Origin of the sequence: Micromonospora andamanensis, from assembly GCF_016863495.1 — a bacterium.
GTDB classification, from domain to species: domain Bacteria; phylum Actinomycetota; class Actinomycetes; order Mycobacteriales; family Micromonosporaceae; genus Micromonospora; species Micromonospora andamanensis.
The window spans coordinates 114,841-172,511 of sequence record NZ_BOOZ01000014.1 but is presented as its reverse complement, the minus strand read 5'-3'; the positions used below and the strand labels follow the sequence as shown (position 1 = coordinate 172,511).

General features: G+C 71.1%; 46 protein-coding genes and 2 pseudogenes (2 of these 48 only partly in view). 26 read left to right on the top strand and 22 right to left on the bottom strand.

Features of this window, described 5'->3' with window-relative positions; all coding sequences use genetic code 11:
- The 3 genes in view from Van01_RS14525 to Van01_RS14515 are tightly spaced (each overlapping or abutting the next) and all read left to right on the top strand, a layout consistent with a single transcriptional unit that may run on beyond the window.
- A protein-coding gene (locus Van01_RS14525) for an SDR family NAD(P)-dependent oxidoreductase (RefSeq protein ID WP_204007039.1) crosses the window boundary here: on the top strand, nt 1-734 show its 3' portion. 28 nt of this gene lie to the left of the window's left edge; the window shows 734 of its 762 coding nt (coding positions 29-762); the start codon falls outside the window, past its left edge; its stop codon occupies nt 732-734.
- Nucleotides 731-1,606, top strand: coding sequence for an amidohydrolase family protein (locus Van01_RS14520; RefSeq protein ID WP_204007037.1), 876 nt, complete (start codon nt 731-733; stop codon nt 1,604-1,606). The genes Van01_RS14525 and Van01_RS14520 overlap by 4 nt, the downstream gene beginning before the upstream one ends.
- Nucleotides 1,603-2,580: an aldo/keto reductase gene (locus Van01_RS14515; RefSeq protein ID WP_204007035.1), complete on the top strand. Its 978-nt coding sequence runs from the start codon at nt 1,603-1,605 to the stop codon at nt 2,578-2,580. The genes Van01_RS14520 and Van01_RS14515 overlap by 4 nt, the downstream gene beginning before the upstream one ends.
- Before the next feature lie 235 nt (nt 2,581-2,815).
- Here the strand turns inward: Van01_RS14515 and Van01_RS14510 are convergent, their stop codons facing one another.
- Entirely contained in the window at nt 2,816-6,367 is a 3,552-nt protein-coding gene (locus tag Van01_RS14510; protein WP_204007033.1) for a ThuA domain-containing protein, read from the bottom strand.
- Between the two features lie 521 nt (nt 6,368-6,888).
- Between Van01_RS14510 and Van01_RS14505 the strand changes: the two genes are divergently transcribed.
- The 6 genes from Van01_RS14505 to Van01_RS14480 all read left to right on the top strand — a co-directional run bounded on the left by Van01_RS14505 (nt 6,889) and on the right by Van01_RS14480 (nt 14,980).
- A complete protein-coding gene (locus Van01_RS14505; RefSeq protein ID WP_204007031.1) occupies nt 6,889-8,397 on the top strand; it encodes a sugar ABC transporter ATP-binding protein in 1,509 nt (502 codons plus the stop codon).
- Nucleotides 8,394-9,368, top strand: coding sequence for an ABC transporter permease (locus tag Van01_RS14500; RefSeq protein WP_204007029.1), 975 nt, complete (start codon nt 8,394-8,396; stop codon nt 9,366-9,368). Before Van01_RS14505 ends, Van01_RS14500 begins: the two co-directional genes overlap by 4 nt.
- 1 nt (nt 9,369) lies before the next feature.
- A complete protein-coding gene (locus tag Van01_RS14495; RefSeq protein ID WP_204007027.1) occupies nt 9,370-10,353 on the top strand; it encodes an ABC transporter permease in 984 nt (327 codons plus the stop codon).
- 13 nt (nt 10,354-10,366) lie between these two features.
- Nucleotides 10,367-11,554, top strand: a complete 1,188-nt coding sequence (locus Van01_RS14490) for a substrate-binding domain-containing protein (protein ID WP_239099078.1) — start codon at nt 10,367-10,369, stop codon at nt 11,552-11,554.
- Nucleotides 11,555-11,561: 7 nt separating this feature from the next.
- Nucleotides 11,562-12,413, top strand: coding sequence for a sugar phosphate isomerase/epimerase family protein (locus tag Van01_RS14485; RefSeq protein WP_204007025.1), 852 nt, complete (start codon nt 11,562-11,564; stop codon nt 12,411-12,413).
- 170 nt (nt 12,414-12,583) lie between these two features.
- A complete protein-coding gene (locus Van01_RS14480; protein ID WP_204007023.1) occupies nt 12,584-14,980 on the top strand; it encodes an RICIN domain-containing protein in 2,397 nt (798 codons plus the stop codon).
- A gap of 75 nt (nt 14,981-15,055) precedes the next feature.
- Here Van01_RS14480 and Van01_RS14475 read toward each other — a convergent pair whose 3' ends face one another.
- Nucleotides 15,056-16,321, bottom strand: coding sequence for a hypothetical protein (locus Van01_RS14475; protein ID WP_204007021.1), 1,266 nt, complete (start codon nt 16,319-16,321; stop codon nt 15,056-15,058).
- A 273-nt stretch (nt 16,322-16,594) separates the two neighbouring features.
- Between Van01_RS14475 and Van01_RS14470 the strand changes: the two genes are divergently transcribed.
- The 3 genes and pseudogenes from Van01_RS14470 to Van01_RS14460 all read left to right on the top strand — a co-directional run.
- The gene (locus Van01_RS14470) at nt 16,595-17,827 is read left to right on the top strand and encodes an MFS transporter (RefSeq protein ID WP_204007019.1); all 1,233 of its coding nucleotides are present in this window, start codon (nt 16,595-16,597) and stop codon (nt 17,825-17,827) included.
- Between the two features lie 50 nt (nt 17,828-17,877).
- The gene (locus tag Van01_RS14465) at nt 17,878-19,470 is read left to right on the top strand and encodes a GGDEF domain-containing protein (protein WP_204007017.1); all 1,593 of its coding nucleotides are present in this window, start codon (nt 17,878-17,880) and stop codon (nt 19,468-19,470) included.
- 13 nt (nt 19,471-19,483) lie between these two features.
- Nucleotides 19,484-19,897: pseudogene (locus tag Van01_RS14460) on the top strand (YqjF family protein); the annotation flags it as partial.
- Between the two features lie 96 nt (nt 19,898-19,993).
- On the opposite strand, the gene Van01_RS14455 reads toward Van01_RS14460, so the two are convergent.
- The 4 genes from Van01_RS14455 to Van01_RS14440 form a co-directional block, all read right to left on the bottom strand.
- Nucleotides 19,994-21,421, bottom strand: coding sequence for a permease prefix domain 1-containing protein (locus tag Van01_RS14455; RefSeq protein WP_239099077.1), 1,428 nt, complete (start codon nt 21,419-21,421; stop codon nt 19,994-19,996).
- The gene (locus Van01_RS14450; RefSeq protein WP_204007015.1) at nt 21,418-21,792 is read right to left on the bottom strand and encodes a PadR family transcriptional regulator; all 375 of its coding nucleotides are present in this window, start codon (nt 21,790-21,792) and stop codon (nt 21,418-21,420) included. Before Van01_RS14450 ends, Van01_RS14455 begins: the two co-directional genes overlap by 4 nt.
- Before the next feature lie 147 nt (nt 21,793-21,939).
- The gene (locus Van01_RS14445) at nt 21,940-23,400 is read right to left on the bottom strand and encodes a DEAD/DEAH box helicase (RefSeq protein WP_204007013.1); all 1,461 of its coding nucleotides are present in this window, start codon (nt 23,398-23,400) and stop codon (nt 21,940-21,942) included.
- A 165-nt stretch (nt 23,401-23,565) separates the two neighbouring features.
- Nucleotides 23,566-23,787 carry a hypothetical protein gene (locus tag Van01_RS14440; protein WP_099851929.1) on the bottom strand — a complete coding sequence of 74 codons (222 nt, stop codon included), beginning with the start codon at nt 23,785-23,787 and terminating at the stop codon, nt 23,566-23,568.
- A 306-nt stretch (nt 23,788-24,093) separates the two neighbouring features.
- Between Van01_RS14440 and Van01_RS14435 the strand changes: the two genes are divergently transcribed.
- Nucleotides 24,094-29,607, top strand: a complete 5,514-nt coding sequence (locus tag Van01_RS14435) for an ATP-binding protein (RefSeq protein WP_204007011.1) — start codon at nt 24,094-24,096, stop codon at nt 29,605-29,607.
- A 59-nt stretch (nt 29,608-29,666) separates the two neighbouring features.
- A complete protein-coding gene (locus Van01_RS14430) occupies nt 29,667-30,137 on the top strand; it encodes an SRPBCC family protein (protein ID WP_239099076.1) in 471 nt (156 codons plus the stop codon).
- 55 nt (nt 30,138-30,192) lie between these two features.
- Here the strand turns inward: Van01_RS14430 and Van01_RS14425 are convergent, their stop codons facing one another.
- Nucleotides 30,193-31,554 (bottom strand): hypothetical protein, encoded by a 1,362-nt coding sequence (locus Van01_RS14425; protein ID WP_204007009.1) that lies wholly within the window; start codon nt 31,552-31,554, stop codon nt 30,193-30,195.
- Nucleotides 31,544-32,140 (bottom strand): SigE family RNA polymerase sigma factor, encoded by a 597-nt coding sequence (locus Van01_RS14420; protein WP_239099075.1) that lies wholly within the window; start codon nt 32,138-32,140, stop codon nt 31,544-31,546. Before Van01_RS14420 ends, Van01_RS14425 begins: the two co-directional genes overlap by 11 nt.
- A gap of 144 nt (nt 32,141-32,284) precedes the next feature.
- Between Van01_RS14420 and Van01_RS14415 the strand changes: the two genes are divergently transcribed.
- From Van01_RS14415 to Van01_RS14395, 5 genes are all read left to right on the top strand, one after another.
- Nucleotides 32,285-33,352 (top strand): DUF2855 family protein, encoded by a 1,068-nt coding sequence (locus Van01_RS14415; protein ID WP_204007005.1) that lies wholly within the window; start codon nt 32,285-32,287, stop codon nt 33,350-33,352.
- Nucleotides 33,353-33,423: 71 nt separating this feature from the next.
- The gene (locus tag Van01_RS14410) at nt 33,424-34,320 is read left to right on the top strand and encodes a bile acid:sodium symporter family protein (protein WP_204007003.1); all 897 of its coding nucleotides are present in this window, start codon (nt 33,424-33,426) and stop codon (nt 34,318-34,320) included.
- 184 nt (nt 34,321-34,504) lie between these two features.
- On the top strand, nt 34,505-35,881 hold the full coding sequence (locus tag Van01_RS14405) for an FAD-dependent oxidoreductase (RefSeq protein ID WP_204007001.1): 1,377 nt from the start codon (nt 34,505-34,507) through the stop codon (nt 35,879-35,881).
- A 73-nt stretch (nt 35,882-35,954) separates the two neighbouring features.
- The gene (locus Van01_RS14400) at nt 35,955-36,275 is read left to right on the top strand and encodes a DMT family transporter (protein ID WP_204007000.1); all 321 of its coding nucleotides are present in this window, start codon (nt 35,955-35,957) and stop codon (nt 36,273-36,275) included.
- Nucleotides 36,276-36,450: 175 nt separating this feature from the next.
- On the top strand, nt 36,451-37,365 hold the full coding sequence (locus Van01_RS14395; RefSeq protein ID WP_204006997.1) for a cation diffusion facilitator family transporter: 915 nt from the start codon (nt 36,451-36,453) through the stop codon (nt 37,363-37,365).
- 5 nt (nt 37,366-37,370) lie between these two features.
- Here Van01_RS14395 and Van01_RS14390 read toward each other — a convergent pair whose 3' ends face one another.
- The 3 genes from Van01_RS14390 to Van01_RS14380 all read right to left on the bottom strand — a co-directional run bounded on the left by Van01_RS14390 (nt 37,371) and on the right by Van01_RS14380 (nt 40,781).
- Nucleotides 37,371-38,225: an SDR family NAD(P)-dependent oxidoreductase gene (locus Van01_RS14390; protein WP_204006995.1), complete on the bottom strand. Its 855-nt coding sequence runs from the start codon at nt 38,223-38,225 to the stop codon at nt 37,371-37,373.
- Nucleotides 38,222-38,602, bottom strand: a complete 381-nt coding sequence (locus tag Van01_RS14385) for a YccF domain-containing protein (protein WP_099851924.1) — start codon at nt 38,600-38,602, stop codon at nt 38,222-38,224. Before Van01_RS14385 ends, Van01_RS14390 begins: the two co-directional genes overlap by 4 nt.
- Nucleotides 38,603-38,666: 64 nt before the next feature.
- Nucleotides 38,667-40,781 carry a cellulase family glycosylhydrolase gene (locus Van01_RS14380; RefSeq protein ID WP_204006993.1) on the bottom strand — a complete coding sequence of 705 codons (2,115 nt, stop codon included), beginning with the start codon at nt 40,779-40,781 and terminating at the stop codon, nt 38,667-38,669.
- A gap of 309 nt (nt 40,782-41,090) precedes the next feature.
- Here Van01_RS14380 and Van01_RS14375 point away from each other — a divergent pair, with 309 nt between their 5' ends.
- A complete protein-coding gene (locus Van01_RS14375) occupies nt 41,091-42,299 on the top strand; it encodes an FUSC family protein (RefSeq protein WP_239099074.1) in 1,209 nt (402 codons plus the stop codon).
- 14 nt (nt 42,300-42,313) lie between these two features.
- Here Van01_RS14375 and Van01_RS14370 read toward each other — a convergent pair whose 3' ends face one another.
- The 4 genes and pseudogenes from Van01_RS14370 to Van01_RS14355 form a co-directional block, all read right to left on the bottom strand.
- On the bottom strand, nt 42,314-42,547 hold the full coding sequence (locus Van01_RS14370; RefSeq protein ID WP_204006991.1) for a hypothetical protein: 234 nt from the start codon (nt 42,545-42,547) through the stop codon (nt 42,314-42,316).
- A 15-nt stretch (nt 42,548-42,562) separates the two neighbouring features.
- Complete coding sequence (locus Van01_RS14365; RefSeq protein WP_239099090.1) at nt 42,563-43,432, bottom strand: hypothetical protein; 870 nt, start codon at nt 43,430-43,432, stop codon at nt 42,563-42,565.
- 38 nt (nt 43,433-43,470) lie between these two features.
- A pseudogene (locus Van01_RS33035) lies at nt 43,471-43,647 on the bottom strand (hypothetical protein); the annotation flags it as partial.
- A 44-nt stretch (nt 43,648-43,691) separates the two neighbouring features.
- On the bottom strand, nt 43,692-44,660 hold the full coding sequence (locus tag Van01_RS14355; protein WP_204006985.1) for a helix-turn-helix transcriptional regulator: 969 nt from the start codon (nt 44,658-44,660) through the stop codon (nt 43,692-43,694).
- A 437-nt stretch (nt 44,661-45,097) separates the two neighbouring features.
- Here Van01_RS14355 and Van01_RS33030 point away from each other — a divergent pair, with 437 nt between their 5' ends.
- A complete protein-coding gene (locus Van01_RS33030; RefSeq protein ID WP_239099073.1) occupies nt 45,098-45,652 on the top strand; it encodes a hypothetical protein in 555 nt (184 codons plus the stop codon).
- Nucleotides 45,653-45,788: 136 nt separating this feature from the next.
- On the opposite strand, the gene Van01_RS14345 is transcribed toward Van01_RS33030, so the two are convergent.
- The gene (locus Van01_RS14345; RefSeq protein ID WP_204006983.1) at nt 45,789-47,513 is read right to left on the bottom strand and encodes a coiled-coil domain-containing protein; all 1,725 of its coding nucleotides are present in this window, start codon (nt 47,511-47,513) and stop codon (nt 45,789-45,791) included.
- 311 nt (nt 47,514-47,824) lie between these two features.
- On the opposite strand from Van01_RS14345, the gene Van01_RS14340 reads away from it, so the two are divergent.
- From Van01_RS14340 to Van01_RS14325, 4 genes are read left to right on the top strand one after another with little or no spacing between them, the layout of a single operon-like run.
- On the top strand, nt 47,825-48,658 hold the full coding sequence (locus tag Van01_RS14340) for an ABC transporter ATP-binding protein (RefSeq protein WP_204006981.1): 834 nt from the start codon (nt 47,825-47,827) through the stop codon (nt 48,656-48,658).
- Between the two features lie 39 nt (nt 48,659-48,697).
- Nucleotides 48,698-49,681, top strand: a complete 984-nt coding sequence (locus Van01_RS14335) for an ABC transporter substrate-binding protein (RefSeq protein ID WP_204006978.1) — start codon at nt 48,698-48,700, stop codon at nt 49,679-49,681.
- Nucleotides 49,682-49,686: 5 nt separating this feature from the next.
- Complete coding sequence (locus Van01_RS14330; protein WP_204007218.1) at nt 49,687-51,783, top strand: iron ABC transporter permease; 2,097 nt, start codon at nt 49,687-49,689, stop codon at nt 51,781-51,783.
- A 28-nt stretch (nt 51,784-51,811) separates the two neighbouring features.
- The gene (locus Van01_RS14325) at nt 51,812-52,729 is read left to right on the top strand and encodes a siderophore-interacting protein (protein ID WP_204006976.1); all 918 of its coding nucleotides are present in this window, start codon (nt 51,812-51,814) and stop codon (nt 52,727-52,729) included.
- Nucleotides 52,730-52,846: 117 nt separating this feature from the next.
- On the opposite strand, the gene Van01_RS14320 is transcribed toward Van01_RS14325, so the two are convergent.
- From Van01_RS14320 to Van01_RS14310, 3 genes are all read right to left on the bottom strand, one after another.
- Nucleotides 52,847-53,362: a 2'-5' RNA ligase family protein gene (locus tag Van01_RS14320; protein WP_204006973.1), complete on the bottom strand. Its 516-nt coding sequence runs from the start codon at nt 53,360-53,362 to the stop codon at nt 52,847-52,849.
- A gap of 61 nt (nt 53,363-53,423) precedes the next feature.
- Nucleotides 53,424-54,470 (bottom strand): NAD(P)-dependent alcohol dehydrogenase, encoded by a 1,047-nt coding sequence (locus Van01_RS14315; protein WP_204006971.1) that lies wholly within the window; start codon nt 54,468-54,470, stop codon nt 53,424-53,426.
- Between the two features lie 177 nt (nt 54,471-54,647).
- On the bottom strand, nt 54,648-55,349 hold the full coding sequence (locus Van01_RS14310; protein ID WP_204006969.1) for a Pr6Pr family membrane protein: 702 nt from the start codon (nt 55,347-55,349) through the stop codon (nt 54,648-54,650).
- Nucleotides 55,350-55,432: 83 nt separating this feature from the next.
- Between Van01_RS14310 and Van01_RS14305 the strand changes: the two genes are divergently transcribed.
- Nucleotides 55,433-56,326, top strand: a complete 894-nt coding sequence (locus tag Van01_RS14305; protein WP_204006967.1) for a DUF72 domain-containing protein — start codon at nt 55,433-55,435, stop codon at nt 56,324-56,326.
- A 15-nt stretch (nt 56,327-56,341) separates the two neighbouring features.
- Here Van01_RS14305 and Van01_RS14300 read toward each other — a convergent pair whose 3' ends face one another.
- The 3 genes from Van01_RS14300 to Van01_RS33025 all read right to left on the bottom strand — a co-directional run.
- Complete coding sequence (locus tag Van01_RS14300) at nt 56,342-56,728, bottom strand: hypothetical protein (RefSeq protein WP_204006965.1); 387 nt, start codon at nt 56,726-56,728, stop codon at nt 56,342-56,344.
- A 92-nt stretch (nt 56,729-56,820) separates the two neighbouring features.
- The gene (locus Van01_RS14295) at nt 56,821-57,459 is read right to left on the bottom strand and encodes a hypothetical protein (RefSeq protein ID WP_204006963.1); all 639 of its coding nucleotides are present in this window, start codon (nt 57,457-57,459) and stop codon (nt 56,821-56,823) included.
- Between the two features lie 93 nt (nt 57,460-57,552).
- A protein-coding gene (locus Van01_RS33025; RefSeq protein ID WP_239099089.1) for a sigma-70 family RNA polymerase sigma factor family protein crosses the window boundary here: on the bottom strand, nt 57,553-57,671 show its end. Its footprint extends 352 nt past the window's final position; only the last 119 of its 471 coding nucleotides appear in the window; its start codon lies beyond the right edge, outside the window; its stop codon occupies nt 57,553-57,555.

The window sequence follows — 57,671 nt, the reverse complement described above, 5'->3', positions numbered from 1 at the left end:
GGACCGCTGTGGTGACAGGTGCCCGGCGCGGCATCGGCCTGGCCATGGCCGAGGCGCTGGCCGTGGCCGGTGCCGACATCGTCGGCGTCTCCGCGAACCTCGAACCGGAGGAGAGCGAGGTGGGACGCCGGGTACGCGCCGCCGGCCGGCAGTTTACCGCGCTGCGCGCCGATCTCGCCGACCGGGCGGCCGTCCGCCGGCTGGCCAGTGATCTGATCGCGCTCGGGCCGATCGACATCCTGGTCAACAATGGCGGCACCATCGCCCGCGCCCCGGCCGTGGAGCACCCCGACGAGCTCTGGGACCACGTGATCGAGGTCAACCTGAACAGCCAGTTCGTGCTGAGTCGGGAGATCGGTCGGACGATGGTCGAGCGCGGCCAAGGGAAGATCATCTTCACCGCGTCCCTGCTCAGTTTCCAGGGTGGCATCACGGTGCCCGGGTATGCCGCGTCGAAGTCGGGCGTGGCCGGGCTCACCAAGGCGCTGGCGAACGAGTGGGCGGCCCACGGGGTGAACGTCAACGCCATCGCCCCCGGCTACATCGCCACCGACAACACCCGGGCGCTGCGCGAGGACCCGGACCGCGACCAGGCGATCCTCGCCCGGATCCCGGCCGGGAGGTGGGGTGTCGCCGGTGACCTCGGCGGCGCCACCGTGTTCCTGGCCTCGGCGGCCTCCGACTACGTCAACGGGATCGTGCTGCCGGTCGACGGGGGATGGCTGGGCCGATGACCGACGCACCGCCCGGAGCGGCAGACATCGTCGACGCCCACCACCACCTGTGGGTCCGCGCACGACACCCGCAGCCGTGGATCGACCCGGTGACCATGGCGGCCATCGACGCCGACTTCGAACTCGTCGACCTGGCCCCGCTGGCCCGGGCGGCGGGCGTCACCGCCACAGTCGTCGTGCAGTCCATCGCCTCGGTGCGGGAGACAGTGGACCTGCTGCGGGTCGCCGCCGCCGACGCTCTGGTCAGCGGTGTCGTCGGCTGGGTGGACCTGACCGCCGACGACATCGCCGACCGCCTCGACCGGCTGCGCGCCGGCCCTGGCGGGCAGCACCTGGTCGGCATCCGTCATCTCGTGCAGAGCGAGACCGACCCGGCCTACCTCGACCGCCCGGACGTCCGCCGGGGCATCGCCGCGGTGGGCGCCGCCGGCCTGGTCTTCGACCTGCTGGTCCGGCAGCACCAACTGCCGATGGCCGCTCGGCTGGCGCATCACCTGCCGGAGGTACGGTTCGTCCTCGACCATCTCGGCAAGCCCGCGCTGGGCACTCCGGACTTCGACGAGTGGCGGCGGGGCCTGCGGGCACTCGCCGAAGCGCCGAACACGACGGCGAAGGTGTCCGGCCTGACGACCGAGGTGCCCCGGTCACCCTGGACGGTGGAGGATCTCCGACCCGCCGTCGACCACGCCCTCGCCGTGTTCGGACCGCACCGGCTAATGTTCGGCTCGGACTGGCCGGTGAGCCTGCTGGCCACCTCGTACCCGCGCTGGATCGAGACGGTCACGGAGCTGCTGGCGGATCTCGACCCGACCGACCGCGCGGCGGTCTCTGCGGACACCGCCCGGCGTCACTACCGACTGGAGGCTTCGTGAGGACACACGTACTGCCGCGCCGTCCGGCGATCCGCCTCACCGAGCTGGGTCTCGGCGCGGCCCAGGGCGGCAACCTGTACCGGGTCACCACTGACGAGGAGTTCGTCGCCGCAGTGGACACCGCCTGGGCGGCGGGGGTGCGGTACTTCGACACCGCGCCGCACTACGGCCTCGGGCTGTCCGAACGTCGCCTGGGCCGCGCGCTACGGCACCGACCACGCGACGAGTACGTGGTGTCGACGAAGGTCGGACGACTGCTGGTGCCGTCGCCGCAGGACGCGCACCTGCGCGACTCTGAGGGGTTCGACGTGCCCGCGGACCACCGCCGGGTGTGGGACTTCAGCCGGGACGGGGTACGCCGTTGCATCGAGGCCAGCCTGGAGCGCACCGGCCTCGACCGGATCGACATCGCCTATTTGCACGACCCTGACGATCACTGGGAGCAGGCTGCCGGGGAGGCGGTGCCCGCCCTCGTCGAGTTGCGGGACCAGGGCGTCGTGGGTGCGATCGGGGCCGGCATGAACCAGTCGGCGATGCTCGCCCGGTTCGTCCGGGAGACCGACGTGGACGTGATGATGTGCGCCGGTCGGTACACCCTGCTCGAACAGGGCGCGGTCGACGACCTGCTGCCGCTCGCGGAGAGTCGGGGAGTGGGTGTGGTGATCGCGGGGGTCTACAACTCGGGACTGCTGTCGCGGGACCGCCCGCCGGCCGACACGTTCTACAACTACCAGCAGGCCCCGCCGGAGTTGATCGAGCGGGCGCGACGGATGGCCGAGGTGTGCGACGCACACGGGGTCACCCTGCCGCAGGCGGCGCTGGCCTTCGTCCGCCGCCACCCGGCCGTGGTCTCGACAGTGGTAGGTGTCCGCAACGGAACACAGATGGCAGAAACGGTACGGCGGTCGGCCGGGACGGTACCCGACGAACTGTGGCAGTCACTGGCCACCGCCGGGTTGCTCGCCTCACGCTGAGGTCTGGTCGACGTCCCTGGCCCGCCCCGACGGACCAGGGACGTCGCTTTCTGCTCGGCACCGACCCGTGCGGGTCCCGCGTGCCGGCGGACGGGTCGGGCACGGCCTCGTGAGACGGGTCCGAGGCCGTGCCCTGGCGCAGTGGCTCCGCACGTCCCCGGGTCGGGACCGGCTCCGCTCTCCGGAGTCCGGTCCCGATCGGAGACGTCACTGACCATCGCGATGGCCGCGACGATCAGGCCAGGCTGAACCGCCACTGCTGGTTGGTGCCGCTGTGGCAGGTCCACTGCAACAGGCGGGCACCGTCGGTGGTGGCACCTCCGTTGACATCGAGGCAGAGCCCGCTCAGCACACTCTTCACCGTGTAGACCCCGCTGGTGCCGGTGGACGTCGCGGTGAACTTCTGCTGGTTGCTGTTGTTGCAGGTGGCCTGCTGGAGGAAGGCACCGGCGCTGGTGGAACCGCCGGTGATCTCCGCGCACTTGGCGCTGTGGACGGCCCGGAGGTAGACGGCGCCGCCGCCGGCGTCGACCGCCTGCCACTTCTGGTTGTTACCACCGGTGGCCGCCCACTGGTGGATCTGTGCGCCGTCGGCTGTGGACACGCCGCTGACGTCCATCAGCTTGTTGCTGTGTTGCGCGGTGATCGTCCACGTCCGTCCGGCGATCCCGCTGCCACCTGGGTCACCGACCCCCACTCCAGGGCCGCCGAAGGTGTGCGAATCAAGGTCGAACCAGTTGTTGCCGCTGCCCTTGAAGACCAGGTACAGGGTGTGGGTACCGGCGAGGGCGGAGACGTTCACCGGTGGCGTGGACTGGTAGTTGTCCCAGCCGCCGGTGCTCGGCACCGGAGTGGTGGCCAGCAGCGTGCCGGTCGGCGACCCGGCCCGCAGCTCAATCGATCCGCCGCCGGAGGGCGACGACAGCCGGTAGCTCACGGTGTTGATGCCGGACAGGCTCATCGGGGTGAAGGCGATCCAGTCGTTGTTGGAGATGTCCCCGACCCGCTTGCCGCTCTCGGCGCCGGCCTGGTCGACGACCCGGGTGCCGGACTGGCTGCTGTAGTACTCGGCCTGCTTGTGCTTGGGCTGGAGGATCACCTGGGCCCGGCCGGTGAGTGGGGCGGCGCCGCCCGCGCCACCGTTGTCGGTGTACCGCGCGTTGAGCACGTAGAACAGGTTGGCGCCGTCCGGGTGACCACCGAGCAGGTCGGTGGGGATGGTCCCCGAACAGCCGGCGTAGTCAGTGGTCTCGTGCGCGTGGTCGTCGTGCCCGAGCGCCGGGTTGAGGAAGACCTTGCTGCAGTCGATCGCGGCGCCGCCCGGGTCGGTGACGGTGATCTGGTACGAGACCCGGTCGCCGAAGGTGAGCATGCCACCGTTGGCCGGCGTGGTGATGGTGACCACCGGAGCGGTGTTGCCGACGGTGATCTGGACGTTGGCGAAGCCGGTCTTGCCCGAGCTGTCGGTCACCTTCAACTGGGCCGTGTAGTTGCCGTTGCTGGTGTAGACCTTCGACGGGTTGGCCGCCGTCGAGGTGGTGCCGTCGCCGAACGTCCACTGGTAGCTGATCGTGTCACCGGGATCGGGGTCCGCCGATCCGGCACTGGAGAACTGCACGGTCAACGGGGCGTTGCCGCTTGTCGGCGTGCCGGTGGCCTTGGCGATCGGTGACCGGCCGCCCTGGACGTAGTCGATCCGGTAGAGACCCGAGTCGCTGTTGCCGCCACCGAAGTTGGTGCCCCACTCCAGCAGGTAGAGCGAGCCGTCCGGACCGAATTCGAGGTCCATCGGCTTGTTGAACCTGCTGGTGGGTAGGAACGGGTTGGTGCGGGTGACCGCCGTGGCCGAGTCGAAGTGCACTTCCTTGATGTAGCTGCGCGACCACTCGTAGAAGAAGTGGACACCGTCGTAGTACGGCGGGAACTTCGTCGCCGACGGGTTCGCCGGGTCGTAGCGGTAGACCGGTCCGCCCATCGGTCCGGAGCCGCCGGAGCCGAGTTCCGGGAAGTTCTGTGAGGTGCCGTAGCCGTACCACATGTTGGGTGCGACGACCGGTCGGAGGCTGGTCAGGCCGGTGTTGTTCGGCGAGTTGTTCACCGGCGCGGCGCAGTTGAACTTGGCACCGACCACGCCGGTGTCCGGGTTGTACGGCGCGTACGGCTGGTTGTCGCCGTGGCAGAACGGCCAGCCGTAGTTGCCCGGTGCCTTGATCACGTTGAGTTCGACGAGACCCTCGGGGCCCCGGTTGGTGGTCGGCGGGTTCCGGTCCGGTCCGTAGTCGGCCAGGTAGACCCAGCCGTTGGCCGGGTCGATCGAGAAGCGGAACGGGTTACGGAAGCCCATCGCGTAGATCTCCGGCCGGGTCTGCGCCGTTCCCTGCGGGTAGAGGTTGCCCGACGGGATGGTGTAGCCGCCGCTGGCGGAGGGCCGGATTCGCAGCAGCTTGCCACGCAGGTCGTTGGTGTTGCCGGCGGTACGCGCCGCGTCGAGCATGTGCTTGCCCGAGCGCCAGTCCAGCGGAGCGTAGCCCTGCCAGTTGGGGTCGAGGTTCGGCGCGACGTCGTCGCCGGTGCCGATGTAGAGGTTGCCGTCCGGCCCGAAGGCAAGGTACCCGCCGGTGTGGCCGGGCTCCGGGTACGTCCGGTCCCGGTACGCCGGAACGTCGATGATGGTGACCCCGCTGGACATGTTCAACGTGTCGCCGCTGAGTGTGTAGCGGGAGACCCGGTTGACGTCGGTGGAGCTGCTGGCCGGCGAGTGGTACAGGTAGACGTACCCGTTGCTGGCGAAGTTCGGGTCGAGCGCGAGCCCGGTGAGCCCGTCCTCGCCGCCGGTGTAGACGCTCAGCGTGCCGGCGGTGACGGTGCTGCTGGTGCTCGGCTTGAAGATCTTGACCTGGCCACCCCGCTGGACGTAGATCACCCGGCCGTCGGGTGCCACGGCCAGCGCCATCGGGTCGACGGTGTTGCTGTCGAGGGTCCGCTTCTCGAAGTTGCCCCAGACGGTGCCGCCACAGTCACCCGGCTCGTTGCCGGCGGCCCACTTCACCCCGCCGAGGACGTGATTGCGGAAGTGGGTCTCGCTGTAGGACGCGATCGCGTGGCCCATGGCGGTGGCCCAGACCCGACCGCCGCCGGTGTTACGGCACCAGGAGATCGGGTGATCGGGGCCCATCGCCCGGGAGCCCGGGTTGTAGGTGCGCTCGTCGGCTGTCACCAGGACGTGCACCTCGCCGCGCGGATTCTTGTCGAAGTTGTACCACTCCTCGCTGCGATTCCAACGATCCGGCAGGCTGGCCGTCGACGGGTGCTTCTTGTCGGCGACGATGGCCGTGCCGGGCAGGACGCCGGGGGAGTGCTCCGGCATGTGCGCACCCGCGTTGATGGTCTGGTCCCACCACGGGTACTCGGCTTCGATCCCCATGTCTGTGGCGTTGTGGATGGCCACGATGCCCTTGCCGCTGGCGAGGTAGCCCTCCACCGCCTGGCGTTGGCTGGCCGAGGTCCACACCATGCCGGAGGTCTGGAACATGATCAGGACATCGAAGGTGGCCAGGTTCGCCGCGGTGAAGACGCTGGAGTCCTCAGTGTGCACCAGTTCGAAATTGTCGGACGCGGCCTGCTGCTGGAACATCGAGACCCCGGCGGGGATCGAGTCGTGCCGGTAGCCGGTGGTCTTGGTGAACAACAGGGCGCGGAAGGCCGGAGCCGCTGATGCCGGCTGGACCAGCGCGAGCGCCAGTAACAGACCGGTGATCAGTCCGATGATGGCTGTCTTACGACGCATGCCGTCTCCTCGTCGGGGCGGGGGCAACAGGGGGTGCGACCACGAGTCCGGTCACCTCCGACGGCGCGTCGGGTGGTGCCTGGTGTGGCGCGACGGGGTGCGTGTGCGGCGTTCGTCGCGCCGGTGCGGCTCTACTGAATGTCACGCAGAGTCACATTTGGCTGGGTTCCGGCCCGGTGGTGGCGGAGAGCCTAAATAGTGTCGATATGGACATGTATTGATGTTAACGATAACATAGCTGGGACGGATCCGTGACGCACGTGCTCCCCAGTGGACCTGACCTGGCGTCGTTGCCTGCCACCAGCCCGGCCGGGAGTCCGGGAAGATCGGGGATTGCGTACCTATCCCCGAGCATCTATCTTCATACGTGTGATGTTTCGGTTGTGTCAAGCGAAAGTTTGAGCACGACAACAGGAAGCATCGCTTTCGACAACTAAAGCCAGGTGACCGGCCTGTCGTAAGTGGACCTTGAGGTGGCGCGCCCCATGCCCTTGGCGATTACTATCCGTAAGGATTCTTGAATGTCAGATCGACAGGTGCCGCTGCTCGCCCTGCGCGGCATCAGCAAGTCCTTCTTCGGGGTGCGCGTCCTGGACGGTGTCGATCTCGATGTCGCCCCGGGCGAGGTGCACGCAGTGGTGGGGGAGAACGGTGCCGGCAAGTCCACCCTCATGAAGATCGTCTCGGGCGGGTACGCCCCGGACGGCGGCACCGTCGAGTTCGCCGGGCAGCCACGGGTCTTCGGCGGCCCCCGGGACGCGCAGCGGGCCGGCATCGGCATCATCCACCAGGAGTTCAACCTCCTGCCGGAGCGCACCGTCGCGGAGAACGTGTACCTGGGCCATGAGCCGAAGCGACGCGGTCTGGTCGACAGACGACAGATGCTCAGCCGCACCCGGGATCTGTTGGCCACCATCGGGGAGACGGCACTGCCCGCCGATGCGGTGGTGGGCCGCCTCGGCGTCGCACAGCAGCAGGTGGTAGAGATCGCCAAGGCGCTCGCCCTCGACGCGCGCCTGCTCATCATGGACGAGCCCACCGCCGCGCTTGCCGACCACGAGGTCGAACTGCTCTACGGCCTGGTGCGACGGCTCCAGCGGCAGGGCATCGGCCTGCTGTACGTCTCACACCGGCTGACCGAGGTCTTCGACCTGTCCGACCGGATCACGGTACTCAAGGACGGGCGCCGGGTGCGGACGATGCCGACCGCCGAGGCCACCGCGGAGGATCTGGTACGCCAGATGGTGGGTCGGGAGCTGTCCAGCTACTACCCCGACCGGGCCGCTGCCGAGGATGTCGGTGCGGTCCGGCTCTCCGTACGTGGTGGTGGGAACCGGAAGTTACGCGACATCGACCTGGACCTGCGCGCGGGCGAGGTGCTGGGGATCGGTGGCCTGCAGGGCTCCGGCCGGTCGGCACTGGCCCGCGCGTTGTTCGGGGTGGAGCCGTTCACCACTGGCGTGGTCACGATCGACGGTACGCCGACCCGGCTGCGCTCGCCGCGGGCGGCGACGCGGGCCGGCGTCGCGTACGTCAGCGAGGACCGCAAGGGCGAAGGCATCGCCGCCCGACAGTCGGTGCTCGACAACGCGCTGCTCGCCAGCCGGGCGGTCTTCCCGGCCCGCTCGGGACGTGCCGCGCGTACCGTGCGCGTCCGCGAGCTGCTCGCCGCCGTCGAGGTCCGGTCCGCCGGTGACGATCAGGAGATCCGCTTCCTGTCCGGCGGTAACCAGCAGAAGGTGGTGCTGGCCAGGTGGCTCGCCCTCGACCCGCTGATCCTGCTCTTCGACGAGCCCACCCGGGGCATCGACGTGGGCGCGAAGTCGGCGATCCACGACCTCGTCCGCCGGCTCGCCCGGGCGGGTGCGGCCGTCCTGATGATCTCGTCCGAGCTGCCGGAACTGCTCGGCATGAGTGACCGGATGCTCGTCATGCGCGACGGCCGCGTCGCGGGTGAGCTGCCCGCCGGCGCCACCGAGGAGGACGTCGTCGCCCTGGCGGTCGGCACCGTACGGGAGGCGGCGGCATGAGCGTGCTGTCGCTGCGGCCGACTCGACGGCCGGTGCCGGGCGTGTTCGTGGCGCTGGGCATCACGCTGGCGATCGGTTGGCTTGTCGTGATGCTCGACGGCGGTCAGTTGTTCAACCAGTCGACGACGGTGAGCCTGCTGCACGTCGCCGCCGGGTTGGGTCTCGTCGCCGTCGGCCAGACCCTTGTCATCCTGGGCGGGTCGCTCGACCTGTCGGTCGCCTACGTGATCAGCCTGAGCACCCTCGTCGCGGCCGAGGCGATGAACGGCAGCGACGGCGCGCTGCTGCCGGCGGTCGGCCTGGCGCTCACCGTCAGCGCCGCTGTCGGGCTGCTCAACGGGCTGCTGGTCACCAAGCTGCGGATCAACGCCTTCATCGCCACCCTCGGCGTCGGGCTGCTGCTCAAGGGCTACCTCGACAACGGCTACGACGGCCCGGCCGGTAGCACCTCACCGGGTCTCGTGCAGACCCTCGGCTATCAGCGCATCGGTCCGGTCCCGCTGTCGTTCCTGCTGCTGGTGGCGGTGACCGCGGCGTGCTGGTTCGCGCTGAACCGGACCCGGTTCGGTCATCACCTGGTCGCCGTCGGCGGTGATCCGGAGGTCGCCCGGCTCTCCGGTGTCCGCAACGACCGGGTCCTGGTCGTGGCGCACGTGCTCTGCTCGCTCTGCGCCGGGCTGGCCGGGATCTACCTGGCCAGTCGGCTCGGCTCGGGTGCTCCCCGGGTGGGCACCGAAGGTCTCTACGACCTGGAGTCGATAGCCGCTGTGGTCATCGGTGGCACCGCTCTCGCCGGTGGCCGTGGCGGCGTCATCGGAACCCTCGGCGGTGTCCTGCTGCTCGCCAGCATCGACGCCATCTTCAACCAGCTCGAAGTGGACGCCTTCTTCAGGCAGGTGATCCGGGGCGCCATCATCATCGCCGCCGTGGCCGTGTACGCCCGCCGGGCCATGCGAAAGGCGGACGTCTGACATGCAGCTCCTTCAGCGTCGCCCGCTGCCGCCACAGTTGACCCGGGTACGCCTCGGCGGGCTCCTGCCCCTGCTCGTGATCCTCGCGGTGCTGCTGGTTCTGGTCACCGTACGGCAGCCGGACTTCCTGGCTCCGGCGTCTCTGATGTCCTTCCTCGGCCGTTCGGCGCCGATCATCCTGCTCGCCGCCGGTCAGTACTTCGTGATCGTCTCCGGCGAGTTCGACCTGTCGGTCGGCTCGTTGGTCACCGCGCAGGTGGTGGTCGCCGCGCGGCTCATCGACAGCGATCCGTCGCGGACCTGGCCGGTGGTGCTGGTGATGCTCGCCGGCGGGGTACTCGTCGGCCTGGTCAACGGGCTGATCACGACGCGCCTGCGGGTGCCCTCGTTCATCACCACCCTCGGCATGTTCCTGATCCTGGTCGGTGCGGTCTACCTCTGGTCCAACGGCGCCCCCAAGGGTGGGCTGTCCGAGGAGTTCCGCCGGTTCGGCCGGCGGGCGTTCGAGGACGTGCCGGTGCTCGACCGCATCCCGTACGCCCTGCTGGTCCTGCTGGTCCTCGCGACGCTCGCGGTGCTGCTGATGCGCTCCGACTTCGGCCGGGTCCTGGTCGCGGTCGGGGACAACCCACGCACGGCGGAGCTGAGCGGCGCCCGGGTGCGCCGTACCCGGACCATCGCCTTCATGCTCAGCGGCCTCGCCGCCGCGATCGCGGCGATCCTGATCGGCGGCTACAGCGGGGTGTCCTTCCAGGCCGGTGCCGGCCTGGAGTTCGGCGCCATCACCGCTGTCGTCCTCGGCGGTGTCGCCCTGGGTGGCGGGCGTGGCTCGGTGGTCGGCGCGATGCTCGGCGCGCTGACCCTCGAACTTCTCTTCACTCTCATGAACTTCTACGGCGTCTCCGGTGCACTCAGACCGACCGTCCAGGGCGCCATCATCCTGTTCGCCGTGGCGGTCTCAACCCGGCGTTTCACGTCGAGATAAGGGGAACTCCTCAATGAAACGAAGCATGGCGGCCACGGCCGCGCTCCTCCTGGTGTCACTCGCCGGCTGTGCCACTGACGAGCCCGCTGCGAGCCCGTCGGATGCCTCCTCCGCCCCGCCCGCCGGGGCCGGCACCGGCGAGCAGTCGAAGTTCTTCGTGCAGGCCGACTACGACAACGAGCTCGCGTTGCTCGACGCCGCACCGACCGGACCGGCCGACAAGCCGTGGGAGCAGGTGCTGAACCCGAAGATGGTGGACACCGCCAAGTTCAAGAAGGACGGGCCGCACAAGATCTGCTTCTCGAACGCGGCGCTGAACAACCCGTGGCGGCAGGTCGGCTTCAAGACCATGCAGGCCGAGGTGGAGGCACAGGGCGACCGGATCGAGGAGTTCGTCCACGTCGACGCCGAGGGCAAGGACCAGAAGCAGATCGCTGACATCAACGATCTGCTCGGGAAGAGCTGCGACGCGCTCATCGTCTCGCCGAACACCACGGCCACGCTCACTCCCGCCGTGGAGGCGGCCTGCAAGGCCGGCCTGCCGGTCGTCGTCTTCGACCGTGGTGTCGACACCGACTGTCCGGTGACGTTCATCAACCCGATCGGCGGGTACGGGTTCGGTCACGTCGGAGCGGAGTTCGTCAGCCAGAAGATGAAGCCCGGCGGCAAGGTCCTCGCGCTGCGTATCCTGCCCGGCGTCGACGTGCTGGAGACCCGGTGGTCCGCCGCGAAGGTCGCGTTCGACAAGGCGCAGGTCGACGTGGTGGGGGTCGAGTTCACCGACGGTGACCCGGCGAAGACCAAGAAGATCGTGAACGACTACATCCAGCGGCACGGCACCATCGACGGCGTCTGGATGGACGCGGGCGCGGTAGCCGTCGCGGCGGTGGAGGCGTTCCAGGACGCCGGCCAACCGGTGCCTCCGATCAACGGTGAGGACCAGCTCGACTTCCTGAAGATGTGGAAGGACGAGGGACTCACCGCGATCGCGCCCACGTATCCGACCTACCAGTGGCGTACGCCGATCATCGCGGCGCTGCGGATCCTCGACGGCGAGCAGGTCTCCGCCCCGTGGAAGCTGCCCCAGCCGACGATCACCCAGGAGAACCTGGACAGCTACCTCGACCCGAACATGCCGCCGCTGCACTACGCGATGTGCGGCTGCACCGACCTGCCGGGTTACCCGCAGCGCTGGAAGTAGGCGTCCGGTGCGTGCCGTCGGTGTGAATCCCTGGGTCTGGGCCTCGCCGGTCACCGGCGAGGCCCTGGCCGAGCTGATCCCTCGGATCGCGGCGCTCGGGTTCGATGCTGTCGAACTGCCTGTCGAGCAGCCGGGTGACTGGGATCCGTACCAGGTCCGGGACCTGCTCGCCAGGTACGGACTGGCCGCGGCCGGCGTCTGTGCGGTCACCCCGCCCGGACGGGAACTCGTGAACGCGGCACCCGCCGTGGTGGAGGCCACTGTGGCGTACCTGGACAGTTGTGTGGACAGTGCGGCGATCATCGGTGCGCCGTGTGTCGGTGGTCCGGTCTACGCGTCGGTGGGCCGGACCTGGCGGATGACCTCGGCGGAACGGGTCGCCTGTTACGCGGAGTTCCGCCGGGCGTTGGCCCCTGTCGCCGACCGGGCCGGCGAGCGGGGCGTGTCCATCGGCGTGGAGGCGCTCAACCGCTACGAGACGAGTGTCGTCAACACGCTCGAACAGACCGTGGAGATGATCGACGGTCTGCCGCCGAACGTCGGGCTCATGATCGACACGTATCACCTGAACATCGAGGAGGCGAACCCGTACGCGGCGGTGGCCGCGGCCGGTCCCTACATCAAGCACGTCCAGGTAAGCGGCACCAACCGGGGAGCGCCCGGGTCGGATCATCTGGACTGGCCCCGGTTCCTCGCCGCGCTGGCGGCGACCGGCTACTGGGGCGCGATCTGTATCGAGTCGTTCACCCCGGACAACGCGACGATCGCCACCGCCGCCTCGATCTGGCGTCCGCTGGCGCCGTCGCCGGACCGGCTCGCGGGGGACGGCCTGGCCTATCTCCGGAGCATCCTCGGCTGAGCTGTGCCGCCCTCGCGGCGACCCCCGTGCGACGGGGTCGCCGCGAGGGCGGCCTGTGTTCGTCGGGACGTGATCTGGATCGATCCTTGCGCAGACATCATTCGTATGATGAACTGCCGTCCACATGCCACCCACCACACTGCACCACCCACCCAGGTAAGGAGACCCCCGTGTCCGTACCTCCACCTTCCGCTGCGCCCCGACGGGTGCTGGCCGCGGCGGCCACGGTGGCGCTGACCGCAGCGGCCACCGTGGCCGCCGTGACGGCCTTCGCCGCACCCGCCCTCGCCGCGACCACCACGCTCTACGCGTCCCCCTCCGGCGGCGGCAGCAGCTGCACCGCCGCCCAGCCGTGTTCGTTGACCGGCGCGCAGTCAGTCGTCCGCTCGATGAACACCTCGATGTCGGGAGACATCGTGGTGCAGCTGGCCGACGGCGTGTACCGACTCTCGTCACCGCTACGGTTCACCGCCGCCGACTCCGGCACGAACGGCTACCGGGTGATCTGGCAGGCGGCACCGTCGGCCCGTCCCGTGATCAGCGGCGCGCGGGCGGTCACCGGCTGGACGCAGGTGGACGCCGGTCGCAACATCTGGCGCGCCAACGTCGGCGCCGGCACCGACACCCGCCAGCTCTACGTCAACGGCGCGCTCGCCACCCGGGCCCGTACCCAGGTCAACCGCGCGGACTTCAGCGCGGACAGCACCGGCATGCGGTTCACCAGCGGTGCCCTGAGCTACCTCAACAACCTGGCCAACCAGAGCCGTATCCAGATGGAGAGCGTCAACTCGTTCACCGACAGGTACGTCTCGGTGCAGAGCATCAGCGGCAACCTCATCCGGATGCAGCAGCCCGGCTGGAGCAACAACAACTTCGGGTACGACACGTTCACCAGCCCGCACCGGGCCGGACCGCTCTACCTGGCCAACGCCTACGAGTTCCTGGACACGCCGGGGGAGTGGTACCTCGACCCGGGCACCGGCGCGCTGAACTACATCCCGCTCGCCGGACAGAACATGAGCAGCGTCAGCGTGGAACTGCCGACCCAGCAGTCCCTGGTCAACCTGGGCGGGACCTACGCCGCACCGGCCCACCACATCTCGTTCACCGGGATCACCTTCACCGGCACGACCTGGCTGGGCGCCAGCAGCAACCAGGGCTACGTGGACCAGCAGACCGGCGCGTACATCTACGGAAACTGGAACTGGCCCAGCTTCACCTCCTGCCACAACGGCTGCCCCCAGTTCGAGGCCACCCGGCCGAACTGGCAGCAGATGCCCGCCGCGGTGCAGATCTCGGCCGCCAACAACATCACCTTGAGTGACTCCCAGTTCGTCAACCTGGGCCAGACCGCCATCGGCATCGGCAACGACGCCAACGCCCACGCCAGCGGGGTCGGCCTCGGTGCCAGCAACATCACCGTCACCCGTTCCGAGATCGCCCGCAACGCGGCAGGTGGCATCGTCGTCGGTGGCGTACGCGCCGACGCCCACCACCCGAGTGACCAGCGCATGGTGAACCGGGACATCACCATCAGCAACAACCGCCTGCACGACCTGGGCATCGAGTACCGGGGCATCGTCTCGGTGCTCACCACCTACGTCACCAACTCCACGGTCTCGTACAACGAGGTCTACAACATGCCGTACACCGGTATGTCCATCGGGTACGGCTGGGGGGCCAACGACGCCGGCGGCAGCGAGCACTACGCCGGTCGTGGCCTGTACAACTACCAACCGCGCTACACGACGGCCACCACCGCGTCCAACAACCGGCTGATCGGCAACTACGTGCACGACGTGATGCAGCAGATGAACGACGGCGGCTGCATCTACACGCTGTCGGCGAACCCGGGCGGGTTGATCAGCGACAACTACTGCCTGCGGACCAACGGCTACTTCGGGCTCTACTTCGACGAGGGCTCGCGCTACTACACGGCCCGCAACAACGTCTTCTCGTCCACCGGCACCTGGGCCACCGCCAACTACTGGTACGCCGAGAACATGGGCAACTTCACGGTCACCAACAACTGGTCGACGAACGGCAGCAGCAACGTGACGAACGGAGACCGGGGCAACGTCGTGTCCGGCAACGTCACAGTGACGAACGGCAACTGGCCCTCGGGTGCCCAGGCGGTGATGGCCGGGGCCGGTCCGCAGGGCGGCACCAGCAACCCGCAGGGCGTGCAGATCGTCGGTACCCAGTCCGGCCGGTGCGTGGACGTCGACGGCGCGAGCACGGCCAACGGCGCCCAGGCGAAGCTCTGGGACTGCCACGGCGGGACGAACCAGCGCTGGACCTACACCGCCAGCAAGCAACTGATGGTGTACGGCAACAAGTGCCTCGACGCCTCCGGGCAGGGCACCAGCAACGGCACGCTGGCGATCATCTGGGACTGCAACGGCCAGGTCAACCAGCAGTGGAACGTCAACGCCAACGGCACCATCACCGGTGCCCAGTCGGGGCTGTGCCTGGACGCCAGCGGGTACGGCACCACGAACGGCACGGTGGTTCACCTGTGGGCCTGCCACGGCGGCACGAACCAGCAGTGGACCCTGCGTAACTGACGGGTGAGTGGGGTCGGCACGCCGACCCCACTCCGCCCACACCGCACGGTCCGGCGTCGACAGGCGCCGTCGCGATCAGGACGCCTGCCGTCGCAGGTGTTCGGCGAAGGCGGCCTGGCTACCGAGCATCAGCTTGATCGCGTTGCGGTAGGCGACCGACCCCCACAGGTGCAGTTCCGCGTCGTCGATGTCACCGAAGACCTGTGCGAGGGCCTTGCGTCGTTTACGGTCGAGGACCTTCTGCGGTTGGGCGAGCAGATCGCCCTCGCGGCGCAGCGCGTCGAGGTAGGCGGCGACGGCCGAGATGTACGCGGGTCCGCCGACCTCCTCCAGCATGCCGAACTCGAAGACGTGCAACGCCGCCTCGGACTCCCAGTCCCGGGGCTGCTGGACCTGCCGGGTCAACATGGTGTGCCGAGCCTCGAACAGCAGCAGGATCCCTCGACCGAGCCGACTCAGCGGCCGGCGGCTCGACGGCAGGCGCAAGGTACGTACCGGCTGGCCGGCGGCGATGTCCACAGCACCGGCGAAGCTGGGCATCCGCTCACTGCCGGGCACCGGGTCGGGCACCAGACACACCCGGTCGGCGTACCTCAGGGACGTCTGACCGGACAGCGCGCGCACCGTCGTCGCGTACCGCTCGGCGAAGGGGCGCTCGTCGGCCGGCGCGTCGGGAGCCAGGGCGTAGACCACCCCCGGGACACCGGCGGCGGGGACGCCCAGCACCGCGCAACCGCGCAGGAAACCCCAGGCCGTCTCGGCGTACCGGCTGCGGCGGGCCACCTCGGCAGCGGTGTCCCGCCAGTCGCGGGCGAGCCGCAGCCGCTCCCGCACGTCGATCGGACCGGGCATCTCGCGCAGCGCCCGGGGCAGCACGGCCACCGGGTCGACGTCGAGCGGGTCGTCGACCACCGACGGACCGATCGCCGCGTGTTCCGCACAGTCCGCACCGGTGTGCGGATTGCCCGTCGCACCGTGGCAGTCACCCAGCCAGGTGACCTCACGGCTGGCGGACTGCCGGGCGAACGCCGGAGCCGGCAGCATGCCGGTGCGCAGGACCGTCTCGTACTGCACCCGGGAACGGGCCGTCCGCAGCATGTCGAGCGGCAGGACCGGGGCCAGTTCCACGACCGCCTCGATGATGACGCAGTGCGGGCAGGCGGGTCCGTCCGCGTCGACGACGCGGTACTCCCGCAGATGGTCGGCACCGGGTTGCTCCCACTGCACGCCGATGTCGCCGCCCTCGCGCAGCATCAGGTACAGGTGGGTGGTGGTGGCGTCCCGTTCCCGGGTGACGGCCACCGTCTCGTCGAGGAACCCCCGCCGGGTGATCTGCTCCACCGGGTCACTGTATCGACACGCGTCGCGATCACGGTGCAGCGTGACCCGGCAAACCGGTGTCGGGTGCCGGATCGGGAGACTATCGTCCGCTTCGACATCCGTCGACGGACAGGAGTTGAGATGCGCCTCGACATGGTCACGGTCCCCGCTCCGGCGCGAGAGTTCACCGTGCGCTGACCTTGCGGCCCACCGTCGGTCCCCCGACGGTGACGGTGCTCCTCGCTGCGGAGCGGTCCCCTGACGGCCGTTTCCCTGCCAGCTCGAGGAGCTATTTTGCGTGCCCTGGTATCCGCGCGTCTGGGCGCGGACTTTGCCAAACTCTGGACCGCCTCGGCGGTGTCCAACATCGGTGACGGCGTCACCATGGCGGCCGGTCCGCTGCTGGTCGCCTCGATCACCGACAACCCGGCGCTGATCGCCGGTGCCGTCTTCGTACAGCAACTGCCCTGGCTGTTGTTCGCCCTGCTCAGCGGGGCCTACGTGGACCGCCTCGACAGGCGTCGTCTGGTGGTGGCGGTGAATCTGCTGCGGGCCCTCGCGCTCGCCACGCTGGCCCTCACCATCGCCACCGGAACCGTCACGGTGGCCGTCTGCTACGCGGTGCTCTTCCTGCTCGGTACCGGGGAGACGCTCGCCGACACCGCGATGGGTGCGCTGCTGCCGTCGCTTGTCGCCGCCGACCGACTGCCGAGCGCCAACTCGCGGCTCTACGCGACCTTCACGATCGGCAACCAGTTCGTGGCCAAACCGTTGGGGGCCTGGCTGTTCGTCATCGCCGCGGCGGCACCGTTCGGCCTCAACGCACTCACCTTCGCCGTCGCCGCGGCGCTGCTTGCCGGAATCCGGCCGACCTCGGCGCCGGCTCCGCAGGCCGCCGCGCACCCGCCGATCCTCCGCTCGATCGCCGAGGGGGTGCGGTGGCTGTGGCGGCACCGGCTGCTGCGGACCCTGGCCCTGAGCATGGGCCTGGGCAACGTCGCCTTCTGCGCCGCGTTCGCGGTGTTCGTGCTCTACTGCCGGCAGCGGCTGGGCGTCTCCGACGTCGGCTACGGCTTCCTGCTCACCGCGTTCGCGGTGGGCGGGCTGGCCGGCACGGCGGTGGTGACCCGACTCGTCCGGACGTTCGGACGAACCGCGGTGCTGCGGGCCGGGCTGGTCATCGAGATGGTCACGCACCTGATCCTGGCCACCACGACGGCGGTCTGGGTCGTGGTGACCGTGCTCGTCGTCTTCAGCGCGCACGGCATGGTCTGGGGAGTCACAGTCGCGTCGCTGCGGCAACGACTCGTGCCGAACCGGCTGCTCGGCCGGGTCGGCAGCGCCTACGCGGTACTGGATCTGGGCGGGGCGGCGGTCGGGTCCCTCCTCGGCGGCCTGATCGCCAGCACCTGGGACATCACAACACCGTTCTGGATCGCCGCAGCGGCGATGGGGGTCGTCACGCTGGCCGCGTGGCGACCGCTGGCGCAGAGTCCGAACCGGTCGGAGGCTATCGAAGAGAGCTGATTACCGTACCATCAGGCTGTTCTTCCCTGGGCGGGTGCGGAGGAGACCGCATGGACGATGTGACCCTCCGAGCCCTGCGGCTACTGGAGGAGGCGCAGGCCGGTGGCGCGTCCCAAGTCCTGGCGGAGGCGGTCGCGGCGCTGCGGGAACCGACAGGGGAACTGCGCGACGGTCCGGCGGCGATGCATTTCGCCCGCGTCGTGGCGCTGACCCGACTCGGTGACCTCCGTGCCGCGATCGCCGCCGCCGATCTGATGCTCGTCGCCGCGGAGCGGGAGAACAGCGCCGGGTGGCGCTCCTGCGCGCTGTCCCTGCGCGCCGACCGTCGGCTCCGCCTCGGCGACCACGACATCGCCGAGTACGACATCGAGGCCGTCCTGCGGGATCTCGTCCGCGCGGAGACGGCCCTGTTGGCCGGCGAACCCGATCCGGTGATCGAGGGCAACGCCCGTACCGGGCTCGCGATCGGTTACGCCAAGCTACGGCTCTACGAGCTGGCGGTGCCCCAGTTCCAGGCGGCGTACGAGACGACCTGCCGACCCGGGTACCCGGACAACGGCAACCGGGCGATGTGGCTGTGCAACCTGGCCGAACTCAACCTGATGTGGGCCCTGGAGCTGTACCAGGTGGGTCAGGTCGCCGAGGCGGAGAAGCACACCACGGTGGCCGAGGAGCACGCGGCGCGGGCGATGACGGAAGCCTCCGGCCCCAAGGCGGAGGTGTGGCGGCTCTCCGCGTCACTGTTCGCGGCGTGTGCCCGCGCCGACCGCCAGGACCCGGCCGGTGCGGCGGAGGACATCCCCCGGGTACTGGCGTCGTTGCAGGAGCACGGCGTCGGACAGGGACACCAGGAGCAACTGCTGTGCCGGCCGTTCCACGCGGTCGCGCTCAGCCGGTCCGGGCGGCCGGGCGAGGCGCTGCGCGTCATCGAGGAGGCGGTGACCGGCCTGTCGCCCGACAACGACTGGTTGATCACCGCAGCGCTGCACCGTACGCACGCGGTGCTGCTCGCGAAGGACGGCGCGCGTGACGCGGTGCCGGGCCTCACCTACGGCGACGCGCTCGCCGAGCTGCTGTGGCGGCAGCGGCACCGCTGGCTGCACGCGGCGGTGACCATGCAGTCGTACGACGTGCTGCGGTGGCAGCACGAGCGGGCCGAACGGGCCGCGCGGATCGACCCGCTCACCGGGGTGGCCAACCGGCGTGGACTGGACAGCTTCCTGGAGCGCCTGGCCACGCCGACGGCGGCCGGGACCGATCCGGTGGCGGTGCTGATCGTGGACGTGGACCGGTTCAAGGACATCAACGACTCGTTGGGGCACGCCACCGGCGACGACGTGCTGCGGGCGGTGGCGCAGGTGATCGCGGCAAGTGTCCGCCGGGATGACTTCGTCGCCCGGCTGGGCGGTGACGAATTCGTCGCGATCCTGCCGGGAGCGGATCTGGGCGCCGCCGAGCAGGTCGCCCAGCGGACCGTCGACGCGGTGGCCGGGATGCTGGCGTGGCGGGTGACGGTGAGCGTCGGGGTGGCCGGCGGTTCCGCGTACACCCTCGGAGAGACCCTGGCGCACGCGGACGGTGCGATGTACGCGGCGAAGCGGGCGGGTGGCAACCGGGCGAGCAGCCGCCACCCCGGTACCTGAACTGGAGCGACACGTGGACATCGAGCCCGTCGACGCCGCGCCGGTCAGGGGATCCAGGCGCGCGATTCTTCGGCAGCGCTGGGAGGATCTGATCTTCCTGCACTGGCCGGTGGAGCCGGAGCGGGTGGCACCGTTGCTGCCCGCCGGCACCCGGGCCGACACACTCGACGGAGTGACCTACGTCGGCCTCATCGGCTTCCGGATGGTCGGGCTGGGGCTGGGATTCGGGCCGGGCGTGCCGTACTTCGGCAGCTTCTGGGAGACAAACGTCCGGTTGTACTCGGTGGACGGCGCCGGCCGGCGGGCTGTGGTCTTCCGTTCACTCGACGCGTCCCGGCTGGTGCCGGTGCTTGTCGCGCGGGCGACCCTGCGGCTGCCGTACCTCTGGTCGGCCATGAAGCTGGAACGTGACGGCGACCGACTCACCTAGCGCTGGGGATGATTGTGTGGGTAGCGTTCCGGCGTGCCTGGCAGTGATGGACCCGAGCGTCGTGGGCAGCCCAGGTCCATCGCTGCGAGACGGTCAGAGGTAGCTGAACAGCGGGGGGAAGAGCAGGACCACGATCCAGGCCCAACCGGCGTACACCGGTAGGTAGCCGGTCTGCCAGCGTTCCAACGCCGCGAACGGGGTGCGTCGGCGGACGAAGCCCAGCATCAGCCACGCCGACCAGGCGAGGTTCGCCAGCAGGATGACGTTCTCGCCGAGCGCCGCGGCCTTGTTCGGCGTGGTGCCGTACTCGGTGATCCGCTCGGTGATCGCCCAGAGCACCAGCACGTCGATGATGAGCGCGCTGACCACGAGGGCGAGCTGCAACCTGTCGAACAGGCCGGGCGGGGCCAGCAGGTCGCGGGCCGAGATCGAGTAGAGCAGCAGCCCCAGCACCACGACCAGCAGCAGGTCGAACAGGATCAGGGCCTCCCGTTCGACGTTGATGCCGGCGGTGGTCCAGACCAGCGCGACCAGGAAGGCCAGCAACGCGGCGGTGAACAGCGGCGTGAACAGTCGGGTGAGTACCGGGGCGATGTTCTCCACGACGCTCTGTTTGGCCTCGACGAGCCAGCCCGCCACGACCACCGCGGCCACCACGCCGCACGGCAGCAACCAGTTGGCGATGAAGCCCTCCGGGTCGATACCGATGGCCTGGAACGTCCCGACCGTGAAGGCGGTCAGCACGCCGCCGCCGAGGGCGATGAGGACGAAGTAGACGAAGCATTCGCCGGTGAATCTGATGAAGTCCATGCGTCGTCGCGACGAGCGCAGGTCGTCGGAGACGTAGGCCAGGCCGACCACGAACCACAGGGCGATGGGCAGGTGGATGGTGGTCAGCACCAGCGACTGGGAGTTCTCCCCGAGGGAGTAGACGTTCGCGGCGACCGCGCCGAGCGCGAACAACGCCACCATCACCCCGATCAGCGCCCTCCCGGTCCGGCGTCGCCAGGCCAGGTAACCGGCCAGCCAGGGCAGTGTGAACAGCGCGAAGTTGGGCGCGTAGGAATCGCCGTCCTGTTGGAAACCCAGGCCGAACAACTCCGGTAGCTTGACCGACACAGCCGCGCCGACCGCGCAGATGATCATCGCGATCAGGTCGCGCCGGGATCGGGTGTCGGTATCCGGATCGTCGGTGCCGCCGGTCAGCACCAGTTGCTTCCACAGCCGCTCCGAGTGTTCCCGGGCGAACTCGCGGGACAACTCGTCCAGGCCGCCGAGCCGTTTGACCGCGACCAGGAACGCCTCGTCGGGGCGCAGGCCGGCGACGACGAGTTCGTCGACCGAGCCGCGCAGGTGGTCCTCCAACTCCTCGGCGTCGGACTGCTGCAACTCCGGGCGGCGTCGGACGTAGTGTCGCCACTGGGCGAACTGGTCCGCCAACCCTTCCTGAGCGGGTGACGCGGTCGCGCCGTCCGGGCCGCCGGTCGCGGTCGTGCCCTCGGGATCGCCGGACGTGGTCATGCCAGACCTCCGAGCGGAGTCGTCGCCGAACGCCGCACGTCGCCGGGATCGACCCAGATCGCCTTGAGGGCGCTCACCACGGTGTCCCACTGACGTCGCTGTTCGGCGAGTTCCGCGAGGCCGCTGTTGGTGATCCGGTAGTACTTGCGTCGCCGCTCTCCGGGGACCGACTGCCAGCTCGACTGCACGTGACCGAGCCGTTCGAGCCGGTGCAGCAGGGGATAGAGCAGCCCCTCGGTCCAGTCCAACTCGCCGTCGGACAGCTCGTTGATCCGTCTGAGGATCGCGTACCCGTAGCTCTCCCCGTCGGCCAGGATGCCCAGCACCATCGGCGTAGCCGAGGCGGCGACGAGATCCTTGGTGACTTTCATGATCCTCCCACCACCAATACCTAGAACTATGAGGCATAGTAGTTCTAGGTATTGGGAGGGCGCAAGGAAATGCCCGCCGGCAATGCCGGCGGGCTCTCCAAAGCGCTGTTCAGGGTGTCGGTGGGGTGTCCCGGGCGGGGTCGCCGCTCAGCGACCGCCGCCACGCCCGCCGGGCCGGGCCCGGGCGGAGAAGGCCGCCGCGCCGGATCGGGCGGTGCCGGAGCGCGCCGAGGTGGCCGGAGCGGACCGCCCTGAACTGGCCGGAGCGGACCGGCCCGAGGCGGCCGGAGCGGACCGGGCGGAGGCGGTCTGAGCGGACTTGCCGCCGCGCCGACCCCGGCCGGTGGGTGCGGGTGACACTTCCCGGCGGGTGGCCGTCGGCCGAGCGGCCGGCGCGACCGCGAGCGTCCGCTCCCCGGGGGCGAGTTCCCGCAACAACGCGTCCCCTGGACGCAGCCGGGTGGTGGTCGCCGCGATGCCTGCCTTGCGGGTCAGCTCCCGCACCTCGGGCGCCTGCGTGTCGGTCATCAGCGTGACGACGGTCCCGGCCGCGCCGGCCCGGGCGGTACGCCCCGAGCGGTGCAGGTACGCCTTGTGCTCCACCGGCGGATCGGCGTGCACGACGAGGGCCACGTCGTCGACGTGGATGCCCCGGGCCGCGATGTCGGTGGCCACGAGCGTCCGCACCGTACCGTCGGAGAACGCCTTGAGGTTCCTGGTGCGCGCGCCCTGGGCCAGGTTGCCGTGCAGCTCCACCGCGGCCACTCCGGCCGCGACCAGCCGGCGGGTCAGGGTCTTGGCACCTCGCTTGGTGCGGGTGAACACCACGGTCCGCCCGGGCGCGGCGGTCAGGTCGACAAGCACCGCGAACCGGTCGTCGGCGTGCACGTGCAGCACATGGTGCGTCATCGCGGCGACCGGCGACTTGGTCGAGTCGACGCTGTGCACCACCGGATCGGTGAGGAACCGCCGGACCAGCACGTCGACGCCGGAATCCAGGGTGGCGGAGAAGAGCAGCCGTTGCCCGCCGCGCGGGGTCAGCTCCAGCAGCCGGCGTACGGTCGGCAGGAACCCGAGGTCGGCCATGTGGTCGGCCTCGTCGAGCACGCTGATCTCGACGGCGTCCAGGTGGGCGTGGCCGGCCTGCACGTGGTCGGCGAGCCGGCCCGGGCAGGCCACCAGGATGTCGACCCCGGCGCGCAGCGCGGTGATCTGCGGCCGGGCGGCGACGCCGCCGAACACCGTCATGGTGCGCAGCGACAGCGCCTGCGCCAGCGGTGCCATCACGCTGTCGATCTGGCTGGCCAGTTCCCGGGTGGGCGCGAGGATGAGCGCCCGCGGGCGTCCGGGCCGGCGCGGCGTGGCGGTGGCGGCCAGCCGGGTGAGCACGGCCAGGACGAAGGCGTATGTCTTGCCCGAACCGGTGCGGCCCCGGCCGAGCACGTCCCGACCGGCAAGCGCGTCGGGCAGTGTGGCGGCCTGGATCGGGAACGGCCGGTCCACCCCGGTCGCGGCCAGTACCCGGGTGAGTGCCTCGGGCACGCCCAGGTCGGCGAAGGTCGGGAGGGCGGGCGGGGTGGTCTGTTGCAGTGGGCGGCGTGCCGCCATGAAGGCTCCGAACGTCGAAGGGGACGTCCCACCCGGCGCTGCGGTGCCGGCCGTGGCCTGGCGCGTCGAAGGCGCGGGGCCCGGGACATCGAATCGGACCCGCGGTCAAGCGGGTCGCGCTGTCAGCCTACCCGACGGGCGGTGAGTAGGTTGCCGTGGCGAGGTTCAGGAGGGTGCCACGACCCGCCAGCGGCTCTGGCCGCCCATCCAGGCGCCGGCCAGGATCTCCGCCGACTTGCGGCCGGGGCATGGGTAGATCTTCGAGCGGCCGGTGCCGCCGCCGGCCCGGGCCTCGACCTCCCACGACTCGCCGTCGGTACGGATGTAGACGTCGCGACGTCCGCGCGGGGTGTGGTCGCCGTTCCACCAGTGACGCTCAACTCTCACCTGCTGACCGTATAGCACCAGGTCCGCGAGGGAAACGTTGATGATCTTGGCAGATGTCACCGACACGCAGGGTGTTTGTCGCCTCGACCGGGCGTGGCGGTTTTCGGCCCTCCCGGGGTGACCCGAGCCACCCGGAGCCGGTGCCGGAGGGTGGAGTTGGTGGGTCCCGACAAAATCCGTTGTCCGGAGGTGGCAGTTCCCACGTCTTCCTTACCCGCCGGTAGCCACGAAGGTTGGTGGAACGGGACCCCCTGTCCGAGGGAGAGTCCCCTTCTGCCACAGACGAATCTTCCGGAGGCCTGCTCGGTGTTCAGCCGCATCGCCATCGTCAACCGGGGAGAAGCCGCCATGCGGCTGATCCACGCTGTTCGCGAGCTCAACGCCGAGACCGACGCTCCACCGATCGAGACGGTCGCGCTCTACACCGAGGCGGAGCGCTCGGCCACCTTCGTGCGAGAGGCCGACCACAGCTACTGCCTGGGGCCCGCGTCGGCGCGGCCGTACCTGGATCACCGGGTGCTCGAACGGGCACTGCACGAGACCGGTGCCGACGCCGCCTGGGTGGGCTGGGGCTTCGTGGCCGAGGATCCGGCCTTCGCGGAGCTGTGCGAGAAGAACGGCGTCACCTTCATCGGCCCCAGCCCGGAGGCGATGCGCAAGCTCGGCGACAAGATCGGCGCGAAGCTGATCGCCGAGGAGGTGGGCGTCCCGGTGGCGCCGTGGAGTCGGGGCGCGGTGGAGAGCCTCGACGCGGCCAAGCGTGCCGCGGCCGAGATCGGCTACCCGCTGATGCTCAAGGCGACAGCGGGCGGGGGTGGCCGGGGTATCCGGGTGGTGCGCAGCGACACCGAGCTCGCTGAGGCGTACGAGCGCACGAGCCTGGAGGCCCAACGCGCCTTCGGCAGCGGGGTGGTCTTCCTGGAACGGTTGGTCACCGGTGCCCGGCACGTCGAGGTGCAGGTGATCGCCGACGGCCAGGGCACCGCCTGGGCGCTTGGCGTACGGGACTGCTCGGTGCAGCGGCGCAACCAGAAGGTGATCGAGGAGTCCGCCTCACCGGTGCTCTCCGCCGAGCAGACTCGCGAGCTGAAGGAGTCGGCCGAGCGGCTCGCGCTGGCCGTGGACTACCGCGGCGCGGGCACCGTCGAGTTCCTCTACCACCCCGGTGACCGGATGTTCGCCTTCCTGGAGGTCAACACCCGGTTGCAGGTGGAGCACCCGATCACCGAGGCCACCACCGACTTCGACCTGGTCAAGGCCCAGATCCAGGTGGCCGCCGGTGGCCGGCTCGGCGACCGGATCCCGGGGGAGGCGGGGCACGCCGTCGAAGCCCGGCTCAACGCCGAGGACCCTGACCGGGACTTCGCCCCGTCGCCGGGCCGGATCGTGCGGCTGGTGCTGCCCAGCGGCCCGGGCGTGCGGGTGGACACCGGGGTCAGCGAGGGCGACGTGATCCCCGCCGACTTCGACTCGATGATCGCTAAGATCATCGCGTACGGCCGCAACCGCGACGAGGCGCTGAGCCGACTGCGTCGCGCGGTCACCGAGACCACGGTGATCATCGAGGGCGGTGCGAGCAACAAGAGCTTCCTGCTCGACCTGCTGGACCAGCCCGAGGTGATCGACGGCAGCGCCGACACGGGCTGGATCGACCGGGTTCGCGCCCAGGGCCGGCTGGTCTCCACCCGGCACTCCGGCGTCGCGCTGGCCGCCGCCGCCATCGAGGCGTACGAGGACGAGGCGCACGTCGAGCGGCAGCGACTGCTCTCCACCGCGCACGGTGGCCGCCCCCAGGTCCAGCACTCCAGCGGCCGGCCGATCGACCTGAAGCTGCGCGGCGCGACCTACCGGGTCTCCGTCGCGCAGACCGGCCGGCACCGGTTCCGGGTCAGCGTCGGTGACACCGCCACCGTCGACGTCGAGCTGGAGCGCTTCGACGAGCACAGCGGACGGATCCTGGTCAACGGCCGGCGGTTCCGGCTGGTCACCGACACCCACGGTCCCATCCACCTGGTCGAGGTGGACGGCGTCACGCACCGGGTCAGCCGGGACGAGGGCGGGGTGTTGCGCTCCCTGTCACCCGCGTTGGTCGTCGCGACCCCGCTCGCGGTGGGCGACGAGGTCGAGGCCGGCGCGCCGGTGCTCGTCCTGGAGAGCATGAAGATGGAGACGGTGCTGCGCGCCCCGTTCGCGGCGAAGGTGCGCGAGTGCCTGGTCTCCGTCGGCAGCCAGGTGGAGACCGGCGCGCCGCTGCTGCGCCTGGAGCCGCTCGGTGACGGCGCGGCGAGTGAGCCCGCCGAGTCCGCGGCCGTGGACCTGGAGCTGCCGCCCGAGCCGACCCACAGGTCCGCCGGAGACCGGGTGGCCCGGGGCATCGCCGAACTGCGCAGCCTGTTGCTCGGCTACGACCTGGATCCGCGCGACGAACGCCGAGCCCTCGCCGCCTACCTGGCCGCCCGGGCCGAGCTGCCACACCGGCCGCTGGAGGAGGAGGTCGAGCTGCTCCAGGTCTTCGCCGACCTGTCCGAGCTCAGCCGCAACCGTCCGGCCGGTGAGGAGACCAGGGCCGACACCCGGGTGCACAGCCCACGCGAGTACTTCCACACCTACCTCCAGTGCCTGGACGTCGAGCGGGCCGCGCTGCCGGAGACGTTCCGCCAGCGCCTCGCCCGGGTGCTCGCCCACTACGGCGTCGACGACTTCGAACGCACGCCGGAGCTGGAGGAGGCGGTCTTCCGGATCTTCCTCGCGCAACAGCGGGCGGCGGCCGACGTCAAGGTGGTCGTCACCTTCCTGCAACGGTGGTTGACCGAGCCGCCGCCGGCCGAGGGCCTGCGTGAGCTGGTCGGCCAGGCGTTGGAACACCTGATCTTCGCCACCCAGCGCCGCTTCCCGGTGGTCGGCGACCTCGCCCGCAGCGTGGTGTTCCGCTGGGCGGCGCAGCCGATGCTGCGACGCAAGCGGGCCGAGGTGTATGCCGATGTCCGCAGCAACCTGCGGTACCTCGACCGCAACCCCGACGCGGTCGACCGCGCCGAGCGGATCGCGACGATGGTCGCCTCACCCGAGCCGTTGGTGCGGCTGCTCGCCCAGCGCATCGGCCGGCCGGGCGCCGACCACGGCCCGATGCTCGAGGTGCTCAGCCGCCGCTACTACGGCAACCGGGGCGCGAGCGACGCCCGAGCCGTCGAGGTGGCCGGGCAGTCGTTCTTCACAGCCGGGTACGACCGCGACGGCGAACGCTTCCGCCTGGTCGCCGTGGCCACCGACTTCGACGGACTGCCGGAAACCCTGACGACTGTCGCCGCGCTTGTCGCCGCCGGGGGCGACGGCACTGGTCCGGCATCGCCGACGCCGGGCCACGATCCCGCGCCGACAGTCGCCGACGTGTACCTGACCTGGGCCGAGCAGCCCGACGTGGAGGCGATGGCCACCACCCTGCGGGAGGTGCTCGACCAGGCCGGCCTGCTGGACGTGCTGCAACGGGCGACGATCTCGGTGGCCGGCCGCACCGGCGCCGAGATGCACCACCACTTCACCTTCCGGGCCGGCCTCGGTGAGGACCGGGTGATCCGGGGCCTGCACCCGCTCATCGCCCAGCGTCTGCAACTGCCCCGGCTGCGCAACTTCGACCTGACCCGGCTGCCCTCGGCCGACGAGGAGGTCTACCTGTTCCACTGTGTCGCGCCGGACAATCCGGCCGACGAGCGCCTGGCCGCGATGGCCCAGGTACGCGACCTCACCCCGCTGCGCGACACCGACGGACGGATCCTGGCGCTGCCGGCGGTCGAGGGCGCGCTCGACGCCTGCCTCGACGCGATCCGCAAGGTGCAGGCGCAGCGCCCGGCGAAGAAGCGGTTCGACACCAACCGGATCACCCTCTTCGTCTGGCCGCCGAACGACCTCAGCATCGAGGAGCTGAACACCGTCGCCCAGCGGGTGCTGCCGATCACGGCGGACGCCGGGCTGGAGGAGGTGCTCTTCCTCGGCCGCCAGCGCGACGAGGACACCGGCGAACTGATCGACATCGCGGTGCAGATCTCCTACGACGAGGGCATGCGGATCTCGGTCACCGAGCCGACGGCGGAGCTGATCCAACCGCTCGACGACTACCGGCAGAAGGTGCTGTCGGCCCGGCGGCGCGGCACCACCTACCCGTACGAGCTGACCGAGATGCTGGCCGGCCGCAACGGCAGCTTCGTCGAGTACGACCTGGCCGACTCCGGCGAACTGGTTCCGGTGCAGCGGCCGAGGGGGCAGAACCGGGCGGGCATCGTCGTCGGCCTGGCGAGCACGCCCACCGAGCGCTACCCGGAGGGTGTCACCCGGGTGGTGCTGCTCGGCGATCCGACCAAAGCGCTGGGCGCGCTGGCCGAGCCGGAGTGCGCCCGGGTGATCGCCGCGCTCGACCTGGCCGAGCGGATGCGCCTCCCGGTCGACTGGTTCGCGCTGTCGGCCGGCGCGCGGATCTCGATGAGTTCGGGCACCGAGAACATGGACTGGGTGGCCGCCGCGCTCAAGCGGATCGTGGAGTTCACCCAGGCCGGCGGTGAGATCAACATTGTCGTCGCGGGGATCACAGTGGGTGCCCAGCCGTACTGGAACGCCGAGGCCACGATGCTCATGCACACCAGGGGCATCCTGGTGATGACGCCGGATTCGGCGATGGTGCTGACCGGCAAGCAGTCGCTGGACTTCTCCGGCGGGGTGTCCGCCGAGGACAACTTCGGCATCGGCGGCTACGACCGGGTGATGGGCCCGAACGGCCAGGCCCAGTACTGGGCGCCGGACCTGCGCGGTGCCCACCAGGTCCTGATGGCGTACCACGACCACGCCTACGTGGCGCCTGGCGAGACCCGGCCGCGCCGTGCGGTCACCACCGACCCGGCCGACCGCGACATCTCCGACTACCCGCACGCGGTACCGGACAGCGACTTCACCACCGTCGGCGAGATCTTCTCCCGGGAGCGCAACCCGGATCGCAAGAAGGCGTTCGACATCCGTACGCTGATGCGGGCCCTGGCCGACCAGGACCACGCGGTCCTGGAACGCTGGGCGGGCATGGCCGACGCCGAGACGGCTGTGGTGCAGGACGTGCACCTCGGCGGCATCCCGGTGTGCCTGCTCGGCATCGAGTCCCGTTCGGTGCCCCGTCGCGGCTTCCCGCCCACCGACGGACCGGACACCTACACCGCCGGCACGCTCTTCCCGCGCTCGTCCAAGAAGGCGGCCCGCGCGATAAACGCGGCAAGTGGGAACCGTCCGCTCGTGGTGCTGGCCAACCTCTCCGGCTTCGACGGCTCGCCCGAGTCGATGCGACAGTTGCAGCTGGAGTACGGCGCGGAGATCGGCCGGGCGATCGTCAACTTCGACGGACCTATCGTCTTCTGCGTGATCTCCCGGTACCACGGTGGCGCGTTCGTGGTCTTCTCCAAGGCGCTCAATCCGAACATGACGGTCCTCGCGGTGGAGGGTTCGTTCGCCTCCGTCATCGGCGGCGCACCGGCCGCGGCCGTGGTGTTCGCCGGTGACGTCAACGCCCGTACGGCGAAGGATCCCCGGGTGGCCGACCTGGAGGCGCGCGTCGCGGCGGCGACCGGCGGACAGCGGGCCGCGTTGGTGACGCAGCTGATGGACGTGCGCGCGTCGGTGCGGGCGGAGAAGCTGGCGGAGGTGGCCGCCGAGTTCGACGGCGTGCACAGCATCCAGCGCGCTGTCGAGGTCGGCTCGGTGGACGCCATCGTCCGGCCCGAGGAGCTGCGCCCGCAGCTCATCGCGGCCGTCGAACGCGGGCTGGAGAAGGCGGCCCGGCCGTCCTGACCGGTCGTGGCACGCTGACGGCGGGACGCCGTCCCGTCGTCGGCGTGCCACGATGGGGCGTGCCCGAGGACCGGAAGCCGCCAATCGCGTTCGAGACCACCTGCACCGTCGCGGCCCCGCCCGACGTGGTGTACGCGCACCTGGCCGATCCGCGCAGCTACATCGGACTGTCACCGCTGATCGTGGCGGTCGACGACGTGCGGCACGGTCACGACGCCGAGGGTCGCCCGGTCGCCGACTACGTCGCCGTCGAGCGGTTCCGGCTGGTCGGTCCGTTGCGGTGGGACAACCGCATCCGGGTACGCATGGTGTCGACGCCACCGCACGGCCCACTGGTCAGCGAGGTGCGCAGCCCGGGCTGGGTGTCCCTGCGCGCGGTGGTCGAGCTGAGTCCGGTACCGGAGGGCACCCGGGTCGACGAACGGGTCACCGCCCACGCACCGGCACCGCTGCGGCGCTTCGTGGCCGGCCAGGCCCGTCAGGTAGCGGCCTACCGGGCGGCCGAGCTGACCCGCCGCATGGCGGCGTAGCCGCACCAGGCTCACTGCCGGCGCCCCCGAACCCGATGGGTTCGGGGGTGGCTCCTCACCAGGCCCAGACCGTCGGTTCGGCGAACTCGTATCTGTCGGTGGCGAGGTGCGGGGTGGCGGCGGTGAGCAACGGCTGGTCCGCACTGTCGAGGATCCTCACCTTGGCGACCTTGCGATGATCGATCTCGAAAATCCCGATCCCGTTGGTGAGCGTCCCGTCCGTCAGCGTTGATCCCCGTGCGTCGACAAGTTCGGCGCGGGCCGCCGACGTCGGCCCGGCCACCAGCACACCTGTGGTTCCGGCCGGCAGCGGCACGGCGACCAGGTCGGAGCTGCCGATACCGGTGCGGTCAAAGGTCAGAACCGCTGATTCCGGTCCGGCGAGCACGCGGGCGTCGGCCTTGAGCAGTGCGGCGCAGCCATCGTCGGTCGAGCAGGACCTCACCAGGACGGCCGCCGGCGGGTCGGGCAGCTTGGTGGGCAACCGACCGGTCCAGAGCACCTGGGGCGTCGAGCTGGTGAGTCCGCCGCCGTCGAGCATGTCGCGCAGGTCGCGGACGGCGGCGGCGCTGAGGTCGGGCCGCAGAGCCGGGGAGAGCGGCACGTTCGTCCGCACGCCGATCTGGGCCCCCGGTCCGGCGTAGCGCACGATGCCGTCGCAGGTGAACTGCCACCGCCCGGCCGGCTCACCCGTCGCCCGCACCATGTAACCGTCGGTGCCCACCGGTTGCCAGGACCTGATGACGGATCCGTCCGGCTGGAGCCGACCGTCGTGGGAGGTCTCCACCTGGCAACCGGCCGGTGCCAGGCCGACCGCGAGATCGGCCGAATGGTCACCGTCGACAGGGGAGTGCCGACCGAAGATGAGGTACGGGGTCAACTCCTGGGGCTCGTCCGGCGTCCCGGTCTTGTCGAGCAGCTCCGGCACGGAGGCACCTTCCGGGCCGGAGCCATGGCGAATCAGTGCGTGCGAGTCGTCCAGGTAGGCCACCATCACCACGCGGGCACCCGGCGCGTCGTGGGCGAACAGCACCCGCACCTCGTCCAACGACGGGTCGACAAGGAGTTCGGCGCGGGCGGCCCGGTACTCCCGTTCGATGGTGGCGACAAGCGCCGTGTCGCCGGCCAGGTTGCCCCGGGTGGGCGAGTCGAGCAGCCGCCGCACCATCGGATCGTCGATCGGACTCGCCGGCTGGTACGCCGCCGTGGCCAGCGTGGGCTCGTCGCTCCGCAGCAGGCCCACCAGACCCACAGGCGGTATGGTCACCGCGGCCAGCACCAGGGCGGCCACACCCGTCACCGCCGTCTGTCGCCGCCGGCGTCGCCGCACGCGACGAAGCAACCGCTGGTACGGGTCGGGTTGTGGCACCACCGGTTCGGCGAGCCGGGCCAGTGCCTGCCTGATCTCATCGGCCATCGCTCGGGCCTCTCCTTCTCGACGCGTCCGGCACCGCGGCCAGCGAACCCTTGTCAACGTCGTGTCGCGGTGCCTGTCGGGCCGGCGTCACCGGCCGGCCCGGCGATGCCGGCAGCACCGTCCGTAGTCGGGCGAGCGCCCGCGAGGACTGACTCTTCACCGTGCCGACCGAGCATCCGAGCGCGTCGGCGATCTGGGCCTCGGAGAGGTCCTCCCAGTAGCGCAGCACCAGCACCGCGCGCATCCGGGGCGGCAGGTGGTGCAGGGCGGCGAGCATCTCGTCACGGACCACGACATCCTGGGCCAGGTCCCGGCCCGGCTCGGTCGGGGACCGCCAGGAGCCTGTGACACCGGCGAGCAGCTCCCGGGAACCGAAGCGCCGCCAGAGCCGGGTCCGCTCGTTCACCATGATCCGGCGCACGTACGCCATCGGTTCGTCCACCTGCCGCCACCGGCGCATCGCCCGCATCAGCGCGATCTGCACCAGGTCCTCGGCCGCGTGTCGGGAGCCGGTGAGCAGGTACGCCGTCCGGATCAGGTCCGTGTACCGGACCTCGACGAACTCGCGGAAGCCGTCATCGGTCACCTGCGCCCTCCAGCCCCGTCTGGGCATCGTTCATGACAGGAAGACCCCGGATCACCAGGAATGGTTGTGCGTGCCGACGAGGAGTGGGATTTTGCACTACCAGTGCATCTTGTCTCCGGGGCTCCGGCTGCTTAGCGTCTCAGCATGGCTGCCTCCTGGACGTTCGCCGTGGCCCGTGCCGAGCTGAGTCGCACCACCCTGGTGGAGAGTGCCGTGCCGGAGGTGTCCGGCGGCGAGGCGCTGTTGCGGGTGGACCGGGTCGGACTGACCGCCAACAACGTCACCTACGCGGTGCTCGGCGAGGCGATGCGGTACTGGGAGTTCTTCCCGCCCGACCGGCACGGGCTGGGCGGGCGGTGGGGGCTGCCGCCGTTGTGGGGCTTCGCCGAGGTGGTCGCCTCGACGGTCGCCGGGGTCGAGGCGGGGCAGCGGGTGTACGGCTATCTTCCGCCGGCCGGGCATCTGGTGGTGCGGCCGTCGAGGGTGGACGCCTCCGGGTTCCGGGACGGAAGCGCGCACCGGGCCGAGCTGCCCTCGCCGTACAACGGGTACCGCTCGACGGTGGGTGATCCGGCGTACCGGGCCGACCAGGAGGACCTGCTGGTCCTGTTCCGGCCGCTCTTCTTCACCTCATTCATGTTGGCCGACCAGATCGTCGACAACGACTGCTACGGCGCGACGTCGCTGGTGTTCTCGTCGGCGTCCAGCAAGACCGCGTACGCCGCCGCCGTCGAGCTGCGGGGGCGCGGCCCGCGCCTGGTGGGGCTCACCTCGCCCGGCAACCTCGAGTTCACCCGGTCGCTCGGCTGCTACGACGAGGTGCTGCCGTACGACGGGATCGCCGCCCTCGACCCGGCGCCGACCGCGTACCTCGACCTGTCCGGTGCGCCCGCGACCCGGACCGCCCTGCGGCGGCACCTCGGCGACCGGCTGGTCCGCGACATCGCTGTCGGCCTGACCAACCAGATCCCGAACGCCGACGCCGCGGGGGAGGTCTTCTTCGCCCCGGTGCAGATGCGCAAACGCCGCCTCGACTGGGGCCGCGACGGGCTCGACCGCCGCTTCGCCGACGCCTGGCGGCGCTTCGCGGAGGTGGCCGGCGGATGGCTCGACGTCCAGCTCGGCACCGGGCCGGGTGCGCTGGAGCACGCCTGGCTCGACGTCCTCGCGGGCCGTACGCCACCCCGGCTGGGGCGGGTCGTCCAGTTCTGAGCGCGGGGAGCGGGCACCCCGACCGCATGGAGGATTGCGAGTGCGTTACCAGGTAGTAACGATGTCGTGTCATGGACTCCGCCCTGACCCTGATCGGACTACCCGTCGCCCTCGGCATCATCATGCTCGGTCTGGGTCTCGGCCTAACCACCGGCGACTTCCGCCGGGTGGCCCGACACCCGAAGGCCGCCGTCATCGCCCTGGTGTGCCAGATCCTGCTCCTGCCGGCGCTCTGCTTCGGCCTGGTCCTCGCCTTCGATCTGCCACCCGAGCTGGGCGTCGGGATGATGCTGCTGGCCGCCTCCCCGGGCGGTACCACGGCGAACCTCTACAGCCACCTCTTCGGCGGGCACGTGGCCCTGAACATCACCCTGACCGCGATCAACTCGGTGCTTGCGGTCTTCACCCTGCCGATCGTGGTCAACCTGTCGGCGGCGTACCTCCTCGGCGACGCGAGGAGCATCGGGCTCCAGTTCGACAAGGTGCTCCAGGTGTTCGCGATCGTGCTGATCCCGGTGGCCCTCGGGATGCTGATCCGGGCACGGTCGGCCCGGGTCGCGCAGCGGTTGGACCGCCCGGTCCGGGTGCTGTCCGTGGTGGTGCTGGTCGCGGTGATCGCCGGTGCCGTACTCGGTGAGCGGGAGAACCTCGCCGACTACTTCGTCTCCGTCGGCCTGGCCGTGCTGGCGTTCAACCTGCTCAGCCTCGGCATCGGGTACGGGGTGCCCCGGCTGGCCGGGGTCGAGCGCAGCGCCGCCAAGGCGGCCGGTTTCGAGATCGGCATCCACAACAGCACCCTGGCCATCACCATCGCGCTCAGCCCGGCGTTGCTCGACAACGCGCAGATGGCGATTCCCGGTGCCGTCTACGGCATCGTCATGTTCTTCACGGCTGCGGCCTTCGGTTACCTGGTCAACCGGGTGGGTGCCCGCCGCGACCCGGCGCCGGACGGTGCCGTCCGGACCTGAACCGGCCGGAGCGACACCTCGTGCGGGTGCCCTGAGGGGCGGGCGGATCGCCGTTTGCGTTCCCTCCCTGTGCAACGATCGTTGGGCGTCATGCCGACCGTCCGGCTCCGTCGGCCTGCCCGAGCATCGGCCACTGGTGGGCCGGCGGAAAGGCGCCACACCTCGTACCCCTTTGGAGAGCACGATGTCCCTCTCTCCGGCTCGGGTCTTCGCCGCGCTGAACGCGGTGCGACCGCCCGACCAGGCGTCCCCTGTCATGGACAAGGCGGTGGTGATCGGCGGCAGCATCGCCGGGATGCTCGCCGCCCGGGTGCTGTCCGACCACGCCGAGAGCGTGGTGGTCGTCGACCGCGACGACCTGCAGACGACAGGCCGACGGCCGGGTGTGCCACAGGGCACCCAGCTGCACGCGCTGCTGCCCGGCGGCTTCCTCCAGCTGGAACAGCTGTTCCCCGGGTTCCGGGAACAGGCCCTGGCACAGGGGGCGATCGAGGCGCCGCCCGCGGCCCGGAGGAACTACCTCGACGGCCGGCTGAAGGTCGTCGTACCGGACGACGCCGACAGCCTGGCCGGCAGCCGGCCGCTGCTGGAGTCGTTGATCCGACAGCAGGTGCTGCGACTGCCGAACGTCAAGACCGTCACCGCCCGGGCCACCGGGCTGGTGTTCGACGGTCCGGTGACCACAGGCGTCCGCTGCGAGGTCGGCGGTTCGCCGGGTGTCGAGCACGCCGACCTGGTGGTGGACGCCATGGGGCGGTCCAGCCGGTTGTCCGACTGGCTGGCGGAGGCCGGGTGGGAACGGCCGCCCCTGCGGCGGATGACTGTGCACCTCAACTACGCGACAGCCCTGTTCCGGCGGCACGAGGCGCACCCTGAGCACGCGGTGGTGCTGGCGCTGCACAGTCCGACGAGGTCCGTGGACGTCGCCGGTGCCGCGTTCTTCGCGATCGAGGACGGCAGGTGGATGGCCATGATGGCCGGTTACGGGGAGAACCGTCCCGGCCGTACCGCCGAGGACTTTGTCCGCCGGCTGCGCGAGCAGTTCCCACCGGAGTTCGCAGTTGTCGCCGACAGCGAGATCCTCGGCGACGTGCAGACCTACCGGCACGCCGACAGCCGGCGGCGGGACTTCCACGCGCTGACCCGGTTGCCGGCGGGGTTGGTGAGCGTCGGTGACGCGGTCGCCTCGTTCAACCCGGTGTACGGGCAGGGCATCACCGCCGCCGCCCTGCACGCGGCCTGCCTGGCGAGCTACCTGCGGTCCGGTCCGGACCTCGGCCAGCCGGCCCGCCACTTCTTCGCCCTCCAGAAGATCGTGGTCGACGCGGCCTGGTCGATATCGACCTCGGCCGACCTGGCGTTGCCGCACGTGGACGGCCCCTACCCACGTGGCTACCGGCTGTCCAGCTGGGTGAGCCGGCAGATCGTCGCGGCGACCGTCACCGACGTGGTCACCGCCCGCCGGTTCAACGACGTCGTCTCGATGCGGAAGCACCCGGGTTCGCTGGCCTCACCGAAGGTGATCCTCGGCGCTCTGCGCGCCAATCGACGCGCCCGCTGACCGGCTGCCTGTCGAGCACGCCGCATACGCTGCCGCTGTCGACGCGGGGACCGAGAGGGAGAGGAGGATCCGGGTGGCCTACGTCTTTCTGCTGCTCGCCATCGCGGCGGAGGTCACCGGCACCAGCCTGCTCAAGGCGACGCAGGGCTTCACCCGGCTCTGGCCGACGCTGGGGCTGGCGGTGGCGTACCTGACCGCGTTCGCCCTGCTGGCCCAGGCGGTGAAGGGGATACCTGTAGGCGTCGCGTACGCCATGTGGTCGGGCCTCGGCACCGCCGCCATCGTCGCCATCGGCGCCGCCTACCTGGGTGAACCGCTGACCCTCGTCAAGATCTGCGGCGTCGCGCTGGTCATCGCCGGCGTAGTCCTCCTCAACCTCAACACCCCCCACTGACCCACCCCACCCCGCCCCACCCCGCCGCGATCTTGCACTTCCTGTCCCCGCATACGTGGCGAAGAGGTGCATAAAGGCGACCGGAAGCGCAAGATCGCGGGGTCGGGGTGAGGTTTGACGATTGCACTTATGGCAATGTCAGCATATGTTTGGGGTGAGTTGGGGGAGGGGTCGGGTGGGGGCTGGGCACGATCACGGACGGCAGGTCGCCCGGGCGGGGGAGAAGCACCGCGGACGGTTGTGGGTGGCCTTCGCCCTGTTGGCGGTCTTCATGCTGGTGGAGGCGGTCGGGGCCTGGGTAAGCGGTTCCCTGGCCCTGCTGTCGGACGCCGGGCACATGTTCACCGACGTGCTGGGCATCGGCATGGCGCTCGCCGCGATCACCGCCGCGAGCCGGGCCTCCCGGGACGGTCAGCGCACCTTCGGCCTGTACCGGATGGAGGTCCTGGCGGCACTTGCCAACGCGGTGCTGCTCTCCGGGGTGGCCCTCTATGTGCTTGTGGAGGCGCTCCGGCGGCTCGATGAACCGCCGGAGGTGCTGGTCGGCCCGATGCTTGTGGTGGCGGTGGGTGGACTGGTCGCCAACGTGGTCGCCTTCCTGCTGCTGCGAGCCGGATCGACGGAGAGTCTGAACGTGCGCGGCGCCTACCTGGAGGTGCTCGGTGACCTGCTCGCCTCGGTCGGCGTGCTGATCGCGGCCGGGGTGATCGCGCTTACCGGTTGGTGGTACGCGGACCCGATAGTCGCGGTCGGGGTGGGCCTGTTCATCCTGCCGCGCACCTACCGTCTCGGCCGCGCCGCGTTGCGGGTCCTGGTGCAGGCCGCGCCGCCACACGTCGACGTCGGCGAGGTGCGCGACGGGCTGCGTGCGCTCGATGGGGTCGCCGACGTGCACGACCTGCACGTGTGGACCCTGACCTCGGGCATGGAGGTGGCCTCGGCACACCTCACCCTGGACGCCGGAGCCGACCTGGCCCGGGTGCTGGCCGCCGCCCGCGAGATGCTGCACGACCGCTTCCGCATCGAGCACGCCACGTTGCAGGTCGAGCCACGCGACGCCGAGGGAGTCTGCGGCGGCGCCCACTGGTGAGTCGGTCAGCGCAACTGGACCACGTTGCCGGTGACCAGCCGCCCGCGCTCCCCGGCGAGGAAGGCGATCACCTCGGCGACCTCCTCGGGCTCGGCCACCCGGAGCAGGTGCGGGCCGTCGTCGACTGCGGCGCGTACCTCCTCGCTGACCCAGCCGGTATCGGTGACCGGCGGGTGCACGGCGTTGGCGGTGATGCCGAACGGCGCGAGTTCGCGTGCCGCGGTCATCGTGTAGTTGACAAGCGCCGCCTTGGCGGCACCATAGGAGACCTCCTCGGGGAACCCGTCGTTGCCGCCCGACGTGAGGCTGATGACTCGGCCCCAGCCGCGCCGCGCGGCCACGTTGCGGCGGGCGAACTCGGCGATCAGCAGGGCACCCGCGCGGGCGTCCACGGCGAACTGGGCGTCGAAGGACTCGGCGCTCACCTGCCGCAACGTGCGACCGTGCCGGTCGGCGGCGGCGGGCTTGAAGGTGTCCGCCAGCCAGCCGCTTGCGTTGTTCACCAGGATGTCGACAGTGCCCAGCTCGCGTTCGGCGATGTCGAACAGCCGGGCCGGGACGGCCGGGTCCGCCAGGTCCGCCTCGACCGGCACCACCCGGCCGCCGACGGCGCGGACCCGCTCGACCACACCGGTCGCGTCGGCGGCCCGGTTGCGCCGGTACGCGTCGGGGATTCCCGGGTCCGGTGGGTCGTCCAGCCGTAGATAGCTGACCAGCACCGCGGCGCCCAGCCGGGCCAGCGCGACGGCGGTGGCCGCCCCGATGCCGTGGTTGGCCCCGGTGATGAGAGCCACCCGACCGCTCAGGTCATCGGCGGTTGCGGTGGGGAACACCTCGTCGGCTCTTCCTCGCTCGCTCACGGCGCGGGTACGACCTCCTGGCCCAACGGCCAGATCGCTGCCGGGACGAGCTTGAAGTTGGCCACGCCGAACGGGATCCCGATGATGGTCAGGCAGAGGCTGACGCCGGCGACGATGTGCGAGAGCGCCAGCCACCAGCCGGCCAGCAGCACCCAGATGATGTTGGCGAGACCCGACGCCACCCCGACGCCGGGCTTGGGCACCAGGGTCCGGCCGAAGGGCCACAGCGAGTACGACGCCAGCCGCAGCGACGCGACGCCGAACGGGATGGTGATGACGAGCACGAAGCAGATCAGGGCGGCGATGCCGTAACCGATCGCCAGCACCAGACCACCGCCGAAGATGAGCCAGAGCACGTTCAGCAGAAATCGGATCATGAACCCATGATGACCGCCGTGCGCCACCGGCCACCCGCGCAGGGCGGCCGGTGGCGCGGACGGGTCAGCCGGTGACCCCTGTGACGGTGCTGCCGGATCTGGTGACGCGGTAGGTCACCTGAGCGCCGCTCCAGAAGTGGAAGGTGAGGGTGACAGGTGCGCCGTCGCGTACCTCGCCGAAGAAGGTGTCGGTCAACGCGATCCGGCTACCCGGGTAGTCGGGAGTGAAGGCCACGTCGAACTCCTTGTACGACGTCCAGTCGTGCGGTCCGGCGTTGCTGCCGTCGGCGTACCTCGCCTCCATGGTGGCGAGCTGGTCGCCGCGGAACTGGGTCGGGATGGCGAAGGCGGTGGTGGACCCGGTGGCGTTGGACAGGACCGGAGCGTCGTACGTGATCACGTCGATCCGCCAGGGCACGCCTGCCGAGAAGCGGGCCTGGAGGCTGGCGTTGACCCCGTACGCCCGGTTGCCGACCAGCCGGGTCAGCGCGCTCGCGGTGATGGTGAGCTGGTTGCCGGAGACCGTGTAGTCGGTGCCCTGGGTCAGGTTCGTGCTGCCGTGGCGCAACCCGGAGAAGGTGGTGCCGTTGAGGTTCAGGGTGAGCGACTTGGCGGTGATCGAGCCGGTACGCGGCACGTACACCTGGTCGGCGGAGGCAGTGCCGGACCGGGTCGTCCAGCTCGACCTGATCTGCGCCCACAGCTCCGGGTCCTTCCACTGGAAGGCGACCCGGTCGAAGTGCTGGCCGTTGTCCCACAGCTGGGTGGTGAGCTGCCGCTGCCGCGCGTAGTGGCCGAGGAACTCGAAGAACTTCAGCTTCTCACCCTGCTGGATGGTGCCGGTGTGCCTGTCGAACCCGAGTAACCCGTACTCGCCGATGACGACCGGGATGTTACGGGTGACGAAGGCGTTGTAGACCCGGTCGAACGAGTCGGTCAGGTCCTGCTGGGTGGTGGCGTCGAAGCGGGTGCCGCCGGCGACGTTGACGCTGAACGGCCAGTAGCCGTAGAAGTGCACGGTGGCGATCAGGTTGCGGTCGTTGAGCTGGCTGATCGTCGTGGCCAGCTCGTTGATCCGGGCCTGCTCGGAGGAGGTGTGCAGGGTCGGCAGGACCAGCATCCGGGTGGCGTTGGTGCCGCCGGAGGCGCGCACGATCCGGTGGAAGTTGACGTTCAGCTCGTGGAGCAGCTGGGCGTTCTGGGCGTCGCCGGAGCTGTTGGCGAACTGCGGCTCGTTGACGCTCTCGAAGTGCAGCCTCGGTGAGTGGTCCCGGAACGCGGCGGCGATCTGGGTCCACAGCGCGTTGTAGCGGTTGAGCACTGTGGTCCGGTTCGTCGGCATCTCGTGAATCCACTGCCACGAGTCGTGGTGCAGGTTGATCATCACGTAGAAGCCGTCGTCCAGGGCCCAGCCCACGACCTCCTTGACGCGGTTCAGCCAGGCCGCGTCGATCGTGTACGACGGCGCCGGTCCGTGGTGGTTGCTCCAGGTCACCGGGATCCGGATGCTGTTGAAGCCCTGCGCCCGGATGGCGTCGAGCTGGGCCTCGGTGACGCGCGGGTTGCCCCACGCGGTCTCGTCGGCGCCCACCGCGTCGAAGGTGTTACCGAGGTTCCACCCGGGCTGCATCGCGGCCACGTACGCCATCGGGTCACCGGCCGGAGGTGGGCTGGTCGGCGGCGGGGTGCTCGGTGGGGGCGTGCTGGGCGGCGGGGTGGTGGTCGGTGGCGGCGTGGTACCGACGCTGCCGGTGCAGGTGACGCCGTTGAGAGCGAACGTGGTCGGCGCGGTGTTGCTGCCGGACCACGACCCGTTGAAACCGAAGGACGCGGTCTGGTTGGTGCCCAGCGCGGCGTTGTAACTGACGTTGCTGGCGGTGACGTCGTTGCCGGACGAGGTGACGGTGGCGTTCCAGGCCTGGGTGACCCGCTGCCCCGAGGGGAACGTCCAGGTCAGACGCCAGCCGTTGAGTGGGTCGCCGAGGTTTGTCACGTCGACGTTCGCGGTGAACCCGCCCGGCCACTGGCTGGGGGCGCTGTATGCCACCCGACATCCGGCCGCCGCGTGGGCGGTGCCGGCGTTGATCAGGCCGGCGCCGGCGAGTAGTGCGGCGATGCCGCTGGCGACCAGGCCGAATCGCCAACGTGTCCTGCGGAGTGTGCCCTTCAGCGCAGCCATGACGCTCCTCGCGTGGTGATGGTGTCAACGGGTGGCTGGCCGGGCGTCGCCGGGCCACCGGAACATCCGGCCGGCTCGCACCATAAGTTGGGATCATCAACTTTGTCAATCGATGTTACGCGATATGAATGCCTTCTGGCCAGGTGGGGGCGGTGCTGTTGTGGGGAAGTCGATCGTCCCGGCGTACCGAATCGGTAGGTGGACCGGCGGCGGACCGGTAGCCAGGTCGACAGGCGCCAGCGGCCCGGCGCAATCTGCACCGGCACCCGGGGGTGCGAATGAGCGAGGCCCGGCGGGGTAGTCGGCGTCGTGGCGGCGGGGGAGGTCAACGCGGGCTGGGCGCGTCGTGCCGCCGGCCGGGTCGAGGCCGGGGTCGCCGGGACGGTGGGCAGCCTCAGCCGGCGGATCGGCTGGCAGGAACGACGCCGGAGCCTGGAGCTGTACGCCATCCTCGCCGTGCAGGCCGGGGTGGCCGCGGCGCTGGCCTGGACGCTTGCGCACGAACTGCTGGGCCATCCGTCACCGGTGTTCGCCCCCAGCGCCGCCGTCGGCACGATCGCCGCCGCCATCGGCCGGCGGACCCGTCGCACCATGGAACTGCTTGTCGGCGTGCTGGCCGGACTCCTGGTGGGGGACGCCCTGATCATGATCATCGGCACCGGTCCGTGGCAGATCGGCACGGTGGTCACTCTCGCCATCCTGCTCGCGCTCACCATGAGCCGGGGTGGAGCGGTCGTCACCCAGGCCGGCGGTACGGCGGTGCTGATCGCCACCCTCTCGCCGATCCAGCGAGGACTGGAGGTGCCGCGGATCGTCGACGCGGTGATCGGCGCGGTCTCCGCCGTGGTGGTGGTGGCCGTGCTGCCGGTCAACCCGGTGCGCATCATCCAGCGGGCCGCGCGGCCACTCTTCGCCGCCCTGATCGAACACCTGCACAACGCTGCGGACGGGATGTCCACGGGCGATGCCGGGGTGGTGGCCCGGGCCCGGGACGGGCTGTTCGGCCTCGGCCCTCAACTGGGGCTGCTCAACGACGCGGTTTCCGGCGCCCAGGAGGCGGTCGCGGTCTCGCCGGCACGTTGGCACCGGCGGGGCGAGTTTGAGCACTACCAGCGTGGTACCCGCTACCTCGACCTGGCTGTCGGCGGCGGCCAGGAGATGCTGCGCCGGGCGGCCACCGCGGTCCACGACGGCGAACCGATCCCGCCCGGGCTGGCCGCCGCGGTGCACTACTTCGGTGACGCGCTCGCGCTGTTGCAGGTCGAGGCGGAGAGTGGGCACGGCACGGAGCGGTCCGAACAGTTGGTCCTCAAGGCTGTCGACCGGGCCGCCGAGGCGTACGACGAGGGAGTCGGCTTCTCCGGCAGCGTGGTGGTGGCCCAGATTCGCACGGTCGCCACCGACCTGCTGCGCAGCCTCGGCTGTTCCGACGACGAGGCCGTCGCCGTGGTCCGACGCCGCTTCGAGCAGCGGCGTCACGAGGCGGAGCAGTCGCCGGCCGAACGCAGGGCGGCGTGACCGGCCCGGCCGGCTCAGAGCCGGCCGGCCACCGTCCGGGCCAGGTCGGTCAGCGGCTTGTGGTACCTGGCCGGGTCGTCCAGCCGGACCAGCCGGATGGCCACCCAGACCCCGGCGGCGTGGACGAAGACCGCGCCGTCCTCCAGGTACGCCTCGTCCCCGATCCCGGACAACGTCTGGAACTCGTGGTCGAGATCGCGGTCGACGTCGAGGATCTTCTTGGCCCCGTCGCCCACGTAGATCTCCACCTGCGCCACCGGGCCCTACACCGGTCCGCTGTACGTGCAGGTTTCCCGGACCGGTACCGGATCCTCCAGCGGAGTGTCCGCCAGCTTCTCGGCGTCCGCCTTGGTGACCAGCGCGCAGGCGTCGACAGCCGGTGCCTCGGCCGACGGCTCGGTCGCCTCGGTCTCCTCGATCGGTGGCGCGGGCTCCGTCACCTCGTTCGGTGGCGGGGGCGCGGCGGCGGGTTCGGCGTTGCCGCCGCAGGCGGTCAGAACGGCGACGACGGCGGCCGTCGCGGCGAGCTTCAGATACCTCACGGTCGTCTCCTCGGGCCGGGGTCTCACCGGGGCAGGGCGTCGAGCAGTCGGCGCAGCGCGCTGCACCGCGCGGGTCACCTCGATGGCGACGAGCGGGTTTCCGGCGGCCTCCCGGGCGATCCGGGCGAGCAACGAGCGACTCAGGGTGGCGCCGACCCGCTCCCGCAGGAGGTGGTGCAGGGCACCCACGCCCAGTGGAGCCAGCGGCAGCCGGGTCAGTCGGGCGGGACCGGAGTCGAGCCCGAGTGGCGCGATCCGCAGCGTCGACGTGGTGTCGGTGCGGCAGCTGACCAACGTGGACAACCCGGGCCCGACCCGGCGCAGGGCGAACCGCAGCGCCCGTTCGCTCGGCCGGTCCAGCCACGGCGAGTCGTCGACGGCGACGAGCACCGGCCGGCCGGCGGCGAGCGCGTTCTCCAGTAGCGAGCGGGTGGCGGCACCGACGACCCGCTCGTCCACCGTCTCCTCGCTGTCCCTAGTGAGCAGCACCACCTCGGCCGCGACGCGCTGCGGGCGCGGCAGCTCCGCCACCAGGTCCGCGAGGGGGCGGAGCAGGTCGGCGAGGGCGGCGAGGGCAGGTCGGTCTCGCATTCGGTGGGCGCGCAGGTGAGCACCGTCCAGCCGGCCCGGGTCGCCTCGGTAACCAACTCCCGGAGCAGCGTCGTCTTGCCGATGCCGGCCGGGCCTTCCAGCAGCACCGAGCCCGGCTCGCGCAGGGCGCGCCAGGCCTGATCGAACACCCGTCCCGGCCGACGAGCGTACGCCGCATCTGACGATTCTGGCACCGATGGCGGCGCGGAGGCCATCGTGCGGACGGTGATCCGCCACCGGCGGTCGGTCAGGACGGCGGTCAGGCGTGCAGGGTGCGGCTGGGCGGGAAGCCGTAGGTGGCGTGGTAGCGCGCGGTGAACCGGCTGTGGCTGAGAAAGCCCCAGCGCGAGGCGATCGACGAGACCGTTTCCTGTCTCGGGTCGGCCTGCATCAGATCGCGGTGGGCGCGGTCGAGCCGGACCCGGCGCAGGTGTGCCATCGGAGTGGTGTCGAGGTGCCTGCGGAACGCCAGTTGCAGGGTCCGCAGCGAGACCTGGGCCGCGGCGGCGATGTCGGCGGCACCGATGTCGCGGTCGGCGTACTCCTCGATGAACGCTGTCGCCAGGCGCAGCGTCGCCGTGGTCGCGGCGCGCCGGTCGGTGGCGGAGGGCCAGCCCGCTGCGGTGTTGGGGAAGACCGCCAGGGCCGAGGCGGCGAGCATTCGGGCGGCATTGGCGATGACCAGGGGCTCGCGGTACGCGTACGGGTTGCCCAGCACGACGTGGTGGAGGTAGCTCGTGGTGTGCCGCCACAGCCCGGCCAGGGCCGGGGAGGCGGGGGTCAGCCCGGTGAACCTGACCGGGCCCGCCCGGTCGGCGGAGGCCGTGCCGGTCACCCGGGCCAGGACGGCCGGACTGAGCAGGCAGGTGGTGACCCGGCCCGGTGCCCAGCGCAGCGAGCAGGACAGGTCGGGGAGGGTGACCAGGAAGACCTCGCCCGGCCCGAACCGGCCGTACGCGTCGGCGCAGAAGCGGTCGACGCGTCCGTTGACGACCTCGCAGACCACAAGCGCGGCGGCCGGCTCGACATCGATATCGAGCCGGGTGGAGTGGTCCACCGTCTCCAACCAGAAGGAGCCCGCGTCCACCCGGTGATGGCGGAACCGGTAGCGGACGCCGGTGGCCGCGCGGATCGCGACCTTGGCGTCATAGGCGTTCGCCAGGAAGTCGTGGATCGTCTCCGGGTCGCAACTGTCGAACCGGTGGGTGGTCGGAACCTTCGTCTTCAATACGTCTCCATCGACCTGGACGGAGGGCGCTTCGGTACGCCGGATCGGCGCCCGGCGAGACGCGGTGGATCCGCGGAGCGGTAGGACATGCAGAGCCAGGATTCCCATCGATGGTATCCACAAAGGAAGGACTCCCATGAAGTTTTCGTGGCGCATCCGTCGCGCCTGTGGGATCTCGCTCGTTGCCGATGTCAGGGGAGTTCGTTTTCGGGCTAGTCGGCCCACTTCGGCGTGCGCGCACCGCGCTAGCCGACAACCGTCCGTAGCCATAATCATGCGAAGGGTGTCGAGCGAGAGGTAGCTGATCGACTAACGGATGAAGGGATGGGGTGTTGGACAACACCAAGGATCCGACTGACATCGTCCGACTGGCGACGGCTGAGGCCCTCCGACGGATCGCCGGGGAGACACTCCTGACCGGCATCGTGGGATCCCGTATGTCCGCCCTGGGCGGCGGCCTGCGGGACGTACTGCGCTGCGCGCTTGTGGCGCAGCGGGTGGCGGCGCCGACGCGACTGATCACGCTCTGCCGCGACCTGGCCCTTGGGCCCGACGCCTTCGATCTGCTGGGCCATCACCTGTTGGGCGCCCTGGTCGGCTACCGCCCCGGGCCGGACGCCCTGGTCCGGGTGGGCGGGGCGCTCGGACTGGCCCGCCGGGAACTGTTCGCCCACCGACATCCCGGGCCGGGCGACCCACACCGGCAGCCCGCCCGGGTCGGCAGCCGTAACAGCGCAGCCGTCCGGTACCGCTCCGCCAAGCCGCCGGAGCACCTGCCCTCGCCACCGAGCTGGACCTGCACCGGCTGCGGGCAGGAGTGGCCGTGCGCGGTCAAACAGAGCCAACTGCTGGCGGAGTTCGGCGGAGCCCGCGCCGCACTCGCGGTCTACCTGGGCTCCTGCCTGCTGGCCGCAGCCCGGGACCTACCAGGTCTGCCACTGGCCCGGGCGCGTAACCGCTTCCTCGGCTGGCTGCCACGCCGGCCCTTTTGAGTGGCGGAACCGCCCGCCGGTCCGTCGACCGGCGGGCGGTGTCAGCCGCGTTCGATGAGAGCGTGGCCGGCTGTGCCGCGCCGGCCGGCCCGCCGGGACGAGCCTCCCGAACCGTGGCCCAGCTCGGGGCGCCCGATCAGTTGGCCGCCGGCTCGGGCGCCCGGTCGGCGTCGTTCGAGGCGGGTGCGGTCGGCTCGGCCTGATCGGACTGCCGGTCCGCGGCCTGGCCGGCGAACCAGTCGATGCCGCCCGGGCCACCTGCCGCCACCGCCGCCGCCGCGCGCGCCACCGGATCCACCAGGGGGCGTACGCCGTTCTCCGGGCTGCCGGCCGGTTCCGGCTGCGGCTGGGCATGCCGGCCGGCCACGGCGCCGTTGCGGTCCCGGCCGGCCGGATCGGCGGCGTCGGTGACCGTCCGCTCCGCATCCGGACCGGCGCGGTCGGCGTCCACCTCCGTAGCGGCGGTCACCCCCTCGGCCGGCCCGCCGGCCGTGGCGGTCGCCTCGCCACCGCCCGCAGTGGCCGTGTCGCCGGCCCGGGTGACCCCGGCGCGGGCGGCCACCATCGGGTACTCGGCGGTCTCGCCGCCACCCGCGGCGGCTGCCATCACCGCCGCGGCCGCCAGGTCGGCGACCCGCTTGGCCTCGCGCTGTACCCGCGCCCGGGTCTCCTTGGCGTGCCGCTCGGCGGCCTCGGCCGCCCGGCGCACCTCGTCCAGCCGCTGGCTCTCCGCCACGAGTTCGCGACTGGTCTCCTCCAACAACTGGCGCAGGCGGGTCAGCTCGGCCTCGGTGGCATCCTTGGTGCGGCGGGCCTCGTTCAGCTGCTGCTCGGCGTCGTCCAGCTGCTCGTGCAGCTGAGCCAGCGCCTGACCCTGCTCCCCGACCTCCAGTTGGACGGCGTGCAGCTGCTCCTCGGCCGCCGCGGCCTGCTCGTCGCTGAGCTTGCGCACCTCGGCCGCCTGCTCGTCGGCGCGCTTGCGGATCTCCGCGGAGTACTGCTGGGCGTCGGCGATCATCGAGCTGACCCGCTGCTCGGCGGCGCTGCGCTGCGCGGCCAGCTCCCGCTCGGCGGCGGCCCGCTGCTCGGCCAGGTCCTCCTCGGCCGCGGCCCGCCGCTCGGCCATCTCCTCCTCGACAGTGGCCCGCCACTGGGCCAGTTCCTGCTGGCTCTTCGACCGGGCCGCCTGGATCTCCTGGTGGATCTGGGTACGCGCCGAACTGGTGAGCGCCTCCGCCGCCGAGCGGGCCTGTTCGATCTGCTGACGGCACTGCTCGCCGATCCGCTGCGCCTCCTGTTGGGCGCGTTCGTGCGCGGCCTCCCCGTCGGCGCGTAGCTTGTCGGCCCGCTCGCGGGTCTCGGCCAGCTCCGCGTCGGCCGTCGCCCGCAACTCCTCGTACGTCTTCTCGTGCTCGGCCCGCCGGGCGGCCAGTTCCTCTTCGAGGTCGGCCAGGGCCTTGACCGTGCGTTCCCGCGCGTTGGCGAGCGTCTTCTCCGCCTCCGCCTGGAGTTTCGTGGCCCGTTGCGTGTGCGTCTCGATGATCGCCGCGGCCTGCTTCTCGGCCAGGTCCAGGATCTGGCCGACCATCGGGCCCACGTCCTGGAAGGTGGCCTTGTCCACTTGCGCCGGTCGCTGCCGCAGCTCGGCCATCTCGCCCTGAACCGCCTGGAGCTTTCCGGTCAGCTCCCGTACGTGCGCGGTGGCCCGGTCCCGTTCCGCCGAGATGGCGGCGAGCCGGCCGTCCATCTGCTCCACATAGCGCTCGACCTGCCGTTTGTCGAACCCCCGCAGGGCGACCTCGAAATTCGGCCGCGAGGCCAGGTCGTCGCGGACTGCGAACGGCTCCTCGCCGATGGACATGCCCCATCCTCCGTAGGATCGAAGAGCGCCACGCCGGCGGGCCGGCGGCGGATGACGCGCAACGTTACCGCTGCTCCGACTGCTCTGTCGTCCCACCCCGGTACGGTTTTCCGGCCACCTGACGGCTGGCCCGGCATCGGCGTCCCGCCCGATCGCGCGAGGAAGTCGTCGCGATCCGCGTCAGCGGCCTGGCCAGCGCCGCGGCTGAGGTATCGACACCTGTTCACGAGCGTCGCGGCGCCTGACGGGGGAGATGAAAGTGAGACGGACCCGCGTCTTGACAGGTACTTAGGTTAGGTTAACCTAACCGCATGTCGAGCGGACTGGCGTTGGGCGACGCCGAGCAGAGCCTACGGGGTGTTGACCTGTGCCTGGGCTACCACGGCACGACTGTGGTGCACGACGCTGCCATCACCCTGCGTCCCGGCGCGGTCACCGCTCTCGTCGGTCCCAATGGCAGCGGCAAGTCCACCCTGCTGCGGGCGTTGGCCCGGCTGCACCCGATCGACAGCGGCAGCGTCCACTTCGCCGACGGCATCGCCGCCGCGGGTCTGCCCGCCAAGGAGTACGCCCGCCGGGTCACCCTGCTCGCCCAGAGCAGGCCGATCCCCAACGGTGTCACCGTCCGCGACGTGGTCGGCTACGGCCGCCACCCCTACCGGGGCCGGTGGCGTGCGGACGACCCGGACGGCCCGACCGCGATCGCCCGCGCCATGGAGGTGACAGGCGTCAGCACGATGGCCGGTCGACCGGTGGACGAACTCTCCGGTGGCGAACTGCAACGGGTCTGGCTGGCCACCTGCCTGGCCCAGGACACCCCGGTGCTGCTGCTCGACGAGCCCACCACCTTCCTCGACCTGCGGTACCAGGTCGGGATCCTCGATCTGATGCGAGACCTCGCCGACGACCACGGCGTCGCGGTCGGCGTCGTGCTGCACGACCTGAACCAGGCCGCCGCGGTGGCCGACCAGGTGGTCCTGCTGCACGGCGGCCGGGTCCGCGCCACCGGCACCCCGGCCGAGGTCTTCACCGAGCACGACCTGAGCGAGACCTACGGCATCCGGATCGAGGTCAGCACCGACCCGCTGAGCGGGCTGGTGACGACCCGTCCCGTGGGCCGACACCTGGCCCGAATCCCGGTCTGAGCACAGACCTGTCACGACACCCACCCGAGAAAGAACATCATGTCCCGTACCCGTGTAACCGCCCTGGTGGCTGCCGCTACCGCGGTGCTGCTGGCCGCCTGCGGCACCACCGAGAACACCGCCGAGCCCACTGCCTCCACGCCCGCCGCCAGCGGCCCGGTCACCGTCACCGACAGCCGGGGCAAGGAGATCAAGCTCGACGCCCCCGCGACGAAGGTGGTAGGCCTCGAATGGGGCGAGGTCGAGATGCTTGTCAGCCTCGGCGTCATGCCGGTCGGCGTCGCCGACCCCAAGGGGTACGCGACCTGGGTGAGCGCCGCCAAGCTCGACGCCGGCGTCAAGGACGTGGGTACCCGCGGTGAGCCGAGCATCGACTCCATCGTGGCGCTGCAACCCGACCTCGTGGTCATGGAGGACGACCGGGGCGCCAACGTGATCAGCCAGCTGGAGAAGTACGTCCCGGTGGTCGTCACCAAGGGCAGCGACGCCTCGGACAACCTCGGCCGGATGCGTGCCGACCTGAACATGATCGCCACCGCGGTCGGCAAGACCGCCGAGGCGGAGAAGCTGCTCGCCGACTTCGACGCCGCCATCGCCGACGGCAAGAAGAAGATCGCCGACGCCGGTGCTGCCGGCAAGCCGTTCGCCATCGCCGACGGCTGGAAGGAAGGCAGCACGGTAAGCATCCGGATGTTCGGCGAGGGCGCGCTCGTCTCCCAGCTCGGCATCCAGCTCGGCCTCACCAACGCCTGGACCGGCGAGACCGACCCGGCGTGGGGCCTGGGTCAGACCGATGTCGAGGGCCTGACCGTCCTCAAGAGCCCGGACCTGCACTTCTTCTACAACGCCTCGGACGGCGCCGACGTCTTCGCCGACGGCCTGAACAGCAACGCCATCTGGAAGTCGCTGCCCTTCGTCAAGCAGGGCAACCTGCACCGGATGCCCGACGGGATCTGGACCTTCGGCGGGCCGCTCTCCGGCAAGCAGTACATCGACCAGCTCGTCAACACCTACGCGGTGTGACCATGCTGTCCGCGCCCTCGCGCCCGGAGCCGGCGGTCCAGCCGGCTCCGGCCGGGCGGCCCTCGGTTCCCCGCGTCGTCGGGATCTTCGTCGTCGCCACCGCGCTGCTGCTGGTGGTGGTGGCGGTGCACCTCACCCAGGGCACCTCCGCCGTGGGTGCGCTCGACCTGCTCCGCCTGCTGACCGGCGGGGACGACGAGACCGCCCGGGTGCTCGTCGCCTCCCGGGTGCCCCGGCTGCTCGCCGGTCTGACGATCGGTGTCGCCCTCGGCTTCGCCGGCGCGGCCCTACAGTCGATCGCCCGTAATCCGCTCGCCTCACCGGACACCCTGGCCGTCAACGCCGGCGCCCACCTGGCCATCGTCTCGGTCGCCGCGTTCGGCATCGCGCTGCCCGCGCTGCCCGCCGGTGGCCTGGCCTTCTGCGGTGGTCTCGCCGCCGCCGCCCTGGTGATGGCGATGTCCTCCGGGGGCCAGGCCGGCACCACCCGGCTGATCCTCGCCGGCTCGGCCACCGCGATGGCGCTCAGCTCGGTGACCATGCTGCTGCTCCTGCTCTTCGAGCAGGCCACCATCGGCCTGTTCGCCTGGGGCAACGGCTCCCTGGTGCAGAGCGACCTCGACGCGCTCACCCAGCTCGCCCCGGTGATCGTGGCCGCCGTCGCGGCGCTGATGCTGCTCGGCCACCGCCTCGACATCCTCGCTCTCGGCGACGACACCGCCACGGTGCTCGGCATCGACGTACGCCGGACCCGGCTGATCGTCACCGTGCTGGCCGTGCTGTTGTCCGCCGCAGCGGTCACCCTCACCGGCCCGGTCGGCTTCGTCGGCCTCTGCGCGCCGGTGATCGTCCGGCTGCTCGGTCCACTGGTGCCCGGCGTCCATCGGCACCGGATCCTGCTGCCGCTGTCCGGCATCGCCGGCGTCGTCATCGTCCTCGGCTCCGACGTGCTGCTGCGGGCCCTGATGGGCGGCCAGGCCGGCGTGGACATCCCCACAGGTGTGGTGACCACGCTGTTCGGCGCGGGAATCCTGATCTGGCTGGCCCGCCGGCACCGTGACGCCGGCCCCACCCGCCGGCCACCCGGTGGCCACGCGGCGGTGCGCTCCGCGACCTTCCACCGCACCGTGCTGACCGTCGCCGCCACGGTCACCGCCGGGGCGGTGCTGCTCGGCATGCTCGCCGGGGACACCTGGCTGCTGCTCGGCGACCTCGTCAACTGGATCAACGGCAGCACCGGGCCGGCGTACACCTTCGTGCTGGACCAGCGGTGGCCGCGTGTCGCCGCGGCGATGCTTGCCGGCGCGGCCCTGGCGGTCGCCGGCACCACAGTGCAGGCGGTCTGCCGCAACCCACTGGCCGAACCCGGCATCCTCGGCATCACCGCAGGGGCCGGTCTCGGCGCGGTCTCGCTGCTCACCTTCGTGCCGTTGGCCGGTGTCTGGGCCGTCTCCGGGGTCGCCGGTCTCGGCGCCATGCTGGCCTTCGCCCTGGTGTACGGCGCGGCCTGGCGGGGTGGCCTCAGCTCCGACCGGCTGGTCCTGATCGGCTTCGGTGCCTGGCAGGGCGGCATGGCCCTGATCACCTTCATGATCGTCGCCTTCGATCCCTGGAACACCGGCAAGGCCCTCACCTGGCTCTCCGGCTCCACCTACGGCCGCAGCGCCACCCAGGTGCTGCCGGTGGCGATAGCGCTGCTGGTGCTCACCCCGGCTGTGCTGGCCGCCCGGCGCGAGCTGGACCTGATGACGCTCGACGACGACACGCCACGGGTGCTCGGCGTCCGGCTGGAGCGGACCCGCCTGGTCGCCCTCGGCGCGGCGGCCCTGCTCACCTCCACGGCGGTCTCCGCCGTCGGCGTGATCGGCTTCGTCGGCCTGGTCGCCCCGCACGCGGCCCGGGCTCTCGTCGGTGGCCGGCACACCCGGGTGCTCCCGGTAGCCGCGCTGCTCGGTGCGGCCCTGGTCAGTCTCGCCGACACCCTCGGCCGCACCGTGATCGCGCCGGCTCAGATCCCCGCCGGACTGGTCACCGCCATGATCGGCACTCCCTACTTCGTCTGGCTGCTGTGGCGTTCACGCGCCGCCGCCCCACCCCGGTAAGCGCACCGACCCGATACGGAGAGGCACCATGACCCACACCCTGCCCGTAGCGCCGTGGCGGCTGTTCGCCGTCGAGGTCCGCGCGGTACGTCGGCTCAGCCCGTCCTTCGTCCGGGTCACCTTCACCGGCCCGGACCTGGACCGCTTCGCCGACAACGGCTACGACCAGCGGATCAAGCTGGCGTTGCCGCTGCCCGGCCAGGTCGGGGTGCACCTGCCGCAGGGGCCGGACTGGTACGCGCGGTGGCGGGCCCTGCCGGATCACGAACGCAACCCGATCCGGACGTACACGGTGCGCGCGGCCCGGCCCTACCTGAGCGAGGTCGACGTCGACCTGGTGCTGCACGGCGACGGCGGGCCGGCGACGCGGTGGGCCCGCCGGGTCAGCCCCGGTGACGAGATCGCCATCGTGGGCCCGGACTCGGCGTACGGCGGTGACCACGGCGGGGTCGAGTTCCGGCCCCCGTCGACCGGGTGCCTGCTGTTGGCCGGGGACGAGACGGCGGTGCCGGCGATCAGCGGAATCTGCGAGCGGCTGCCGCTGGACGCGCGTGGCCGGGTGCTGCTGGAGGTTCCCGAGGCCGGCGACGCGCTGCCGCTGATCACGCCGCCGGGTGTCGAGGTGACCTGGCTGCCCCGGGGTGCCGGTGGGTACGGCAGCCGCCTGGTCACCGCCGTCGCCGAGGCCGCCGACGACCTGCTCGCCAGCGCTCCGGTCAACGGGACCGGACCCGTTCCGCAGCCCGTCGACGAGGTGGACGTGGACCACGAGATCCTCTGGGAGGTGCCCGACGTGCTCCCGACGGCTCCCCTCTACGCCTGGCTGGCCGGAGAGGCAGGTGTCATCCGTACCCTGCGCCGACACCTGGTCACCGAACGCGGCCTCGACCGCCGAGCCGTCGCCTTCATGGGCTACTGGCGCCACGGCCGCCCCGACCCCTCCTGACCCCCCACCCCACCCACCCCCGCCCACCCCGTTGATCATGAGGTTGGCGGCAGTTTTGGAGATCAACACCGCCGCTAACCTCATGATCAACCGGGCGGGGCGGGGCGGGGCGGGGGGCTAGGGGAGGGGGTGGGAGATGTTGCGGGCGTGGTCGGTGAGGGCGGCGGAGACGACTGTGGCCTCCAGGGGGAGCACTTCGAGGCAGCGGCGTACGGCGGCGGACATCAGCGCGTTCGGCACGCGCATGGACAGCGTGCAGTGCGGCACCCAGCGGCCCGGCCGGTAGTGCTCCACGAGCGGCACCCCGCCCGCGACGAGCAGGTCGTGCACCCGCCTGTGGTGGGCCAGCAGCTCCGGGGTGGGTACCGGACCCAACCAGAGCACCCGGCCGACGAACTGGCCGGCGTGCTGGAACGACAACCGCAGCGGCGCCGCCACCGTGGTGCCGGCCAGCGCCGCCGTGACCTGCTCCGGGTCGAAGCGCGGCGCGACCGCGAGTGAGACGTGCGGCCGGTGCCGCTGCTCCAGCAGGGAGCGCATGCTCTGCACCCCCTCGGCCTCCAGGGCTTCCCACAACACCCGGATCCGCCGGGTGGCGACGGTGTCCAGGTACAGCTCCAGCGCGGCGACCACATGATCATTCTAGGTGGTGTCCAGCGCATCGGCGTGCGGCGGCGAGCCGGCCGGGGACGGCTCACGGCACGATGACGGCCCGACCTTCGAGCGTGCCGTCCCGCATCATCCGGTACGCGCTCATCGCGTCATCCAGACTGAACGTGGTGATCTTCGGCCGTACCAGGCCCCGTGCGCCCAGGTCGAGCACCTCGAGCAGCTCCGGACGGCTGCCCCAGTAGGTGGTCTGGATGCTCACCTCGTACGGCACGGAGAAGAAGCCGACCGACAGCGTGCCGCCGCCGAGCCCCACAATTGTCAGGTCACCCACGGTCCGGGCGGCGGCGACGCCCAACCTCAGCGTGGCGTCGGCGCCGACGAAGTCGAGCACCACGTCGGCGCCCCGGCCGCCGGTGACCCTGCGGATCTCCTCGGCGGTGCTCTCGCCCGAGCGCATCGTCACGTCGGCGCCGCAGTCCTCGGCGAGCCGCAGTGCCTCCTCCCGGGTGTCCACAGCGATCACCCGGGCGGCGGTGGTCGCCTTGAGGATCTGCACGCCGACGTGCCCGAGCCCGCCGACGCCGATCACGACAGCGGTGCTGGCGGGTGGCAACTTCGGCCAGGACCGGCGAATCGCGTGGTACGGCGTGAGCCCGGCGTCGGTAAGCGGCGCGGCGTCGACCGGATCGAGCCCTTCGGGCAGCGGCAGCACGTGTCGGGCGTCCGGCACCAGCTCGTACTCGGCCATCCCGCCGTCCAGGCCCAGGCCGCCACCGCCGCCCGGCACCGGCGCGGCGGCCGGGTTCTCGCAGTAGTTGTCGACACCGACCCGGCACCGGGCACAGGCACCGCAGCCCCAGGGGCCGTAGACCGCCACCGGCTGGCCCACCTCCAGGCCGGTCACCCCGGAGCCGAGCCGGTGCACCCAGCCCGCGTTCTCGTGACCGAGCGTGAACGGCGGATTCCAGGGCAGGCCGCCGGCCTCGAAGTCGTGCATCAGGTGCAGGTCGGAGTGGCAGGCACCGGCCGCACCGATCCGCACCACCACCTGGCCGGGCCCGGGTGTCGGTTCGTCGACCTCGACCAGCTCCGGCTCCGTCTTCCAGGCGGGCAGTCGCAGTGCACGCATCCCCGTCTCCCGTCGTCGGTGGCGCCTGTCCCGTCCTCCCCGGCGGACGCCGGCCCAAACCACAGCCGCCGGCCGTCTTCCCCGCGTGCAGCGTCCCCCCGAGGCGTGACGGCACTGCCAAGGCGGCGGCGCAGGCCGGTCAGCCGGCGCGGTCCGACGGCGTTCGGCGAGCACGGTTCAGGCTGGTGCCACAGGGTCGCGCCGTCCCGCCACCCCCGAGTCGGGTTCGGTCAGCATGGGTACGGGCGCTGGCCGGAGCCGGGTCAGCGTCCGGTCGGTGCCGACGAACAGCAGGCCGAGCAGCCAGAACGCCACGGCCAGGCAGGCGGAGACGACGCCCACCCCGGGATAGCCGAGCTCACCGGCGTCCAGGAAGGGGTACGGGTAGCGGTGCACCACCAGCCCGCGTACCAGGGCGAAGGCCAGATAACCCAGCGGGAACGCCAACCACCACAGCGCGTGCCGCAGGCGCAGCCGTCCATGCCGGCAGAGCAGCGCCCAGTCGGCCCCGGCGAGCAACGGCACCACCGTGTGCAGGAACTGGTTACCGAACGCCTCTCCGAGGGCCCGGTCCGGTTGCGGCATGGCGAACGGGCTGGCCGGGTTGGCCAGCACCAGGTGGTAGACCACTGCGGTGATGGTGATGTAGAGGGTCACCGCGCCGGTGACCGCCGCCGGCGGGTCGGGTCGGCCCCGGCCGGCCTGCCAGACGGCGTACCCGGCGACCAGGCCCACCGCGAGATTGCTCTGGATGGTGAAGTACGGCAGCAGCCCGGTCACCGTGGCCGGGCCGAGCGCGGTGAGCACCACACCGGCCAGCACACTCATCACGATCGCCAGGCGGAGCACCACCGCCGCGGATCGACGCCGCACAGTCATCGCGGCACGGTACCAACGGACCGACCCGCAGGTCACCGCCGCAGCGGTTGCCGAGCGGCCCGTTGCGCGGTCCACTGAACTACATGGGTGTCATAAAGGTGGGCACGTCCTCCTGGGCGGACCGGACGCTCGTGCGCTCCGGCTGGTACCCGCGCCAGGTGAACAACCCGGCCGGCCGGCTGCGTCACTACGCCGACCGGTTCGGGCTGGTCGAGGTGGACACGTCGTACTACGCGGTGCCCGCGCCGGAGACCGCGCAGGGCTGGGTCGACGCCACCCCCGAGGGATTCACCTTCAACGTCAAGGCGTTCAGCCTGTTCACCGGCCACCCGACCCCGGTGGCCACGCTGCCCGCCGACCTGCGCCCGACCGGCGGCCCGGCCCGGATCCGGCGGCGCGACCTGCCGACGGCCGCGTACGACGAGCTGTGGAGCCGGTTCCGGGCGGCGCTGACGCCGATCGCGGCGGCCGACCGGCTCGGTGCGGTGCTGTTGCAGTTCCCGCCGTGGCTGGCCCGGGGCGAGGCGGCCCGGCGACGGATCGCGGAGCTGGCGTCGCGGTGCCGGCCGTGGCGGGTCGCCGTCGAGCTGCGGCACGCCTCCTGGTTCGAGGGGACGGCGGCGCTGGAAACTCTCGCCTTCCTCCGTGCCGAAGGGCTGACCTTCTGCTGCGTGGACATGCCGCAGGGGCATCCGGACTCGGTGCCGCCGATCCCGGTGGCGACCGCCGATCTGGCGATGATCCGGTTCCATGGCCACAGCAGCGGCTGGACCAGCGGCGACAAGGAGGACCGGTTCCGGTACGCCTACGGCGACGAGGAACTGGGCCGCTGGTCGGAGCTGCTCGTCGAACTCGCCGACCAGGCCGACGAGCTGCACGTGCTGTTCAACAACTGCTGCGCGGGTCAGGCTCAACGCGACGCGGAACGGCTGGCCGGCCTGCTCGGGGTCGCCGCCCGGGGGGCCGTACCGTCCTGACCGGACGCCCGACGCTCAGCCGCGCCCGGTGCCCTCCGGGTGCATCCCGGTCGCCTCCTCCAGCGCGTTGTCCGGCAGGTCGCCCCCGGCCTCGTCGTCGGGGAAGCTGCGTCGCGACGGCGCCGGGTCCGGCGGCGCCCCGGGCCCGGCCACCGGCGTACGGGTCGGCTCCACCGAGCCGAACCCGTGCCGCCCGGCGGGCCGATCCGTCGGGTCACCGGCGAGCGGACCGGCCGCGCGCCGCTCACCGCGCCGTCCCTCGGGTACCGCGGTCTCCTCGCTGCCCTCCCCCATCGGGGAGTCGTCGCCGGCACCCCACGGCGGATCCGCGTCGAAGCCGTCGGTGGTCCCCCAGGGCGCGACACCCTCGGGTGCCCGGTCCTGCCTGTCCCGGTCGGTCATGGCCACCTCGCTGGTCGGTGCGCGGGCGTCGGTCCGCCTGGGACCGACGCCGGCACGTGTGTGCGCTGGCGGTCGTGCACCTTCGCCGCCGTTCAGCGGCCGGACATCGTCATCTGCCGGATCGCCTTGGCCGCCGCCATCCCGCCAGCGCCCTTGCCCATCGTCTTCGACGCGTGCCCCAGGCCACCGACGCGACCGATCATGCCGCGCAGGACCTGCCCCGGTTTCTGCTGCTCACCCATGTAGGTGGTGACCACGATCAAGGCACCGGTCAGCGCCGGGATGGCCCACTGCAACATCTTCAGTTGGCGCTGGCAGGACGCCACGTTCGCCGGTGTCTGCTGGTTCGGTTCGGTGACCCCCTCGACCGAAGGCCGGCCGGCCTTGGCCAGTCGCATGCCGAGCAGCCGGCTGTACCCGGTCACCGCCAGGGCGCCCACGGTCAGCGCGGTCTTCACCGTGCTGGCCCGACCGACCCCGGCCTGTGCGGCCATCCGTGGGCTCTCGGTCACCAGTTCACCGACCGCGCCGGCGAGGTGGGCACCGATCGCCGCCGCGTTCACCGGCGTCCACCGGTTCCAGCCGGTGGACGCCACCGGAAGTCGTTGGGTCGAGTCGCCGATCCGGGCTGCGGCACCGTTGACGCCGAAGGCACCCATCAGGGAGCCGCCGAACCAGGCCGCCAGGCCCAGGTCGTGCATCGAGCGTAGTGCGGTGTGGCTGTCAGACATCTGGTCCCCTTCCACCGTGTCGGGCGCCGCGGCTTACCCGCCTCGGGCCGGGCTAATCGCCGCGACCCGGGCTCCACGCCCGCCCCCGGCGGGTCAGCGGCGGGCGAGTCGGGTCTCGGACTCGACCCGGGTCAGCTTCTCCGGGTTACGGACGTAGTAGATGCCCCCGATGCCGGCCGTCCCGACCCGGACCGCCAGCACGCCGTCGAGTT

Excerpts from the sequence above, each read along its gene's own strand:
- Van01_RS14520 (WP_204007037.1), top strand. The coding sequence starts at position 731 with ATGACCGACGCACCGCCCGGAGCGGCAGACATCGTCGACGCCCACCAC.
- Van01_RS33030 (WP_239099073.1), top strand. The coding sequence starts at position 45,098 with ATGTCCGCCCTGGGCGGCGGCCTGCGGGACGTACTGCGCTGCGCGCTT.
- Van01_RS14300 (WP_204006965.1), bottom strand. The coding sequence starts at position 56,728 with ATGACCGACCGGGACAGGCAGGACCGGGCACCCGAGGGTGTCGCGCCC.
- Van01_RS14505 (WP_204007031.1), top strand. The coding sequence starts at position 6,889 with ATGTCAGATCGACAGGTGCCGCTGCTCGCCCTGCGCGGCATCAGCAAG.
- Van01_RS14345 (WP_204006983.1), bottom strand. The coding sequence starts at position 47,513 with ATGTCCATCGGCGAGGAGCCGTTCGCAGTCCGCGACGACCTGGCCTCG.
- Van01_RS14490 (WP_239099078.1), top strand. The coding sequence starts at position 10,367 with ATGAAACGAAGCATGGCGGCCACGGCCGCGCTCCTCCTGGTGTCACTC.
- Van01_RS14455 (WP_239099077.1), bottom strand. The coding sequence starts at position 21,421 with ATGACCACGTCCGGCGATCCCGAGGGCACGACCGCGACCGGCGGCCCG.
- Van01_RS14465 (WP_204007017.1), top strand. The coding sequence starts at position 17,878 with ATGGACGATGTGACCCTCCGAGCCCTGCGGCTACTGGAGGAGGCGCAG.
- Van01_RS14295 (WP_204006963.1), bottom strand. The coding sequence starts at position 57,459 with ATGTCTGACAGCCACACCGCACTACGCTCGATGCACGACCTGGGCCTG.
- Van01_RS14425 (WP_204007009.1), bottom strand. The coding sequence starts at position 31,554 with ATGGCCGATGAGATCAGGCAGGCACTGGCCCGGCTCGCCGAACCGGTG.
- Van01_RS14365 (WP_239099090.1), bottom strand. The coding sequence starts at position 43,432 with ATGCGAGACCGACCTGCCCTCGCCGCCCTCGCCGACCTGCTCCGCCCC.
- Van01_RS14310 (WP_204006969.1), bottom strand. The coding sequence starts at position 55,349 with ATGACTGTGCGGCGTCGATCCGCGGCGGTGGTGCTCCGCCTGGCGATC.
- Van01_RS14510 (WP_204007033.1), bottom strand. The coding sequence starts at position 6,367 with ATGCGTCGTAAGACAGCCATCATCGGACTGATCACCGGTCTGTTACTG.
- Van01_RS14325 (WP_204006976.1), top strand. The coding sequence starts at position 51,812 with ATGACCCACACCCTGCCCGTAGCGCCGTGGCGGCTGTTCGCCGTCGAG.
- Van01_RS14335 (WP_204006978.1), top strand. The coding sequence starts at position 48,698 with ATGTCCCGTACCCGTGTAACCGCCCTGGTGGCTGCCGCTACCGCGGTG.
- Van01_RS14410 (WP_204007003.1), top strand. The coding sequence starts at position 33,424 with ATGGACTCCGCCCTGACCCTGATCGGACTACCCGTCGCCCTCGGCATC.
- Van01_RS14405 (WP_204007001.1), top strand. The coding sequence starts at position 34,505 with ATGTCCCTCTCTCCGGCTCGGGTCTTCGCCGCGCTGAACGCGGTGCGA.
- Van01_RS14380 (WP_204006993.1), bottom strand. The coding sequence starts at position 40,781 with ATGGCTGCGCTGAAGGGCACACTCCGCAGGACACGTTGGCGATTCGGC.
- Van01_RS14495 (WP_204007027.1), top strand. The coding sequence starts at position 9,370 with ATGCAGCTCCTTCAGCGTCGCCCGCTGCCGCCACAGTTGACCCGGGTA.
- Van01_RS14315 (WP_204006971.1), bottom strand. The coding sequence starts at position 54,470 with ATGCGTGCACTGCGACTGCCCGCCTGGAAGACGGAGCCGGAGCTGGTC.
- Van01_RS14305 (WP_204006967.1), top strand. The coding sequence starts at position 55,433 with ATGGGTGTCATAAAGGTGGGCACGTCCTCCTGGGCGGACCGGACGCTC.
- Van01_RS14445 (WP_204007013.1), bottom strand. The coding sequence starts at position 23,400 with ATGGCGGCACGCCGCCCACTGCAACAGACCACCCCGCCCGCCCTCCCG.
- Van01_RS14340 (WP_204006981.1), top strand. The coding sequence starts at position 47,825 with ATGTCGAGCGGACTGGCGTTGGGCGACGCCGAGCAGAGCCTACGGGGT.
- Van01_RS14415 (WP_204007005.1), top strand. The coding sequence starts at position 32,285 with ATGGCTGCCTCCTGGACGTTCGCCGTGGCCCGTGCCGAGCTGAGTCGC.
- Van01_RS14500 (WP_204007029.1), top strand. The coding sequence starts at position 8,394 with ATGAGCGTGCTGTCGCTGCGGCCGACTCGACGGCCGGTGCCGGGCGTG.
- Van01_RS14450 (WP_204007015.1), bottom strand. The coding sequence starts at position 21,792 with ATGAAAGTCACCAAGGATCTCGTCGCCGCCTCGGCTACGCCGATGGTG.
- Van01_RS14385 (WP_099851924.1), bottom strand. The coding sequence starts at position 38,602 with ATGATCCGATTTCTGCTGAACGTGCTCTGGCTCATCTTCGGCGGTGGT.